Here is a 56,561-nt window from a genome sequence, read left to right as displayed (position 1 = left end):
GTCGAGGTCTCGCCTCCGTTTGATCTTGCCGGCATGACGGCGCTGGCCGGCGCGACGATGATGTTCGAGCTGTTGTGCGTCATGGCGAGATCCCTGGCCGATAGGAGAGCCCGCGCCTAGATGGCTACGGAAAGCGCGCGGCGCCTTCCGACTAGTCTGGAAAGGTCTCGATCCTCTCCGCGTAACCTCTGAAACCCGCGCGCTCGTAAACCGACCGGGCCGCCGGATGATCATAGGTGTCGGTGTGAAGCCACAGTCTTTGCGGCCGATGCGACCATGCCGCGCGCAACGCCTGATCGAGCAGGAACGGACCCAAGCGCTTGCCTTGAAAGGCCGGGACCAGCCCGAAGTGGACGAGCTCGATAGCCGCTTGGCCGACATTGTTGAACTCGCAGAAGCCTGCGGCCTCGCCATCGACGCGCAGCACATGGATATGCGTAGAAGCGCCGGCAAGCAGCGTTTCGAGGTCCGCTTCCGGCATGCGCAGGCGCTGGTCCCATTGCACCGGTCCGCCGACCGAGCGGTAGAGGTCGAGATAACTGGCAGGATCGAGCCTTTCGCGCGTCACGATCGCGTCCGGCGACGGTGACGCAAGCGGCGCGCCCTGCGGGGGCGTCAGCATCTCCATATAGGTGACGAGAAGATCGACCATTGTCAGGCCAAAGAGCGCCCCGCTCAGAGCGGGTTTTCGGYGTAGAACTCGAGCACGCGCTGCTTGAAGCTCTTGTCGCCGACGGCGAGCATGTGGTCGCGGCCCTCGATGTGGAAGGCCCTGGCGTTGGGCATCAAAGCGGCAAGCTCGTCCGGCGAGCCGCCGATATCGTCCTTCGTGCCGACGGCGATCAGCGTCGGCTGAGCGATGCGAGCCATGTCGTCCTCGCTGAGCAGCTCGCGCGACTTTGCGATGCAAGCCGCGAGCGCGCGGCGGTCGCTGCGCGTCTGGTCGGCGAAGGCGCGGAAGGAACGRCCGCGCGGATGCGTGGTCTGGGAAGGGTCTTCCGCCAGCAGGGCGGCCGCGATCGGGTCCCAGTCGCCGACGCCGTCGACCATGCCGATGCCGAGGCCGCCGAACACCAGCGTCGCGACCTTCTGAGGATCGGACAACGCCAGGAAAGCCGAAACACGCGCGCCCATCGAATAGCCCATGACATGCGCGCGCTCGATGCCGAGATGATCGAGCAGCGCGGCCGCGTCGGATGCCATCTTTTGCGGCGTGTAATCGGCCTCGTCATAGCTCTTGGACGACGAGCCGTGGCCGCGGTGGTCGAAAGCGATCGCCCGGTAGCCGGCGTCGTTCAGCGTCTTGAACCAGCCCGGCGAGACCCAGTTGACATAGTGGCTGGAGGCAAAGCCATGGATCATCAGCACCGGGTCGCCCTGCCCCGAGGCCGGCTGGCGATCGAGATAGGCGAGCTCGAAACCGTCATGCGAAAGGAATTGCATCAAACCGCTTTCAGTTGGAACCGGCGCTGATGGCCGGATGGCGCAAGAGATCGCCTTCCTTGATGCCGTCCCTGGCGGCCGTGCCTGCCTTCAGTTCAAGCACGAAGCGTACCGGCTGTCCGGGCGAGATGATCGCTTCGGATTCGGGCTCGCCGCGCTTGATGGCCTTGATCCTGCCGTCCGGGCCGACAAAGATGAGGTCGAGCGCCATCGGCGTGTTCTTCATCCAGAAATCCACCTCGCCGGTTCTTTCGAAGACGAACAACATGCCGTGATCGTCGGCCATCGTCCGGCGAAACATCAGTCCCGCCTCCCGCTCGGCGGAGGTGTCGGCGATCTCGATGGAGAAGGAACGCTCGCCCGAGCCGGTCGCCACCACCAGCGGCGCCCGGTCGATGGGCAGCAGCATCGCATCCGCCGAACTCGGTCTCGCGGCGATGAAACAGGCGGCGAAAACGATCGCGGCGCAGAGCGCGCCCGCGGTCAGCCAATTGCGATGAGCCATGGGGTACCTCGTCCAGACCCTCGTCCTAGACCATGATCCGGAGAAGTGGAACCGGCTTTCGGACAATATGCTCGATCCGCGGCGCGGGGACTGTCGACGGCGTCGAGAGGCCCTTAGTGCGAGACCGACAAGGTACCCATATCGGGGTGGATTTCGGCGGCCATAAGGCCTTTGTCGCCGCGTCCGAAGCGGACGAGCACGACCTGGCCCGGCCGGAGCTCGGTTATACCGTAGCGCCGCAGCGTCTCCATGTGGACGAAGATGTCTTCCGTTCCCTCGCCCCGCGTCAGGAAGCCGAAACCCTTGGTGCGGTTGAACCACTTGACCAGGGCCCGCTCGAGACCGCTCTCCGGGCTGACGGTAACGTGGGTGCGCTGTTCCTGCTCCGCCGGGTGCACGGCCGTCGAGGCATCCATGGAAAGGACCCGGAAAGCCTGCAGCCCGCGCTCGCCTTGTTTCACAAGGCAGACGACCCGCGCGCCCTCGAGCGCCGTCTGGAAGCCGTCCTTTCGAAGACAAGTCACATGGAGGAGGATATCACCCGAGACACCGTCGTCCGGAAGAATGAAGCCGTAGCCCTTGGCCACGTCGAACCATTTGATAGCGCCGGCGATTTCGACAAGCTCGGCGGGGTCGCCGCCATTGTCCCGTCTCAAGGCGTCGTCAAGGCTTCCGTCCCGCCTCGTAAAAGAGGCCTTTTCCCCCATAAGAATGCCCCCTTTTTCCAACCAAACCGCAACTGATTCTTGCCAAGAGATTAACACTGCGGCTTCCGGGGTGTGCAAGGGCTGACGTGCCTTTTTTCACCGTTCAGCACCGGAAAGGCTGAAATGTTGTTTGCCGGCGCTTGCCGAACACGAATCGCGAGGCCGAAAATCGATCGCTCCGCCGCTATTGTCGGACGATTGCCCTTTCGCCGAACGGCTCCTATGGTGCCTGGCAACCCCAACAATCCCGAGGAAGCCGCCATGCGCTATCTGCACACAATGGTCCGCGTCGCCGATATCGACCAGTCTCTCGATTTCTACTGCAACAAGCTCGGCCTGAAGGAGGTGCGCCGTTACGAAAACGAGCAGGGCCGCTACACGCTGATCTTCCTCGCCGCGCCCGAAGACGAGCAGAGCGGCATCAATGAGAAGGCGCCGCTGGTCGAGCTGACCTACAATTGGGACCCGGAGGATTATAAGGGCGGCCGCAATTTCGGCCACCTCGCCTATGAGGTCGACGACATCTATGCCACCTGCCAGAAGCTGATGGACAATGGCGTGACCATCAATCGTCCGCCGCGCGACGGCAACATGGCCTTCATCCGCTCGCCGGACGGCATCTCGATCGAGCTGCTGCAGAAGGGCCCCGCCAAGGCGAAGGCCGAGCCGTGGGCCTCGATGGCGAACACCGGCGTCTGGTAAACCGGCGATCGACGCCGATTTGACCGGCGGCCGCTAGCGTTTGGCCAGGCTGTGCCTATCTATCTGCCATTGGCGCCAGCCTTATCGGGGCTGGCGTTTCTTCATCCGCCAGGAGAATCTCATGCCGACCAGCCGCGCCGATGTCGCCACCGAACATGCCAGCCGCTATCTGCAGCAGCTCTGCAAACACTGGTCGCACAAATTCCCGGTCGAGTTCGACCTGTGGCATGGCGCCATCCAGCTTTCGATCGGCCGCACCGTGATGGACGCCGACGATCATGCGCTGCATATCGCCTTGGCCGCCGACGATACGGCTTCGCTGGAGCGGCTGGAGAGCGTGGTCGCCGACCACATCAAGCGCTTCGCCTTCCGCGAGGAATTGAGCTTCGACTGGCAAAAGGCTGCTTAGCTCTACGGCTTCAGGCGCCGCCGGCCTTGCCGGCCATTTCCAGCAGCGCCAGCACGCTGCGCCAGTTGCGCGCCGTGCCCGGCACCTTCAAGGTACGTGGAATGAGGTTGGCGAACACAGATTTGCCGAGCCCGTCCGGCGCATGCAGGTAAAGCACGTCGCCCTTGATCTCGAAGCGCTCGGGTCCGGTGCATTTGTCGGCGAGCCGCTTGATTTCCTCTGCCGTCGGCTCGCGCTCCAGCGCATAAGCGTGCAGCTTGGTCGGCTCGCCGGCGACCTCGGGATAGGGATTGTCCTTCGCCAGCCGCTCGAGCCAGCCGGCGTCGCGCACCAGGATGCGCGAATTGAACCCCCACTTCTTCTCGAAGGCTGTCTCGAGTTCCTTGGTCAGCGCCGCCGCGTCCCCGTTCTTCGCCCGGAACACGACATTGCCGCTCTGCACATAGGTCGCGACACCGCTGAAGCCGAGACCTTCGAAGAAGGCCTTGAGTTCCGCCATTTTGACGATGCGGTTGCCGCCGACATTGATGCCGGAAAACAGCGCCACGAAAACCGTGCTTTGTTTTGCGCTCATATGATGAATCCCGCCAGCGTCTCGTTGTCGGTGATGTCCTGATATTGCACGCCCTCGGCGTCGAAATTGGCCTTCAGCAGGTCGAAATTGCGCCGGTCCTTGGTCTCGATGCCGATCAGCACCGAACCGAAATTGCGCGCTGACTTCTTCAGGTACTCGAAGCGGGCGATGTCGTCGTCGGGACCGAGCATTTCAAGGAAATCGCGCAGCGCGCCCGGCCGCTGCGGAAAGCGGATGATGAAGTATTTCTTCAGCCCCTCGAAGCGCAGCGCCCGCTCCTTCACGTCCGGCAGCCGCTCGAAGTCGAAATTGCCGCCGGAGACAACGGCGACGATCGTCTTGCCCCTGATCTCCTTGCGCGAAAAATCCTTGAGCGCGTCGATCGCCAGCGCTCCGGCCGGCTCCAGCACGACGCCCTCGACATTGAGCATCTCGATCATGGTGGCGCAGAGCCGGTTCTCCGGCACCAGGCGCACGGCGTCCGCGGTGAACTCCTTGAGATGGCGCAGCGGCTCGCGGCCGATCTCGGCCACCGCGGCTCCATCGACGAAATTATCGACCTTGGCGAGCTTGACCCGCTTGCCGTTGGCAAGGCTCTCGGCGAGGCTCGGCGCGCCCGCCGGCTCGCAGAACACGAAACGCGGCTCGCGATGCTGGTCGGCGAAATAATGCGTCACCCCGGCGGCAAGGCCGCCGCCGCCAACCGGCAGCATGACGATGTCGGGCACGCGCCCGCCCGGCATCTGCGCCGCGATCTCACAGGCAACCGTCGCCTGGCCCTCGATGATGTCCCTGTGGTCGAAAGGCGGCACCATATGCGCGCCGGCGCTCTCGGTGAATTCGAAGGCGGCGCGGTAGCAATCGTCGAAGAAGTCGCCGACCAGCCTGATCTCGACGAAATCGCCACCGAACAGCCGCGTCTTGTCGATCTTCTGCTGCGGCGTCGTCACCGGCATGAACACGACGCCCCTTTTGCCGAAATGCCGGCAGACGAAGGCGAAGCCCTGTGCATGGTTGCCGGCAGAGGCGCAGACGAACAGCTCGGCATTGTTGCCTGCGGCGAGCGCCTTGCGGAAGAAATTGAAGGCGCCCCTGATCTTGTAGGAACGCACCGGTGTCAGGTCCTCGCGCTTCAAAAGCACGCGGGCACCGGTCTTCTTCGACAGATAATCGTTCTCCTGCAGCGGCGTTTCCGGAAAGATTCCGCGGATCGCTTCAGCGGCAGCGGCGACGCGAGAAGAGAAGCTGTTCACAGAAGTCCCTCATTTGATCTCGGCGGCACACGCCAGGACAGCCATCGACCGGGCCGGTAAACCTTCCTGCCGCCGTTTTGGCTTTCGCGCAACACTCCGATGGTCCTCGCCCGGCGCTGAGCCAATTTCCGCTGGACACGACTTACTTTAGCCGCACTTCGGCTGTCCGGGAGATTTTCGCGGAGGTGGACGGCCAATTGTGGCCGCGGTGGAATTGCAGTGAAAGTGTCGACGTGCGGTTGAAGACAATTCTGATCATTGCCCTTGCCCTGCTGACGGCAGGCTGCGCGGGCCACCCGGCGCAGGAAATACTGGGCAGCGTCGTCGTGCCGACGCAGGCGACCGAGATCGCCGGCAACCATTCGATCTTCATCGCCACCACGCGCAAGCGGTCCGACGACCCGAACAAGGTCTTCGACGGCGAACGCTCCGCGACGCTCAACTACGCCCGCGTCAACGTCACGGTTCCGCCGGTTCACCAGACGGGCCAGATCGAGCGCCGCTCGCGCGGCAAGTCGAACGACCCGACGAAGTATTTCATGGCCTCCGAAGTCGTCGGCTATGACACGCAGCCGAAATTCGTCAACGCCCTCAACGCCGACATCGACGCCCGCGGCGGCCGCGTGATGGTCTTCGTCCATGGCTACAACACCGGCTTCGACGATGCGGTCTACCGGCTGACCCAGATCGTCCACGATTCCGGTTATCCGGGCACGCCGGTTCTGTTCTCCTGGGCGTCCGGCGCCAAGACCACCGACTATGTCTACGACAAGGAAAGCGCCGCAGCGGCCCGCGACCAGTTGGAAGTGACGCTGAGGATGCTGGCGCAGACCGGCGCCCGGCGTATCGACATCGTTGCCCATTCGATGGGCACCTGGGTGACGATGGAGACGCTGCGCCAGCTCGCCATCACCGGCGACCGCGATCTCAGCGGCAAGCTCGGCGACGTGGTGCTCGCCTCGCCAGACATCGATGTCGACGTCTTCAAGAGCCAGATGCGCCGCTACGGCAAGCCGGACAAGCCCTTCATCCTGCTTCTGTCGGACGACGACCGGGCGCTGCGGCTCTCCGGCCTGATCGCCGGATCGCGGCCGCGCGTCGGCGACTATAGGGATGCCGCCGACCTCGCCTCCTACGGCGTCACGGTGGTCGACCTCTCCAAGATCAAGGGCGCCGACAGCTTCAATCATACCAAATTCGCCGACAACCCGATGATGGTGCAGATGATCGGACAGCGGCTGCGCGAGGACGACGGCTTTGCCAGCGATCGCGATGTGACGGACCGCATCCGCCAACTGGCCGCGCAGTAACCCTATCGGTGCGGGTTTCCGCGTCGCATGGACTTTGAACTGGACCCGGCAGCCCTCTGGCTTTATCGGAGTAATAGAGAGTTTGCCGCCCTTGGGGGACCCCGGGTGACTGTGCATGTGAAGATCGTTGTCGGCCTTGCCTTCGCGCTCGCCCTCGCCGGCTGTGCCGGTCCCACGCACGATCTGCTCAACCGCAAGGCGGTTGCGGCGCCGGCCTCCGACATTGCCGCCAGGCATGAGATCTTCGTCGCCACCACCCGCCAGCAGGCGACCAAGGATCCCCGCCAGGTGTTCGACGGCGACCGTTCGCTGACCACCAGCTATGCCCGCGTGGACGTCACCGTGCCGAAGATCCATCAGGTCGGCGCGATCGAGCGCGCCAAGGGCTCGGCCGACTCCAACCCGGCCAAGCAGTTCACCGCCACCGATGTCGTCCACTATGGCGACGCGCGGCAATTCGCCAAGGCGGTTGGCGCCGACGTTTCCATGCGCGGCGACCGCGCTTTGGTGTTCGTGCACGGCTTCAACAATGGTTTTGACGACGGCGTCTACCGCATCACGCAGATCGCGCACGACACCAAATATCCCGGAACGCCGGTGCTGTTCTCATGGGCATCGAGCGCCAAGGCGACCGGCTACATCTACGACAAGGACAGCTCGACCGCCGCACGAGACGACCTCGAGGCGACGCTCAGGATGCTCGCCAAGACGCGCGTCAAGAGCATCGACATCATCGCCCATTCCATGGGCACCTGGCTCACGATGGAAGCTTTGCGTCAGCTCGCCATCACCGGCGACCGCGATCTCGGCGGCAAGCTCGGCTATGTCATCCTCGCCTCGCCCGACATCGACGTCGATGTCTTCAAGAAGCAGATGATCCGCTACGGCAAGCCCGACAAGCCCTTCGCCATCCTGCTTTCGGGCGACGACCGCGCGCTGAAGCTGTCGAGCTTCATTTCCGGCGACAAGCCGCGCGTCGGCGATTACGGCAACGCCGCCGATCTGGCCAATTACGGCGTGACGGTCGTCGACCTGACCCAGGCCAAGGGCGGCGACGGCGGCCTGAACCATGCCAAATTCGCCGACAACCCTTTCCTGGTGCAATTGCTGGGCAACCGGCTGCGCACCCCAGCAGGCCTTGCCTCGGATGAGCCCGACCCGACGCAGCTCAACAATATCGGCCAGGGCCTGGGAAAGGCGGTCGGTTCAGTTGCGGAGGTCGTCATCACCACGCCGTTCAAGGTGCTGACCATCGCGACCGGCGGATGATCTGCCCTAGATAAAAAGGTCGACCTTCTGGAACGTCGTCACGTCGACCAGGCCGACATCCGAAATCCTGAGCTCCGGAATGACCACCAGCGCCAGCAGCGAATGCTGCATATAGGCGTTGTTGAGCGAGCAGCCGACCTTGCGCATGGCCTCGGTCAATTGCTCGGCCTTCGCGGCGACGATCTCGGCGCGTTCGTCGGACATCAGGCCGGCGATCGGCATCTCGACCAACGCCAGTTCCTTGCCCTTGGAATAAAGCACGACGCCGCCGCCCACCTCGCTCAGCCGGTTGACGGCTAGAGCCATGTCTTTCTTGTTGGTGCCAACGACGATGATGTGGTGCGCGTCATGCGCCACGCTTGACGCCATCGCGCAGTCCTCCACGTAACCAAATCCGGAAACGAAGGCGTTAGTGACGCCGCCCGTGCCGCGATGGCGCTCGACCAGCGCGATCTGGCAGATGTCGTTGCGGYGATCCATGGCGACCAACCCGTCCTCGACGGCGAGATCGGCCTCGAGAGCCCGCGTCGGCGCCTGGTTCTCGATCACGCCGATAACCCGCGCCCGCACCTCGTTGGCGCCCTGCGGCGCAAAAATGTCGAAGTCTTTCGCCGCGAGCGCCTTGCCGAGCCTGACGGTGTTCTTCGCGGATTGCGGATAGTCATAGGCAGGAATGTCGATCTCGAGCTTGCCGGCCTTCGCCAGCCGGACGCCGCGGCCATAGACTTCGTCTATCGTCATCTGGGCAAGGTCGGAAACGATCAGGAGATCGGCCAGGCGTCCCGGCGCGATGGAACCGATCTCGCGCTCCAGTCTGAAATGCTGGGCGGTGTTGAGCGTCGCCATCTGGATCGCCGTCACCGGCTTCAGCCCCTGGCTGATGGCATGCCGCACCACGCGGTCCATATGGCCTTCATGCACGAGCGTGCCGGAATGGCTGTCATCGGTGCACAGGATGAAGTTGCGCGGGTCGATGCCGCCTTCAGTCACTGCCTTGATCTGCGCCGCCACGTCGTACCAGGCCGACCCGAGCCGCAGCATCGCCTTCATGCCTTGGCGCACCCGTGCGATCGCGTCCTCCGCGCGCGTGCCTTCATGGTCGTCCTCCGCCCCGCCCGCGACATAGCCGTGGAACGGCAGACCAAGATCGGGCGACGCATAATGCCCACCCACCGTCTTGCCGGCCCTGACCGTCTCGGCGATTTCGCCCGACATCACCGGATCGTTGGCGGCGACGCCAGGGAAATTCATCACCTCGCCCAGCCCGATGATGTTTTCCCAGGTCATCGCCTCGGCCACGTCGGCGACCGTCAATTCGGCGCCGGCGTGCTCCAGCCCCGGCGCCGAAGGCACGCAGGACGGCATCTGCACATGCACGTTGATCGGCATCGCGACGGCCTCGTCATGCATCAGGCGAACGCCCGGCAATCCAAGCACATTGGCGATCTCGTGCGGATCGATGAACATCGACGTCGTGCCGTGCGGGATCACGGCTCGGCAGAATTCCGTCACCGTCACCATGCCGCTCTCGACATGCATGTGCGCGTCGCAAAGGCCGGGCACCAGATAGCGTCCGCCGGCGTCGACCACTTTGGTTCCCTGCCCGATGGCGTGGCCGGCATTCGGCCCGCAATAGGCGAAGCGGCCGGCGGCGATCGCGATATCGGTGCGTGGGATGATCTCGCCCGAATGGACATTCACCCAGCGCCCATTGCGGATGACCAGATCCGCGGGCTTTCGGCCCATCGCGACATCGACCAGATGTGTCGCCGCCTCCGTCCACGGCTTCGGCTTTGCGGCGCTTGTCGGCTTGGCGTTCGTCATTGGCTGAGTCCTCTGCATGGGCCAGTTTCGCAAATGTCGGCGCCCGGAGCCAGAGCGTCAGGTCGTAAACCACTGTTGCAGAGATACAATTCCGTTTGGCGATGAATGAGGCTAGTTTACGCTCAGGAGTTTTTCGGAACCGCCATTTCGGAGCGCTCGATGCGTCGACTGACGCTTGCCAGTGCCGGCTTTCTTGCCCTGTCCGGGTCTGCCTGGGCGGCGGACTTGGGCGCTGATCTGCCGATGACCGCGCCCGGCTTCGACTGGACCGGCTATTATGCCGGCATGCAGGCCGGCTATGGCTGGAGCCGGTCCGACATCACCGTCGATGGCGGGTCGGTGAAGCCCGACATCGACGGCGGTTTCGTCGGCGGCCATGTCGCCGGGCTCTGGCAGTTCGACCAGGCCGTGCTCGGCGCCGAGGCCGATCTCAACTACGCCTCGATCGACGGCACCGCCGACGCCGCGCCGGGAAACACGTTCGGCACCGACGTCAAGTGGTTCGGGTCGATCAATGCCAAGGCAGGCTATGCCATGGATCGCGTGCTGATCTATGGCATCGGCGGCGTCGCTTTCGCCGGCATCGAGACCTCGCAGGCGGCGGGCACCACCTTTGCCCGAACCCGCACCAGCACCGGCTGGACGCTCGGCGCCGGCGTCGACTATGCCTTGACCAACAATGTCGTCGTCGGCGCGCAATACCGCTACTACGATTTCGGCAAGGAGCATTTCGACGCTTCGGACACCTTCACCGAGCGCGACCAGGACGTGAAGCTGCAGACGCTAGGCGTGAATTTCAGCTACAAATTCTGAGGCTTGCGGCGCCGCAGCGATGCGGAAAACATCTCCCGCATCGTCTTCCGAAAATTCAGGTGGCCGGCGCCCGCAGGGGGCGGGGGAATGGGTAGGGGCCTATGGACGCCGGCCTCGGCGGATCGACCGCACCGCAAAACCTAGCATTCCTTTAGCAGATCGTAATTCCGCGATCGCGCCATTTTCCAATCGCCCGCTCGCGCTGGGCCCGGACAATGGCGGATATGCCGAGGATTGCGACCGGCCGGTCAGGATCGGTCCGAAGCCCTCTTTCCTTCAGRCATGGCGGCGAGGCACTCCTCCAGACGCCGCAGCCGCGCTTTTTGCCAGCGCAGCGTGTGCGCGACCTCATGCAGGTTCCATTTGGCCTTCGAGTTGGCGGCCTCGATCAGCCCTCGTTCGAGCCGATCGATCTCGCAGCGCAGCTGCCGCGCCTCCGCCTCCCTGAGTCCCCTGATCCAGCCTGCCCCACGCATGGTCCCACCATCAATGCCGGCCCGATGCTCGCAGACAAAGGCTAATGAGATCGGTTTGGAGAACTTGGCATTTTAAACATCACTAATGTTAAATCTATGCAACAGCCGCCCGCGCAAACTGCGGACGACCCTAAACATCGCTTGACGGCTCATATCAGGCATCTGAAAAGGGCACGCCTGCGGACGTGGCGGAATTGGTAGACGCAAGGGACTTAAAATCCCTCGATCTATGATCGTACGGGTTCGATTCCCGTCGTCCGCACCACCATTCGCTCTTTGACGACTCCTTCGAAGCCTAGGCGAAGGAGGAGCTTCGGGTAGCAGGCCACCAACACCGAAGCACGTAGCCGAAGACAGGCTCAAGCCTTGATCAGGTTGAGCTTCAGGTGCTGGATCAGGATGATGGTCTTGGCATCGACGATGCGGCCGTCGGCGATACCGGCCAGCGCCTCGTCCAACGGCATTTCCAGAACCTCGATGTCCTCGCCCTCTTCCGGCGCGCCGCCGCCGTCGGAAATGCGATCGGCCGGCGAATAACGCGCGGTGAAGAACCAGAGCCGCTCCGTCACGCTGCCCGGGCTCATGAACGGCGCGAACAGCCGCTCGACATCCTTCAGATGATAGCCCAGTTCCTCTTCCGCCTCCTTGCGGATGGCGGTTTCGGGATCGTTTTCGTCGAGCAAGCCGGCGCAGGCCTCGATCAGCGGCTGGCGATGGCCCACGGCGTAAGCCGGGAAACGGAACTGCCGTACGAGCAGCACGGTCGAGCGCTGCGGATCGAAGGGCAGGATCACCGCGCCGTCGCCGCGATCGTAGGTCTGTCGGATCTGCGTCTCCCATCGCCCGTCGCGGCGACGATAGTCGAGCACCGTCTTCTTCAGCACCGCCCAGTCGTCCGAAAGGATTTCCTCCGAACGGATGCGAATGCGATCTTCCATGACGATCTCCATGTTGGCCGCAAAGGGGTAGCGGCGAACGATAACCCGCGCAATCCTGGAAACCGACTGGTCCAGCGGCAGTTTCACCGGCTCGTGTCTGGCGCGACGCGCCGCGACTGCCTAGATAGCGGTATCTCGCCAGGAGCCCGTTTCATGACGTCATCGCTTTTCCAGCCGATCACCCTCGGCGGCCTCACCTTCCCCAATCGTATCGCGGTTGCCCCCATGTGCCAGTATTCGGCCGAGGACGGCTCGGCCAGCGACTGGCATCTCCATCACTGGATGAACCTGGCAATGTCGGGCGCCGGCATGGTTACCGTCGAAATGACCGATGTCGAGCGGCGCGGACGCATCTCGCATGGCTGCCTCGGCCTCTATTCAGACGACAACGAGGCGGCCGCCAAGCGCACGCTCGACGCCGCCAGGCGTGTCGCCGCGCCTAACACGAAGTTCGGCGTCCAGTTGGCCCATGCCGGCCGCAAGGCCTCCAACCGCAAACCCTGGGAAGGCGGCGGTCCACTGCAGCCTGGAGAAGACCCGTGGCAGACGGTTTCCGCCTCGGCCATTGCCTATGACACCGGCTGGAATGTGCCGCACGCGTTGGAGGAGGATGAGATCCTGGGTCTCATCGGGCGTTTTGCACAGTCGGCCGTGCGCGCCGAACGTGCCGGCTTCGACTTTGCCGAGCTGCATGCCGCGCATGGCTATCTGATCTTCCAGTTCCTGTCGCCGCTCTCCAACCGGCGGACTGACCGCTGGGGCGGGTCGCTGGAAAACCGCATGCGCTTCGCGGTCGAAATCGCCAGGGCGGTGAGGAAGGCCGCTCCATCCATGATGCTGGGCGCGCGCCTTTCGGTGAAGGAGTGGGTCGACGGCGGTTTCGACGTCGAGGACGCGATCGAGGTGGCCAAGGCGCTGAAGGCCGAGGGCATCGCCTATATTTGTTGCTCCAGTGGCGGCAATTCGCCCCTGCAGCAGGTGCCGCCCGGGCCCGGCTACCAGGTGCATCTGGCGGAAGCCGTGCGCAAGGGCGCCGGCATTCCGACGCGCGCCGTGGGGCTGATCGACGATCCGAGCCAGGCCGAGGCGATCGTCGCCGACGGTCGTGCCGACATGGTGGCGCTGGCGCGCGCATTCCTGGCCGACCCGCGCTGGGGCTGGCGCGCGGCGGCTGCCTTCGGCGAGGAAATCCATCCCGCGCCGCAACTGGCACGTTCGGTGACGACGATGCAGCATTGGATGAAGGCCGCCGGCTAGAGCAATTCCAGGAAAAGTGTGACACGGTTTTCCGTCCGGAATTGCGTCAAAACAAAGCCGGGGGGACGAGGGTCCTGAGACGTTTGGGCGCAGGATCCTCGCCACAACTGCAACCAATTTGGCCGTTTTACGTTGGCGGCCATGATAGACAACAAGCCCTTTGAAAAGCCGGTGGTGGTCGAGCTCGGCCATGTCGGCAAATATCGCCAAATCCGAAGCACCCGCGAGGCCGCCGAGTGCCTGATGACCGTTTGGCCGCTCAATCGCGGCGAGCGCCATCGTGATGCTCTCGACACTTGCCTCAAAGCGTTGGAAGGTTATCGTTCGACAGCGGACGCACGTCGCGCCCTCGTCGAGGCGGCCAGGGAATCGGACGTGCTGGTTCCTGAAGACAGGCTGCCCGACGCAAAGCTGCACTGAGCAATTCCATGAAAAGTGTGAGCGGTTTTCCGTCCGGAATTGCGTATAACAAGGAGACGGGGCGTTTCACCGTTTCCGTGAAACGGTGAAACGCACTAGCGGGTTTCTTAACCGGAGGATTCCATGGCGAAGCTGACTTACAAGATCGTCGAGCATGATGGCGGCTGGGCCTACAAGGTCGGCTCGACATTCTCAGAAACTTTCCGCACGCACCAGGAAGCGCTGCGCGCCGCCGAAATCGCCTCGGCCGAGCAGCAGGTCGCCGGTACCACGGACGGCATCCAGTATGAGGATTCCGAAGGCAAGTGGCACGACGAACTGGCCGACGGCCGCGATCGCCCGCAGACCGAAGTATCCGACTAGCATTCCAGGAAGTGTGAGCGGTCGGGCTTCCGCCCGGAATCGGGTTCCACCGTTCACGGAAACGGTGAAACGCTCTGGCCTAGGAGGCGGCGTCTCCGGGACCGGCAAAGCCCAAGGCTTCATACCGGCCGCCGGCGACTATGCGGTCCTATTTGCCGCAGTAATGGTCGTTGACGTTCTGCTGCGAGTTGGCATCCGGACCAGGCGTGGTGTCCGCGCACGGGCCAAGGGTGCCGGTATTGCCGTAGGTGGTCAGCCCAGAGCCACCATTGATGCTGCCTGTGGTATAAGGGTCTACCTGCTCGCTCGCCGTGGGACGATTGTCGCGGTGCCACCACCACCAGTCATCGGATGACTGCGCCATCGCCGCGCTCCCCATGGCCAGCACCAGCGCCGAGGCTGCGATAAGTCTTGTAAGCATCGGATTTCTCCATTCTCTTGATCGCAAAAAATACGTGGGGCCGAAGCCCCACAGCGATACTGACGAAACCGTGCGGCGGGGGCTAAAGTTCCATTGGAAATCCCGGGTGGGACAGAATGTCCGACACTTTTATGTGACGTCTCGTGAACGGCCGTGGGCGGCGCGGGGCGCCAGCCGAAATCATTGCGCGACAGCGAAGGCACGCATGGCGACACGTTGGATAAAGGCCACGACCCGTTCAGGTTCCACAAATTGCGGCATGTGGCCGAGACCTTCGACCCGTTCGAAGTCGAGGCCCTTAATCTTGTCCAGCATCGGTTCGCCATGAACGGCCTCGCCGATCACCTGATCGCTGGTGCCGAACAGGATGCCTGACGGCATCGCTATGTCGCGGTAACGCCGTTCGATTTCGCCAAGGTCCCGTTCCACGGCCACGACATCGGTGGATGTGGCGAAATAGTGGGACGGACGCAAGCCGAGCCATCCCCCGCCGGCGACCATGTAGTCCGCGGGGACCGCTTGCGGCGCGAAAATGAACCTCAGCGTCGGCCGCGCGTAACGAAGGCTGAGCGGTATCGCCACCGTATAGGCCAGGACGCGGCGCAGCAGCGGCGATGGAACATAGAGCAGCTCAAACCGCTGGCGTATCCTCGCTTCGTGATGCGTCAGCGGCGAGAGCAGCGCAATGCCAGAAATTGCCGTCGGGTGCCCGGTTGCCAGAGCAAGCGCGATGGCCCCGCCGAGCGAATGGCCGACGACGAGCGGCCGCTCCAGGCGCAATTCCTCGATGAAGCGCCGCACGATGTCGGCCTGTTCGGGCAATCGGCCGGTCGCGCCCCTTGCCCGAACCGAATAGCCGGAACCCGGCCGGTCGAGCGCGATCAGCCGGAAACCAGGACCGAAACGCCCGAACATCGTGTGGCGGAAATGGTGGAGCTGAGCGCCGAGCCCGTGCACGAAGACGATAGGTCTGCCTTCGCCCTCTTCCAAATAGTGGATGCGGTTGCCGTCGATCTCGATGAATTTCCCGCAAGGCGGCACCAGTCCTTCGGCCTTTGCCGCGATCCTCCAGGTCGCAAGCAACAGGGCGAGCACGGCAAGGGCCGCTGCGGCAAGCAGGCCGGCGAGCAGCCACAAGACAATCGATATCGGCATGTTTTCACCCCGGCCCGACCGACCGCACCATATCCGCAACGGCCGCCGCCACAAGCGCGCATCCGACACATTCCCGGTTTCGATTGCGGCCGACCGCCGGCCGCGTTATCTCAGGCGACCTTTTGCGCCGGAGCCCGCCATGCCTGAAATCGTCACCGCCGCCATGCTCGTCATCGGCGACGAGATCCTCTCCGGCCGCACCAAGGACAAGAACATCGGCCATCTCGCCGACATCATGACGGCGATCGGCATCGATCTGAAGGAAGTGCGCATCGTCCCCGACGAGGAGGACGAGATCGTTGCGGCGGTGAATGCCGTGCGCGCCCGTTATACCTACGTCTTCACCACCGGCGGCATCGGCCCCACGCATGACGACATCACCGCCGACTCGATCGCCAAGGCCTTCGGCGTGCCCTGCGAATACGACGCCAAGGCCTACGCGCTGCTCGAGGCAAGCTATGCCGGGCGCGRCATCGAATTCACCGAAGCGCGCAAGCGCATGGCGCGCATGCCGCGCGGCGCCGACCATATCGACAATCCCGTCTCCGTCGCGCCGGGCTTTCGCATCGGCAATGTCCATGTCATGGCCGGCGTGCCGTCGATCTTCCAGGCCATGCTCGACAATGTCGTGCCGACGCTCAAGGCCGGCACGAAGATGCTGTCGGCCACGGTGCATTGTCCCTTCGGCGAGGGCTTGATCGGCGGGCCGCTGGCTGAGATCCAGAAGGCGCATCCCGACACGATCATCGGCTCCTATCCCAAATATGGCGACGGCAAATTCTGGACCGAGCTCGTCGTCCGAGCCCGCAGCGAGGAAGCGCTCGAGGCCGCGCGCAAGGACGTCGAGGCGATGGTGGCGGGCTTCGTCAAGGCCGACTGACCGCCGTTCGGCTGGAACCAGTCAACGCGCTGAGGCGTTCCTTCGCTGCGCACGCGCGTAGCGCAAACAATTGAGGGACCGGTCATGCGCTTCAAGACAATCGTTGCCATTTTGCAGAACGAACAGGACGCCGAGCGCGTTCTCGATTGCGCCCTTCCGCTTGCCGAGAGGTTCGAGAGCCATCTCGTCGGCATCCATGCCGAGGCGCTTCCCGTGCCCTACACATCGGCCACCGGCTTCCCGGATACCGAATTCCTCCAGGTCTCGGCCGAGATGAACAAAGAACGGGCCGACAAGTTGCAGGCCTATTTCCTGAAGCGGATCGAGGAATCCGGCCTGTCCTTCGAGTGGCGGAGCCTGGAAAGCTTCTCCGGCGACAGCGCGCTGACCGGCATCTCGAGCGTGCGCGCCGCCGATCTGATCATCGCCGCGCAGCGCGATACCGGCGGCGACCCGAGCGCCGACGTCGACACGCTGGTCTACGATGCCGGCCGGCCGGTRCTGGTCGTGCCCCACGCCGGGCCGCTGGTCACCACCTTCCGGCGTGTGCTGCTTGCCTGGAACGGCAGCAAGGAAGCGGCTCGCGCGGCTTTCGATGCCCTGCCCTTCATCGCCGAGGCCGACAAGACCGACATTCTCGTCATCGACCCGCCGGAGACACTCGATGAATCTCCGGAAGCCGCCGGCGCCGAGATCGCAGCGGCGCTGTCGCGTCACGGCGCCAATGTCGGCGTCTGCGTGCAGAAATCGGACGGCTCCTCGGTCGACGATATCATCCAGTCGCGGATAACCGAGTCCGGCGCCGATCTTCTGGTGCTCGGCGCCTACAGCCACTCCTGGCTGCGCCAGCTCTTGTTCGGCGGCGTCACCCGCACGGTGCTGCGCACGACGAATGTGGCGGCCTTCCTGTCGCGCTGATTCATTTTAGCGCGACGCGCCTAGAGTCCACAGCCCTGGCCAGCCCTCCCCTTGCCAAGCCCGGCGCTTTCCGGCTAATTCCGCCTGCATTCCAGTGTTTCTGCGCGCCGACGGCGCGCCTTGCGGAGTGCGAACCATGTCCCTTCCCGAAAAAGCTTTTCCCGTCTCGTGGGACCAGTTCCACCGCGACGCCCGTGCGCTTTCCTGGCGGCTTTCCGGCGCCAGCAAGGGACAATGGAAAGCGATCGTGTGCATCACGCGTGGCGGACTGGTGCCCGCCGCCATCATCGCGCGCGAGCTCGGCATCCGCATTATTGAGACGGTCTGCGTCGCCTCCTATCATGACTACACCAGCCAGGGTCAGTTGCAGGTCCTGAAGGAGATATCGCCTTCGCTGCTTGCCGATGACGGCGCCGGCGTGCTCATCATCGACGACCTGACCGATACCGGCAAGACCGCGGGCATTGTGCGCGCCATGATGCCGAAGGCGCATTTTGCGACCGTCTATGCCAAGCCGAAGGGCCGGCCGCTGGTCGATACATTCGTCACCGAGGTCAGCCAGGACACCTGGATCTACTTTCCCTGGGATATGGGCTTCACGTACCAGAAGCCGATCGCGGATGATCACGCGGGCTGAACGGCCGCTATTGCCTGAAAAATCTGGCCGGAACCGATCACGGACGATCACGCCGGCCGAGCGGGCCCTCATGTCACCAGAGGAACTGCCTCAAAAGCCGGTCCTGTAACCGCGCCAATGAACGCAACTACTTGGGCAGATGACCTTTTCTGGTGGTATTTCCCGATAGAGTGAAGTTTTTTACTTTTAAAGCCCACAATTCGCCATAAGATTCGTAAGGTGGCAAACGATTCTGGAGGCTGGGGCAGCTTCTCATCATGTTGACGAGGCCGGCGACGCACAACCAGATGGCCGAAAGAGTCCGGCGGCTCTTTGGCGTCGCGCCTTGTCGCCTGCAGGTTGCCGCCTTGCCCTGGCGTGAGGGCGAGAACGGCGTCGAGATCATGCTGATCACCAGTCGCGACACCGGGCGCTGGGTGCTGCCAAAGGGTTGGCCGGAGGCCAGGGAACCGCTTTGCGAGGCCGCCGCGCGCGAAGCGGGCGAGGAAGCCGGGCTGCGCGGCACCGTCTCGCATCTCGAAGCCGGTCGCTATTTCTATGCCAAGGTCCTCGCCTCAGGCGAGGAAGTGCCTTGCGAGGTGCTGGTCTTTCCGCTGCATGTCGAGCGCGTGGCGGATCGCTGGAAAGAGAAGCGCGCGCGCACGCGCAAATGGGTCGGCCCGGACGAAGCCGTCAATATGGTCAACGAACCCGACCTTTGCCAGATCATAGCCGGCTTCTGCGCAGCGCCGCACAAGTTCGCCTGATTCAAAGCAATCCCAGGGAAAAGTGCGCGGTTGGGCTCGGCGACTTCGCCATAGCCTTCCGTCCGGAATTGCGTCGTATCGCAAGATCGTCAGACGCGGCCGAAATCATCGGAACTGAGCCGGGTCCAACGATCGCCCATCAAACCGCCGATGAAGATGTCGCCGGAGCGGACCGCTTCCGTGACCTCGGCAATGCGCGAGCGCACCATCGTGCCCCCGGCATAGTGGAAGAAGACGTTCTTGTAGCCGAAGAGTTGAGGCATGAACCTGCTCTGGGTCTGGCCGGCAATGCCCACGCAGCCCAAATCCCGCGCAGCCGCAATGAGAGCATCCAGCGTTGCCCCCCAGTGGGACCCGGACGCCTGGATTTGCAGGAGGTTCGCGATGCCGCCGGCCTGGCCATAGAAGGCGTAGCATCCCAGCATCTTGCCTGTTTCATCGTGAATTCCGCCGAAATGAAGTGGCCCGTCGGCTTGCTTCTCAGCCGCCAGCGCGAGCAACCGCGGCAACTCGCCATCCCTCCAGCTCGGACGCAGGGAATAATCGGCCATGAGGACAGGCAGCCGCTCCGCGAACCGGGCCGCATCGATCGRCTCCCGATGGATCCGTTGGCTTGACGAATGCTGGGCCGCCGGCTCGAACCTTTTTCGTGCGAGCGCATCCAACGCTCCCGCGAAGGGATCGAGCGCAAGACGAGRCATCCCCGGCCATTTGCGGCGCAGCATGGCGACGGCCATAGCGCCCGGCCGGAAAACACAGGTCCATTCCAGACAATGCACCGGCAGGAGCTGATACTTCATCGGACGCGCGAAGGCCAAGGATGTCCGGTTGGCGGAATCGGTCAGGTACAGGTCGAATTCGCCTTGATGCAGGGCACGCAGCAATTGTGGCCCGGCCCAACCGTGGTCGATGCTGGAGTCGGTCATGAATGGACCGATGATGGCGGCGTTCAATGCCGTTCCGTTGAGCTCATAGCGGGCCCTCAGGACGCCCATGAAGCCACCCAATCGGCCCTGCGGGTCGATCTGGACAAGAGCCTTGCTCTCATCGCCGCCGAGGTAAAGCTCCCTCATATAGTCCGCCGTCCGCGCGATGGCGCGGTCGCGCTGGCGGCGACGATGGCGAAACTTCGTCAGGAAGAGCGCGGCGACATGCTCGAGATCCCCGGCGGCCAAATGCCGGACCAAGCCATGGGATTCCAGCGCCGACGGCCCGACCACCTTGCCCGGGCCCGCTTTTGCGGAAACAGGATTCATCGTGAATGCCTATGCGAAAGCGCTGAAGGCTGCCGTTGTTCCCAAAGGAATCTCCATCCGGTCGCTTCCTGCAAAAAAATCTCAAAGAGGCCTTACTCTGCCACTCCCAGTTTTCTTTTCTGTAAATACATCAGGATAATTGCTTAAAGCTATAAACATACATAAAAACTAAAATAGAAACTCATAAATGTTAGGTATATATAAAGTAGTTTGAACAGTGTATTGAGCCGCCCTAACCGCATGACGGGAGGGCGGTTGCAAATGCAGGCGGACTGCCCGGACGATCCTGGCGGGGTAGCAAGGGTCGGACATAACGCCCCGCGGCCGTTTCCGTGAAACGGTGAAACGCTCCAGCGAGATTGATCCCGGGCCGCATGGCGTCTGACTGCGCCCGGCTAAAGCCGGGCGCAGTCCTTTCCTCAGGCGACGAGGCCCTTGGTCAATTCGAGCGCCTGACGCTCGAAGAGCCGCCGGTAGATGCCGCCGTTCAGCCGGATCAGGTCGTCATGCGAACCTTCCTCGGCGATACGCCCGCGATCGAAGACCAGCAGCCGGTCGAGCGCCCGCACCGTCGAGAGCCGGTGCGCGATCACCAGGGTCGTGCGCCCGACCATCAGCCGCTCCATCGCCTTCTGGATCAGCACTTCCGATTCCGAGTCGAGGCTCGACGTCGCCTCGTCCAGGATCAGGATGCGCGCATCGGCCAGGAAGGCGCGGGCGATCGCCACGCGCTGGCGCTCGCCGCCCGACAGCTTCACGCCACGCTCGCCGACCAGGGTTCCATAGCCCTTGGGCAGGCTGGTGATGAAATCATGCGCGCTGGCGAGCTTGGCTGCGTGCTCGATCTCGGCTTGGCTGGCGCCGGGCCTGGCATAGGCGATGTTCTCGGCAAGCGAGCGGTGGAACAGGATCGGCTCCTGCTGGACGATGGCGATCTGGCCGCGCAGCGAGGCCTGCTCGACCTGCGCGATGTCCTGCCCGTCGATCAGGATCCGCCCGGCATTCACGTCATAGAGTCGCTGGATCAGCTTGACGAAGGTCGTCTTGCCCGAACCCGAATGCCCGACCAGCCCGATGCGCTCGCCCGCTGCGATATCGACCGAGAAATCGCGGTAGAGCGGCAGYCGATGATTGCCGTAGTGGAACGTCACCTTGTCGAAGGCGATGYGTCCATCGGTGATCCGGATCGGCTGGGCGCCGGGCCGGTCCTCGATGCCGAGCGGCTCGGACTGGAAGTCGACCAGTTCCTCCATGTCGTTGATCGAGCGCTGCAGGTTGCGGATATGCGTGCCGATGTCGCGCAGATAGCCCTGCAGCACGAAGAACGAGGTCAGCACGAAGGCGACATCGCCGGCGCTTGCCTGCCCCCAGGCCCACAGCATGAGGGCAAGCCCGATAACCGCCGCCCGCATCACCAGCAGCAGCACCCCTTGCGTGGTGCCGTTGGCGGTGCCGCGCATCCAGGTGCGGCCGGTGCGCAGACGCCACTTGGCGACGACGCGCGCCAGCCGCGTTTCCTCGCGGGTCTCCGCGCCAAAACCCTTGACGACGGCATTGCAGCTCACCGCGTCGGCCAGCGCGCCGCCCAGCCGCGTGTCCCAGCTGTTGGCGAGCCGCGCGGCGGGCGCGACATAGCCGAGCGACAGCATCGCCGTGACGGCGATGAACAGCGCCGAGCCGGCCGCCACGACGGCTCCCATCAGCGGCCAGAACCAGCCGAGTAGCAGCGTCGATCCGACCAGCATGACGACCGACGGCATCAGCGCGATCAGGATGGTATCGTTGAGCAGATCCAGCGCCCACATGCCGCGCGTTATCTTACGCACCGTCGACCCGGCAAAGCTGTTGGCGTGCCAGTCGGTCGAGAAACGCTGCACCCGATGGAAGGCATCAGCGGCGATGTCCGACATCATCTTCAGCGTCAGCTCGACGATCCACAGGAAGGCGACATTGCGCAGCACGACGCCTGCCAGCGCCAGCGCCATCAGGATCGAGAACGCCACCATCGCCGCATTCCACGCGACTGCGTCGGTTCCGGCGCCGCCGGCGACGGCATCGACCAGGCGGCCGGAATAGAAGGGCGTCAGCACATCGGCCAGCGTCGAGAGCAGGAAGGCGCCCATGATGAGCGAAAGCCGCCACGGCTGGCGCCGCCAGTGGCTGAACGTGAAGCCGAGCACGCTGCGAAAGGCGCTCGCGCGCAGATCAATCTTGAAACGAGCCATGATGTCATCCGGGCGCAAACGAGCCCGGTCCCGGAAAAATCGAATTGGAAAACCCGCATCAGCGCCCTGCGGCGCCGCAAAAGAGCGGGAGGTTCAGTATGGTGGACCGCCTGCCCTGAGGCGGCGACCGGCAGCGGCAAATGCCCGTCCTGCGTCCGGCTCTCCGAAAAAGCTTCGGAAAGCCCGAGCAGACCTAGGCTTCGCGGCCTCGCATAACGATGTCAAATCCTGCCATACGGTCCTCCCGGAAGGGAATCGCGGAGACGCCCTTATAGGGAGACATCAGCCGGTCGCCAAGCCGGCCTATCGCCAAAACGGCATCTGGTCCAAGCACTGAGACGAATTTGCAACAACGGCGGGTTGTAGCGGGACCTCAGGCAGCGGGTGAGCGATCCAGCCGCATGTAACGACCCTCCGTCCGGAATCCGAACTTCTGATAGAGGCTGTGAGCGTCGTTGGTTGTGAGGCTCCAATGAGAAACGGTCTTCATATCGGGATGATCGAGGAGTGCTTGCACAAGCTGTTTGCCGATCCCATGCCCGCGACGCTCCGGCCAGACGATGACGTCGAGTAGATAGGCAAAGACGGTATAATCGGTGATCACGCGGGCGAAACCGACCTGCTCACCATCGAGATAAGCCCCGGCGCAAAGCGAGTTCTCGAAAGCGCGGCGGTTGGCCTCGTCGGTGCGGGACGCACCCCAATAGCTTCGCATGAGCTGGTCGGAGGTCGCCCGGAAATCGATCCGCGACAGGTCGAAACTGATTTCAAGCATGCGAAGGCTAACCGCGGTCCCGGAACCGGTTGGTGATCGGGTAGCGGCGGTCGCGGCCGAAATTCTTCCTCGTGATCTTCACGCCGGGCGCCGCTTGGCGGCGCTTGTATTCGGCGATGTAGAGCAGGTGCTCGACGCGCGTCACCGTCGCCCGGTCGTGGCCGCGCGCGACGATGTCGTCGACGCTCATCTCGTTCTCCACCAGACATTCCAGGATGTCGTCCAGCACCGGATAGGGCGGCAGCGAATCCTGGTCGGTCTGATTTTCGCGTAGTTCCGCCGACGGCGCCTTGTCGATGATGTTCTTTGGGATGACCTCGCCCGAAGGGCCGAGCGCGCCCGGCGGCACATGCGAATTGCGCCAGCGCGACAGCGCGTAGACCTGCATCTTGTAGAGGTCCTTGATCGGATTGAAGCCGCCGTTCATGTCGCCGTAAAGCGTGGCGTAGCCGACAGACATCTCGCTCTTGTTGCCGGTGGTGACGACCATCGAGCCGAACTTGTTGGAGATCGCCATCAGGATGGTGCCGCGCGCGCGGCTCTGCAGGTTTTCCTCGGTGATGCCTTCCTGGGTGCCTTCGAAGAGCTGCGTCAGCGCATGCTTGAAGCCTTCGACCGGCTCGGAGATCGRCACGATGTCGTAGCGGCAGCCAAGAGCGCGCGCGCAGTCTTCCGCGTCCTTCAGCGAATCCTTCGACGTATAGCGATAGGGCATCAYGACGGTGCGCAGCCGCTCCTCGCCCAGCGCATCGACGGCCAAAGCCGCGCAGATGGCGGAGTCGATGCCGCCGGAAAGGCCGAGCACCACGTTCTTGAAGCCGTTCTTGTTGACGTAGTCGCGCAGGCCCAGCATGCAGGCCCGATAGTCCGCCTCTTCGCGCTCCGGGATCTTCGACATCGGGCCTTCCGAGCAGACCCAGCTGTCTCCCTTTCTCTTCCAGGTGGTGACGTCGACCGCCTCCTCGAACTGGCTCATCTGGAAGGCAAGAGTCTTGTCGGCCCCGATGGCGAAGGACGCGCCGTCGAAGATCAGCTCGTCCTGCCCGCCGAGCTGGTTGGCGTAGATCATCGGCAGTCCGGTTTCGATGACCTGGCGGATCACCACCTGGTGGCGGACGTCGATCTTGGCGCGGTAATAGGGCGAGCCGTTCGGCACCAGAAGGATTTCGGCGCCGCTTTCGGCCAGCGTCTCGCAGACGGCGATGTCGCCCCAGATGTCCTCGCAGATCGGAACGCCGATGCGCACGCCGCGGAAATTAACCGGACCCTGCAGTTCCGGCCCGGCCTGGAACACGCGCTTCTCGTCGAACTCGCCATAATTCGGCAGGTCAAGCTTGTAGCGCTCGGCAATGATCTTGCCACCGTCGGCGAAGACGATGGAATTGTGTGTGCCCGACTTGCGCTTCAGCGGCGTGCCGATGATGACGCCGGGGCCGCCATCGGCCGTATCCTTGGCGAAATCCTGCGCCGCTTTCTCGCATGCCCTCAGGAAGGAAGGCTTGAGCACCAGGTCTTCCGGCGGATAGCCGGCGAGGAAGAGCTCGGTATAGAGCACCAGGTCGGCGCCCTGTCGCGCCGCGTCCGCCCTTGCCTCGCGCGCTTTTGCCAGATTGCCGGCGACGTCGCCGACAGTCGGGTTGAGCTGGGCGACGGCGATGCGCAGGATATCGGGAGCGGTCTGGGTCATGGAACGGATGTAGCGTGGCTCAAATCGCCCCGCAATGGCGTTTGGTTGTGCCACTCAGGATCGACCACAGGTCGTATCCTGATAGATCGGCAACGCTGATCAGTCCTGGCCACCTAGTCGCCCATATACTCGCGCAACGCCTCCGCCGAGCGGTTCTCGCCGATCGACATCGCCAGGATGCGCGAGATGTGGCGGCGCGGCAGTCCGGTCTCGGCCGACCATTGGTTGATCTGCGCCTGGATCTTGTCGAGGTCCCGCTTCGAGGTCGGGTTCTCGGCGATATCGAGGCCGGCGTCGCGCAGCGCCGCCGCCATGTCCGACGAGACGACGAACGTGTCCCATTCCAGCCAGCGCAGGAAATACTGGCCGGTGTTGCCGCCGAGACGGCTGCCATGCTTGGCGAGATAGGCGGTCAGGCCGACCTGATCATCCGCAGGCCATCCGGCGATGAATTTGCCGAAACTGCCATGCTCCTTCGAGACGCGGTCGACGAAGGCGGCGTTGTCGCGCACCGACTTGATCTTCTGCGGGTTGCGCACGATGCGGCTGTCGGACGCCAGCTCGTGCCAGAAATCGTCGGGCTGGAACAGAAGCCGCTTCGGCTCGAAGCCGAGGAACGCTTCCTCGAAACCCGGCCATTTCTGCTCGATGACCCGCCACACGAAGCCTGCGGCGAAAATGCGCTCTGCCATGGTGGAAAGAATGCGATCGTCGGGTACTTTCGCCACCGCCGCATTGTCGGGCCTAGGGCCAAGCAGCGGCTCCAGCACCGCCTCGCCGCCCTTGCGCTTTGCCGCCCGTGTATGGATTTTCCGGAAATCGAGCATCTTTGTCCTCGCCCTGTTCGCCGCAATCTAGCACTTCACGTCCGGCCCGGCAGCCTCTACGTCTATCGACGCCCGGGCGAAGGAGAAGACAGATGAACAAGATCGTCGAGGACATGGCGAACCGTTTGCTCAAGCGAAAACCGGAAGGTTTCGGTCCGCTCGAGAGCCGCGTGCTGCAATCGACGCTTGAGCGCACCACAATCACGCGCGACACCAACAAGGCCGTCGCCTTCCACGCGACCTATGGCGACCGCGTCGCCGACACGATCGCCAGGATCGGCGGCTCCTGGTCCTTCATCCTCGGCTTCCTGGCCTTTCTCGCCGTTTGGACTGTCGGCAACGCCTGGCTGCTCACGCGCGACGCCTTCGACCCCTACCCTTTCATCTTCCTCAACCTAGTGCTGTCGATGCTGGCGGCGATCCAGGCGCCGGTGATCATGATGTCGCAGAACCGCCAGACCGAGCGCGACCGCATCGACGCTGCGCATGACTACGAGGTCAATCTGAAGGCCGAGATCGAGATCATGGCCTTGCATGAAAAGCTCGACGAGCTGCGCCACAGCGAGATCATCGGCATGCGCGACGAAATCCTGCGCATGGCCGAGCAGATCAGGCGCATCGACGAGAAACTGTCGGCGCGGCCAGCAACGGAATGAGCGAGACCATCCATCATCTCATCGAGCAATACGGGCTGATCGCGGTCTTCCTGGGTTGCGTCGCCGAAGGCGAAAGTGCCGCGATCCTTGGCGGCTTCTTCGCCCACCAGCATGTTTTCGTGTTGTGGCAGACTTTCCTCGCCGCCTTTCTCGGCGCTTTCGCCGGCGACACCTTCTTCTTCACCCTGGGACGTAGCTTCGCCGAACATCGCTATGTGAGAAGATTGCGCAGGCGTCCGGGCTTCAGCCGCGCCTATCGCCTGCTTAACACCCATCCCAACATATTCGTACTGACCAACCGCTACATCTACGGCATGCGCCTGGTCGGCGGCATCGCCGCCGGCCTGTCGACTGTGCCCGTGCCGCGTTTCGTCATCTTGAATGCCATCTCCTCTGCGGCCTGGGCGGCCCTGTTCAGCGGCATCGGCTATATCTTCGGCCTGGGCGCGGAACAGATGGTGGGTGAGGCGTTCGCGCGGCATGAACGCCTGCTCATTGCCCTTGGTGTTGGCCTCGTCGTCGCTGTTGTTGCCTGGCTGGTCGGCCATCATTTTGCCGGACGCGAACGCGCCAAGGAAGATCAGGCAGGGTCCTGATCCGCAAATTCAGATCGGCGCGCCGATCAGGCGCTCGATCAAGGCGATGCCCCAGACGCCGCCGGCGATCACGATCGAAATCAGCACGGCCAGTGAGCCGCAATCCTTGGCGAGCTGGATCTCGATGTGGAATTCGCGCGAGATCGCGTCGCAGGCTGCCTCGATGCCGGTGTTGAGCACTTCGACCATGATCAGCAGCAGCACGGCGCCGATCAGCAGGGCATAGCCGCGCCAGGAGACCGAGATGAACCAGCCGGCAGGCAGGGCGAGCGCAAGCAGCATCAGCTCCTGCTGGAATGCCTTCTCGTGCGCGGCAAGCTTGCGAAAGGCTCGTACCGAATTGATGAAAGCGTCGATCAGCCGCTGCATGCCCAGCCCCGTTTCGAGTAACCGTCAGGGGGATATCGCAACGGCCGGATCAAGGGAATAAGGCAGCCGCGTCAAAAATCATTCGTCCGCCACCTTTATCGACGGCGTCGACTTCTCGAACTGCGGCAACCCGTCGTCGATCGAATAATAATCGCCCTTGTCGCCGACGAAGATGTGGCTTTCCGCGGAAAGGCCACTTGGCCTCTCGAAGGATCCGGCCATGATCGAGATCGTGTCCAGTTCATTGTGCTTCCAGAATAGCAGCGAACCGCAGGTGCGGCAGAAGCCGCGTTTCGCCACGTCGGACGCGCCGTACCAGTTGAGCGAATCGGCGCCCTCTATGACGATATCGGCATCCTTGGAGGCAGTTGCCGCGACGAAATGGCCGGTTTGCCGGCGGCATTGCGAGYAGTGGCAGTAGACGACGCCGCGCAACGGGCCGCTCGTCCTGAAACGCACTGCCCCGCACAGGCACGATCCGCTGTGATTGTCGTCCATCCGGGCCTCCTTCGACCTTCCGCTGATCCATTGCCGGACAGAATTTCAGGTTTGAAATGGCTGGGCGCAGGCAAATGCGACACCGAAGCGGCGCGTTTCAAAAGCTGCGCCTCACACGGCTTTGCACCCTGCGGTAGCAGGGACATCGAGGAAATGCAGGCCATTAAGGAAACTTTAGCGCAACTGCATCTATGATTCCTGCAAGCGAAAGTCGTGTTGGGGACGCGCCGTCGCATTTATGGTTCCGATTCAAATCCCCGCATGCGCGACACCCGGCGGTGGCAGGTCTCCGGTCGCACTGAAGGGTAGTGAACAGAACATGCAGCCGGCAGCCGTTCCGACCGACAGGAATACCGACATCGCCAGCACCGTCGTGGCGACGATGCGTCAGCTCGGCGTGCTCGGATTGCCGCGCAACTATGAGATCTTCTACGAGGCGCTGAGCGGCAGCAATCATGAGCTCAGCCTTGCCGTCGTCTCGTTGAGCAACCGCCCGACCCAGGAGGACCTCGACGGCATCGGGCGCACCTTCTTCCCCCAGCATCACGGTCCGGCCATCGTCGAGCACGCCCGCGAGATGGTTGCGAACGAGCTCGAGGAAATCGCCGCGCTGTTGCGCAGCGAACGTTCGCATATCGAAAAATATGGCCGCATCCTCGATGAGACCTCGATCGGCCTGAGCAACCGCAGCCTGCTTTCCCAGGAAATCCTCCAGAAGATCGCCGGCGCGATGTCTGCAGCCACCAGCTCGACGATCGACCATGGCCGCCAGATCGCCAGCACGCTCAGCGAAAAGACGGCCGAGCTTGAAAGCGTCAAGTCGAAGCTCGAGGAATACAAGCGGCTTGCCGACACCGATCCGCTCACGCAGCTGTGGAACCGACGCGCCTTCGACAAGGAGATCACCCGGATCTACAACAGCAACCGCGGCATCCTGTTCAACGCCTTGATCCTTGCCGATATCGATCATTTCAAGGACATAAACGATCGCTACGGCCATCCGGTCGGCGACAGGATCCTGCAGATCATCGCCGAGATCTTCCAGTCCAGCGTCCGTTCCGACATGTTCGTCGCGCGCACCGGGGGCGAGGAGTTTGCGTTTATCGTCGAGGGAGCCAGCGAGGGCGCCACATACGAGATCGCTGAGCRCATCCGCGTGCTGATCGAGCATACCCCGTTCACCAGCAGCCAGACCGGCATCAATTACGGCACCGTTACCGTGTCGCTGGGCATCTGCATGGCCTCGGAGGCCGAAAACCCCGAAGATCTCTACGCCAAGGCGGACCGCGCGCTTTATCGTTCCAAGGTCGGCGGCCGCAACCGTGTGACGAAGCACTCGGCCACGGCCGGCCGGGCCGGTAAAGGCTGGCTGCTTTACAAGAAAGATTGACGTCGCCCTTTCCAGATGAATTTTTGTGGATTATATTTTCCATAGAAATGAAAGGGTGCGCTCATGCAACGTCCAGTCGCGGCCGCGGCGGCGGCCGAAAACGCTGTCATCACCAAGGCCACGCTGCGCGCGGCAGATCTGCTCGACATCACCGCCAGGACGCTCGCTCTGGTCATCGGCGTGTCGGAAGCGACGGTCTCGCGCATGCGCAAGCAGGAATTCCTGCTTGAACGCGGTACCAAGCCGTTCGAGCTGGCGGTGCTGTTCGTCCGCCTGTTCCGCTCGCTCGACGCGATCGTCGGCGGCGACGAGACCGTTGCCCGGGCATGGCTGAAGAACCCCAACACCACGCTCGACGGCACGCCGCTCGAAAAGATCCTGACGATTGCCGGACTTGTCGATGTCATTGCCTACCTGGACTCCCGGCGCGCTCTCGTCTGAGGCCGTCAGGCTCGAAGGCAAGTACTGGCGCATGGTCGAGGCGCAGCATCGCGTCTCGACCCTCAAGCTCGTCGACACGCTCGACGAGCAGTCGCTGCTGGAAGACCTCATCGAGGACACCAAACCGCATATCCCACTGGAATGCCGCCACCTCCATTACGTGTTGTCGACGCCTTTTCGCTATGGCTCCGTCTATCCATACGGCTCGCGCTTCCGCCGCGCCGGCAAGACCAAAGGCGTTTACTATGCCGCCGAGACGGTGCTGACGGCGGTGGCGGAAATGGCCTTCTACCGCTTGCTGTTCTTCGCGGAGTCGCCGGCGACGCTATGGCCGAACGACGCCGCGGAATACACTGCCTTCGCTGCTGCGATAAAATGCGACCGCGCGATCGACCTGACACGGCCGCCGCTCGATCGCGACGAGAAGGCCTGGACCCAGCCCACCGATTACACCGCCTGCCAGGCGATCGCCGATGTCGCGCGCGAAGCCGAACTGCAGGCGATCCGATATCGCTCGGTGYGCGATCCGAAGGGCGCCAACATCGCGCTGCTGACCTGCAAGGGCTTTGCCAAGGCAAGGCCGCTGGAGCCGCAGACCTGGCGCATCCGGATCGGCTCCTTCGGCCTGCAGGCGATCAGTGAATTCCCGGAGAAGAGGCTGGAATTCTCACGCGCCGCCTTTTCCGATCCACGACTGGCCGGAATGCGCTGGGAGCGCGGCCACTGACATCAGCGGTAAGGCTGTGTCGAGATTCAGGTCAGGCCGAGTCGAAAACGGTGGCCTCCGAGAACCGGAGCGGAGCGTACTAAAGTACGTGAGCACCGGAAGCGCAGGAGGGCGCCGTTTGCAGGCCGGCCTCACCTGAATATCGGCACAGCTAGGCCAGGATGTTGACCGCACGCGCGGCCACCAGTGCGATCGTCAACAGCGAGATCATCGCCTCGGCCATCATCAGGAGCTTGGCGCGCTGCGTGAGCGGCAAGGTGTCGGTCGGCGAGAACGCCGTGGCGTTGGTGAAGGCCAGGAAGACATAGTCGACGAAGCCCGGCAGCCAGCCCTGTATCTCGCGATCGGGCAACGTCATTTGCGGGAACAGGAAATCGGCATGCGCGCGCTTGACCAGGCCGCAGGTCGGCGGACCGCCGCGGTCGGTGCTCCAGAACCACAGCGCGAAGACGATCACATTGGTGACCCAGATGTTGAGCGCGTCGACGAGCAGTGTCGTGCCGGCGCCGGCATGTCCTTCCAGCAGCGCCCGCACCAGGAAGACCAGCGACCCGCAATTCATGATGCTGATGACGCCCGTCATCACCAATGCCGTGCGGCGGATGTAGAGGCGCAATCGGCCGATAGCGTACCAATGCTCATGGTCGACGGCGTTGCGCGTCTGCATCTGTGTCCAGGCCGTTGCTATCGACAACGGCACGAGGAGCGCGGCCTCGACCGTCGGAGCCAGCCAGCGTGGGCCGAAGGACAGGTTGTTGATGACCAAAAGCTGCAGGCAGATGATGACGAGAACCGCCGCGCGCGCCGACCAGAAGTCGAGCCCACGGTGATGGATGACGGCGTGCTGGTGACGCATGGAGGCACCTGGATGACTGGAGCATGATGCCGAAAAGTGTGGAGCGGTTTTCGGACGCATCATGCCCTGCCGCTGGAACCGCGGCGCTCCGAATAGGGGGCCGGCTCAAGCAACGATCAGCCGGGGGGGCCATGCCCGAAGCGCCGGCGATGGGTTCCATCGCAATCTTGGTTTTACAATGTTGCGGAAGAATACATTTTCGTAAGCTTTTGYTATCGGACTGTTCAGCAGTCCACCGGTGTGATTTTAGGCCCGCATGTCGAGAACCACTGAATCCGTTCATCTTTGGCCGTCGGCAATCGCCGCGGAGGGCAATTTGCCTTCGATCTGGAACGGATTGGTCCGGCACCCATGGCGATTGCTGGCGCTTTTATGCCTGGCGCAGATCGCTTGCTGGACCGTCATGCCGGCGATCGTCAATGTCGGGCCGCCCCGCGACGTCGTCGAGGGGTTCATGTGGGGCCGCGAGTGGGTGCTGTTGACCTACAAGCACCCGCAGCTGCCGTGCTGGCTGCTCGAGATCAGCCATCTCCTGACCGGCTCGTTCCGCTGGCCGCAATACATGCTGTCGCAATTGATGATCTCGACGACGTTCGTCCTGGTCTATCTGCTTGCGCGCGACATCATGGGCTCGACCCGCGCGCTCGCCGCCGTGCTGTTGATGCCCTCGATCTACTTCTTCGGCTGGCCGACCCCGCAATTCAACCATGACTACGCGCAGATGCCTTTCTGGGCCGGCATATCGTGGCTGCTGTGGCGTTCGGCGTGCGATGGACGGCCGGGCTGGTGGCTCGCTCTCGGCCTCGTTTCCGGCCTGGGGCTCTACGCCAAATTCTCGACGGCTTTGCTGCTCGCCTTTGGCGGCATCTGGATACTATACGACGCCCGTGCCCGAAGCCGGCTTGCCACGCCATGGCCATGGCTCGGCCTCGCGGTTTTTCTTGGCGTCGTAACACCCCTGGCGATTCAGCTTGCCCGCCTCGACTTCTTGCCGTTGACCTATGCCGCGCATCGCAACGCCTGGGTGCTCGCCAACCGCGCCCGGCTTTACTATATCGGCGTTCAGCTTGCCGGGCTCGCCGCGCTTCCCGTCGTGCTCGCTCTTTCCGGCCTGCTGCGACGGCAGGCCGACTCCGCGCAAGCCCCCTTACCGGCCGCCCCCGAGCGGCGTGCGGTTGTCTACCTGGCATGGATGGGTCTGGGGCCGGCGCTCCTGATCATGGTCGCCTCGCTGTTTACCGGCACCGGCGAGTCCTGGGGCGCGACGATGTACAATCTCGTCGGGGCCCTGGCAATCGCACTTCTGGGCCAGCGGCTGGGACCTGCTGAATTGCGCCGGTTGGCGGTGCTGGCGCTGCTCTGCGTGGTTGGCGTATCGAGCGCCTACGCGGTTACCCGCTGGACAGGTTGCAACGTCCTTGGCCGCCTGCAGCCGATGTGCTGGCCGGCGCGATCGATCTCGCAGACGGCCGAGGCGATCTGGCATGAGACGGTGCCCGGACCATTGGGCATTGTCGGCGGCGATGACGGCGTGGCCCAGCTTGCCGGACTGGAAGCCACGGACCAACCTTCCATCTTCACGACCCTCGACCGGCGCCTTGCCCCCTGGATCACGGACCAGCGCCTGCGGGACCAGGGCATGCTGCTTGTATGGCCGCACGGCTGGAATCTCTCCCCGCAACAGCAGGCCTGGATTGCCGGCCTGCCGGTCAAGACGGTGCCATTCGACTGGTCGCTCAAAGCACCGCCCTTGGAGATCAGCTTTGCCGTCATTCCGCCCGGCAGAGCCAACTTCCCGGGCGACCCGCCCGGACCGCCCGATCCGGAATGACCCGCGATCCGAATTGAAGTTTATCAGCCCGACGTCAAAAGGCGCCGGCGTCGCCGCCAGCGCCTCCAATGATCGGCGTCCGAGCCTCGCTCAGGCGTTGGCGGCCTGCTTGTGCTGGACCGGATGGCTCTTCTTCAAGAGGTCCGACACCAGGAAGGCGAGCTCGATCGCCTGGTCGGCGTTGAGGCGCGGATCGCAATGGGTGTGATAGCGGTCCTGCAGGTCTTCCGCCGTGATAGCGCGGGCGCCGCCCGTGCATTCGGTGACGTTCTTGCCGGTCATCTCGACATGGATGCCGCCCGGATGCGTGCCCTCGGCCCGGTGCACCTCGAAGAAGGTCTGCACTTCCTTCAGGATGCGGTCGAACGGCCGCGTCTTGTAGCCGGCCGCCTCGATCGTGTTGCCGTGCATCGGGTCGGATGACCACACCACGTTGCGGCCTTCCTTCTTCACCGCGCGGACCAGCTTCGGAAGATGCTCGGCGACCTTGTCGGAGCCGAAGCGGGCGATCAGCGTCAGCCGGCCCGGCTCGTTCTCGGGATTGAGCAGGTCGATGAGTTCCAGCAAGCCATCCGGCGTCAGCGACGGGCCGCATTTCAGGCCGAGCGGATTCTTGATGCCGCGGCAATATTCGATATGCGCATGGTCGGGCTGGCGGGTGCGGTCGCCGATCCAGATCATGTGGCCCGAGGTCGCGTACCAGTCGCCGGAGGTCGAATCGACGCGCGTCAGCGCCTCTTCGTAGCCGAGCAGCAGCGCCTCGTGGCTGGTGTAGAAATCGGTCTCGCGCAGCGCGAAATTGGTCTCCGACGTGATGCCCACCGCGCGCATGAAATCCATCGTCTCGGTGATGCGGTTGGCGAGCGCACCGTATTTCTCGCCCTGCGGGCTGTCGGCGACGAAACCCAGCATCCAGCGATGTACATTCTCCAGGCTGGCATAGCCGCCCTGCGCGAAGGCGCGCAGAAGGTTGAGCGTCGCGGCCGACTGGCGATACGCCATTTCCTGGCGCGCGGGATCGGGGACGCGCGACTTGGCGTCGAACTCGATGCCGTTGATGATGTCGCCACGATAGCTCGGCAGCGTCAAGCCGGCCTTGGTCTCGTTGTCGGACGAGCGCGGCTTGGCGAACTGGCCCGCGACGCGGCCGACCTTCACCACCGGCTGCGCGCCGGCGAAGGTGAGCACCACCGACATCTGCAGAAAGACGCGGAAAAAGTCGCGGATGTTGTCGGCGCCGTGCTCCGCAAAGCTTTCGGCGCAGTCGCCGCCCTGCAGCAGGAAGGCTTCGCCGGCGGCGACCGCTGCCAGTTGCTTCTTCAGCTTGCGCGCCTCGCCGGCAAAAACCAGCGGCGGATAGGTTGCAAGCCGCGCCTCCGTGGCTTGCAAAGCCCCAAGGTCCGGATAGGCCGGGACCTGCTTGATCGGCTTTGCCCTCCACGAATTCGGCGACCATTTCGTCATCGCTGCACCCAAACGCCCTTTCGGAGCAACTCCGGGAAAATGCGAAATTTCCGTCCGGAATTGCATCAAACAAACCGGCGAGCGTCCTTGCCCGCCATTCCAGCCTCGATACGAGGTCGCGGCTCCTTACACGAAGCCGACTGCCTATTCTAGCCGGGTTTTTCAGTGGTGGCGAATGCGTTGGGCTATCCGGCTTGCCGAGGTGGGCGTCGTTAGGCGGCTTTGTCGACCAATCTTGCCAATTGGGTCATGACGACAGCCGAGCCGGCAAGCCGCTTCTCCGCATTCGGCCAGTCGCGGATGAAGACGACGCTGTGGTCGGCCCTGATCTTGGCCAGCGAGCCCTGCTCGCCGATGAATTTCACCAGCCCGACCGGATTGGGGAACTCGCGCTTGCGGAAATGGATGACGACGCCCTTGGGACCGRCATCGAGCTTCTCGACATTGGCCTTGCGGCAGAGCGCCTTGATGAAGACGATCTTCAACAGATGCGTCACCTCTTCCGGCAGCGGCCCGAACCGGTCGATCAACTCGGCGCCGAAGCCGTCGATCTCCTCGGTGGTCTCGAGGTCGCCCAGGCGCCGGTAGAGCGCCATGCGGAGCTGCAGGTCGGGCACATAGCTTTCCGGGATCATCACCGCCGTGCCGACCGCGATCTGCGGCGACCAGCCGCCGTCCTGGACTTCGCCGGTGTCCTTCACCTCCGCCACCGCCTCTTCCAGCATCTGCTGGTAGAGCTCGAAGCCGACCTCCTTGATGTGGCCGGACTGCTCTTCGCCCAGAAGATTGCCGGCGCCGCGGATATCGAGGTCGTGGCTGGCCAGTTGGAAGCCGGCGCCGAGCGTGTCGAGCGACTGCAGCACCTTCAGCCGGCGCTCGGCCGTGTCGGTCAGCTTGCGGTTGGCCGGCAGCGTGAACAGCGCATAGGCGCGCACCTTTGAGCGACCGACGCGGCCGCGCAGCTGGTAGAGCTGCGCCAGGCCGAACATGTCGGCGCGATGGATGATCAGCGTGTTGGCGGTCGGGATGTCGAGGCCGGATTCGACGATGGTGGTCGACAGGAGCACATCGTACTGGCCGTCGTAGAAGGCGTTCATGATGTCGTCGAGCTCGCCCGGCGGCATCTGGCCATGGGCCACCGCCACCTTCAGCTCCGGCACCGATTCCTTCAGGAAATCATGGATTTCCGAAAGGTCGCTGATGCGCGGCACGACGTAGAAGGAGTGGCCGCCGCGATAGCGCTCGCGCAGCAGCGTCTCGCGGATGACCAGCGGATCGAAGGGCGAGATGAAGGTGCGCACCGCCATGCGGTCGACCGGTGGCGTGGCGATCAGCGACAGCTCGCGCACGCCGGTCAGYGCCAGCTGCAGCGTGCGCGGGATCGGCGTCGCCGACAGTGTCAGCACATGCACATCGTTCTTGAGCTCCTTCAGCCGCTCCTTGTGCTTGACGCCGAAATGCTGCTCCTCGTCGATGATCAAAAGCCCGAGATTCTTGAACGAGATCGAAGACCCAAGCAGCGCATGCGTGCCGACGACGATGTCGACCGTGCCCTCGGCAACGCCTTTCTTGGTTTCGGCCAGTTCCTTGGAGCCGACGAGGCGCGAGGCCTGGGCGATGCGGATCGGCAGGCCTGAGAAGCGCTGCGAGAAGGTCTTGAAATGCTGGCGCGACAAAAGCGTTGTCGGCACCACGACCGCGACCTGGAACCCTTCCATGGCCGCGATGAAGGCGGCGCGCAGCGCCACTTCCGTCTTGCCGAAGCCGACGTCGCCGCAGACCAGCCGGTCCATCGGCTTGCCGGCGCCGAGATCGTCCATGACGGAATCGATCGCTGTCTGCTGGTCGTCGGTTTCCTCATACGGGAAACGCGCGGCAAACTCGCCATAGAGCCCCTCGGCCGGGATCATCGCGGGCGCGGAACGCATCTGCCGCTCGGCGGCGATGCGGATCAGTTGCCCGGCCATGTCGAGCAGGCGCCGCTTCAGCCGCGCCTTGCGCGCCTGCCAGGCGCCGCCGCCCAGCTTGTCGAGCGTCGCCTCCGCCGAATCCGAACCGTAGCGCGACAAAAGCTCGATGTTTTCCACCGGCAGGAACAACCGGTCGTCGCCCGCATAGTGGATTTCCAGGCAGTCATGCGGCGCGCCCACCGCCTCGATGGTGCGCAGGCCGATGAAGCGGCCTATGCCGTGATCGGCATGGACGACGATGTCGCCGGAAGACAGCGACGACGCCTCGGCGATGAAATCGGAAGCCTTCTTCTTGCGCTTGGAACGCCGGATCAGCCTGTCGCCGAGGATATCCTGCTCGGCGACGACGACCAGACCGTCGGTCTCGAAGCCGGATTCGAGCGGCAGCACGGCAAGGCCCGCCTGCCMCGGCTCGAGCTTTTCGACCTCGGCAAGCGTCGCGACGGTCTTCAGATTGCCGAGATGATGCTCGGCGAGAATTTGCCCGAGCCGGTCGAGCGAGCCTTCGGTCCAGCCGGCAACGATGACACGGCGACGCGCCGCGCGCTCGTCGGCAATGTGTTTTACGACGACGTCGAAGACATTGATGCTCGGATCGGCGCGCTCCTCGGCAAAGCTGCGGCCATGGCGCGAGCCGGCATGAAAAACCTTCTTGCCTCCGACATCGGGCGCATCGAACACGGTGAAGTCGATGTCTTCGCGCGGGCCGAGCGAAGCCTTGAGATTGTCCGGCGACAGATAAAGCAAGTCCGGCGCCACGGGCTTGTACGGCACGGCGTCCTTCAGCGCGCTGTCGGCCTGCTTCCGGCGCGCCTCGTAATGGTCGAGGATCAGCGTGTGCCGCTCGGCCAGCGCCTCATGCGCCAGATGGTCGAAGACCACGGGCGCGTCCGGCAGATAGTCGAACACCGTCTCCAGCCGTTCGTAGAAGAAGGGCAGCCAATGTTCCATGCCTGCGAAGCGTCGTCCTTCGCTGACCGCCGCATAGAGCGCGTCGTCGCGTGAGGGCGCGCCAAAGGCCTCGATGTAGGAGCGGCGGAAGCGGCTGATCGTCTCGGGCGTCAGGGCCACCTCGCTCATCGCCTGCAGCGACATCGACTTGCGCTGCCCGGTGGTGCGCTGGGTCGCGACGTCGAAGACGCGGATCGATTCCAGCGTGTCGCCGAAGAAATCGAGGCGCAGCGCCTCGCTCCAGCCAGGCGCGAAGAGGTCGAGGATGCCACCGCGTACGGCGAATTCGCCAAGGCCGCGCACCGTCGGCACGCGTTCGAAGCCGGAAACCTCCAGCCGCGCGATCAGCGCGTTCATGTCGATCTGGTTGCCGGGCCTGGCGTGGAAAGTCTGCGCTTCGATCAGCTCGGCCGGCGGGATACGCTGCAAGAGCGCGTTGGCGGTGGTGAGGATCACGGCGCGATGCGGCCTCTTCGCCAGCGCGATCATGGCCGAAAGCGCGTCGAGCCGCCGCGCCGCGGCGTCCGCTCCGGGCGAAACGCGATCGTAAGGCAGGCAGTCCCAGGCCGGCAGTTCCAGCACCGGCAGGCCTGGCGCGGCAAAGGCGAGCGCCTCGATGATCGCCGGCAGCCGCTGGCCGTCGCGCGCGACGAACAGCACCGGCTTGTCGGGCGCGATTTCCCGTGCCGTCTCAACCAGGGCGAAGGCTTCATAGCCGTCGGCGACACCATCGACGGTGAACTGGCCAACGCGGCCCTTGGGCAGGCCGATGGAAGGGATGAGGCTCATGGATAGGCGTTTTTCAAAATGTCATGGTCCGGCGCGACGCCAGGATCTTTTGCAGAACCGCGCAATCGATATCGGGCGGAACCGGGCGTTCGCCGGTGACCATCGGGAAAAATTCGGTGTCGGGAATTTCGAGAAGTCTCTCATATTGGTTGATTTCATCGCCGGTCAAGGCGCCGATCTCGGCGTCGGCGAAGGACCCGAGGATGAGGTCCATCTCGCGCATGCCGCGATGCCACGAGCGGAATAGGAGCTTGCGGCGGCGGGCATCCAGCCCCTCGCTTGATCGCTGTGTTCCGGTCATGTCGCCGCATCCCTGTCCAAAGCGGCGCATATAGCGTGGATAGCGGGCGGTGTCAGCCTTTGCGCTGCGGCTGTCGCGACATAAGCTGACACGATGCGTCCCACCATCCTCGATCCTCTGTTCGTCCCGATCACCTCGCTCGCCGGCGTCGGCCCGAAGGTGGGCTTGCTGATCGAGCGTGTCGTGCCGGCCGACCTTGGCGATCGCRCCGCGCGCGCGGCCGACCTCCTGTTCGTGCTGCCCAACACCGTGATCGACCGCCGCAACCGGCCCGGCATCGCGTTGTCGGCGGAGGGCCAGATCGTCACGCTCGAGGTGCGGGTCGATCGTCACCAGCCGCCGCCGCGCGGCAACAGGTCGGTGCCGTATCGCGTCTACGCCCATGACGACACCGGCGAGGTCGCCCTGACCTTCTTCCATGCCCATGCCGCCTATCTGCAGAAGATGCTTCCCGAGGGCGAGCGCGTCGTGGTTTCGGGCCGCATGGAGTGGTTCAACGGCCGCCCGACCATGGTCCATCCCGACCATATCGCGCCGATCGACGAGGCCGAGGGCTTGCCGCTGGTCGAACCGGTCTATCCGCTGACGGCCGGCCTGTCGGCCAAGGTGCTGCGCCGCGCCATCGGACAGGCACTCGGCCGCCTGCCGGAACTGCCGGAGTGGCAGGACGACGCCTTCATGCGCCGCCATACCTTTCCATCCTTCGGCGATGCTCTCGCCCGCATCCATTATCCCAAGGACCCGATCGACGTTGCCGTCGAGGGACCGGCCTGGCGCCGGCTTGCCTATGACGAGCTGCTGGCCGGACAGGTTTCGCTGGCGCTGGTGCGGGCGAGAATCCGCCGCCTCTCGGGCCGGCCACTCGTGGGCGACGGCCGCATCGTCGAGAAGCTGCGCGCCGCCCTGCCCTACAAGCTGACCCCCAGCCAGGAATTCGCGCTCGGCGAGATCAACGCCGATCTCGCCGACCCCGAGCGCATGCTGCGCCTGCTGCAGGGCGACGTCGGCTCAGGCAAGACGGTGGTGGCGCTGCTTGCCATGGCGCGCGCGGTCGAGGCCGGCGGCCAGGCGGCGCTGATGGCGCCGACCGAAATCCTGGCGCGCCAGCATCTGGCGACCATCGCGCCGCTGGCGGAAAAAGCCGGCCTGCGCCTCGCCATCCTGACCGGGCGTGAAAAAGGCCGCGAGCGTGCCGAGACGCTGGAAGGTCTCGCCAGCGGCGCGATCGACATCGTCGTCGGCACGCATGCGCTGTTCCAGGAGACCGTGACATTCCACGACCTGGTGCTCGCCGTCGTCGACGAGCAGCACCGCTTCGGCGTGCACCAGCGCCTGGCCATCACCGCCAAGGGCGATGCGCCCGACATGCTGGTGATGACGGCGACCCCCATTCCGCGCACGCTGGTGCTGACCGCCTTTGGCGACATGGACGTCTCGAAGTTGACCGAGAAGCCGGCCGGCCGGCAGCCGATTCGCACCGTGACCTTGCCGATGGAGCGCCTGGATGAGTTGGTCGGCCGCATGCTCGATGCCGTCGCCGACGGCCAGAAGATCTACTGGATCTGCCCGTTGGTCGAGGAATCCGAGGAAATAAAACTGATGTCGGCGGAGGACCGGTTCGCTTCGCTGAAACCGTTGTTCGGCGACCGGATCGGCCTGGTGCACGGCCGCATGAAGGGCGCCGAAAAGGACGAGGCCATGCGCGCCTTCAAGCAGGGTGAGACGCGCATCCTCATCGCCACCACTGTCATCGAGGTGGGCGTCGACGTGCCCGACGCCACGATCATGGTGATCGAGCATGCCGAACGCTTCGGCCTTGCGCAGTTGCACCAGTTGCGCGGCCGCGTAGGGCGCGGCGACAAACCCTCATCATGTGTGCTGCTTTACAAGGACCCGCTCGGCGAGACCGCGAAACGCCGGCTTTCGGTGATGCGCGAGACCGAGGACGGCTTCAAGATCGCCGAGGAGGACCTGAAGCTGCGGGGCGAAGGCGAGTTGCTGGGCACCCGCCAGTCCGGCACGCCCGGCTTCCAGGTCGCGCGCCTGGAGTTTCATGCGGACCTGCTCGAAGCCGCGCGCGACGACGCGCGGCTGATCCTGTCGCGCGACCCGGAACTGCAGTCCGAACGTGGCGAGGCGCTGCGCCTGCTGCTTTACCTGTTCGGCCGTGACGAGGCGGTACGGCTGCTGCGCGCCGGCTGAGCGGCGCCGACCGCCGGGTTGGCAAGGCCGCCTTCGACGGGCTCGCCATTCAGCGTCACCAGCTTGGCCTTGACTTCCGGTGCCACCATGCCGGCCGACACGATCAGCTTGGCGCCGTCCTCGATCGACATGTCGAGCGGCACGATCTCGGATTTATGCACATACATCAGGAAGCCGGTAGTCGGGTTGGGCGTGCAAGGCATGAAAACCGCGACCAGCGGATCGCCTTCCTGGTCGAGCTTCTGGTTGATCTCGGTTTCCTTCTCGCTGGCGACGAAGACCAGCGACCACACGCCTTTTCGCGGATATTCGACCAGCCCGACCTGGCGGAACATGTCGCCCTTGTTCGACAGCACCGTCTCGAAGATCTGCTTCAGCGAGCCGTAGATGCCGCGCACCAGCGGCATGCGGCCCAGCAGCCGCTCGCCGAAATTGACGATGGCGCGGCCGACGATGTTCGCCGTGAGGAAGCCGATCAGGGTGATCAGCACCAGCGCCACGATCAGCCCGAAGCCGGGCACCGGGAACGGCAGATAAGTATCGGGATTGTAGCGGACCGGGATATAAGGCTTCACCCAGGAATCGACCCAGCCGATGAGCGACCAGGCGATATAGGCCGTGATCGCCAGCGGCGCGCAAACGACGAACCCCGTCAGGAAATAATTCCTCAGCCGGGTCATGCCAGAGGTCTTAAGGGCGTCGGACATGGGTTCACCGCGGCGAAGGTTGCAGCGCCGAGATTAGTGAACCGCGAGCCGGTTTGGAACTGCGAAGTTTTTAAAGGGCGCGCTTATGCGGCTGTGTCCAAAGGCACGATCCTCTCGAGTTCCGACGCTATTTTCCTCGCTTCGGTCTCCAGTTCGTAGGCCTTCTGGAAATTCATCCAGAACTCAGGCGTGGTATTGAAGAACCTGGCGAGACGAAGCGCAGTATCCGGCGTAAGACCAACCTCTTCCTTGACGATGCGCTCGATCCGCGTGCGCGGAAGGTTCAGCTTCTTCGCCAGCGCACCAGCGCTCATGCCGAGCGGCACCAGATACTCTTCACGCAGGAACTCTCCCGGATGGATAGGGCGTGCGAACTTGAGCATAGCTCAGTATCCTCAAAGGGTTAGGGCGAGTGCCCGCTCAATGGTAGTCCACAATCTCCACATCTTCGGCACCGGCGGCAGTCCATCTGAAGCAGATCCGCCACTGATCGTTGATGCGTATCGAATGCTGCCCGGCACGATCCCGCTTCAAAGCCTCCAGGTGGTTTCCGGGTGGCGACCGAAGGTCATTCAGTTGGACTGCATTATCAATCGCCCGGAGCCGTCTTTCAGCACGGGCGACCAAATCCGGCGGAAATCCCTTAGGTGCCCTGCCAGCCGCTACCTCTTCGACCGTCTTGCCTTTGAATGAAACGATCAACAGCCTCCCCCACGCATTGTATCATACCCTGATACGCAGCTGGCCGCAAGATCATGTATCATCAATTGATACAGATCGATCGTAGGAACGCAGCCCTACTCCACCGTCACCGACTTCGCCAGATTGCGCGGCTGGTCGACGTCGGTGCCCATGAAGACGGCGGTGAAATAGGCCAGCATCTGGATCGGCAACGCATAGATGATCGGCGCGATGATCTCCGGCACATCGGGCAGGATGATCGTCTCCATCGTCTTGATGCCGGCCTGCGCCGCGCCCTTTTTGTCGGTGATCAGGATGATCTTGCCGCCGCGCGCCGCCACTTCCTGCATGTTCGAGACCGTCTTTTCGAAGATGCGGTCATGTGGCGCGATCACGATCACCGGCATGTTCTCGTCGATCAGCGCGATAGGTCCGTGCTTCAGTTCGCCGCCGGCATAGCCCTCGGCATGGATATAGGAAATCTCCTTGAGCTTCAGCGCGCCTTCCATCGCCAGCGGGAAATTGGTGTCGCGGCCGAGATAGAGCACATCCTTGTAGCGCGAGAGCTCGCGCGAGATGCGTTCGATCTGCTCGTCGAGCTTCAGCACCTGGGTGGCGAAGCGCGGCGCTTCGGAAAGCTCGCGCACCAGCTGCTTTTCCTGATCGGGCGAGATGGTACCGCGCGCGACGCCCGCGCGGACCGCGAGGGCAGCCAGGACGGAGAGCTGACACGTAAACGCCTTGGTCGAGGCGACGCCGATCTCCGGGCCGGCAAGCGTCGGCAGCACGACGTCGGATTCACGCGCCATGGTCGATTCGCGCACATTGACCACGGCGCCGATCTTCATGCCGGCCTTGCGGCAATAGCGCAGCGAAGCCAGCGTGTCGGCGGTCTCGCCCGACTGCGAGATGAAGAAGGCCGCGTCATTGGCCGAAAGCGGCATCTCGCGGTAGCGGAACTCCGAAGCGACATCGATATCGACCGGCAATCTCGCATAGCGCTCGAACCAGTATTTCGAAATCAGCCCGGCGAGATAGGCGGTGCCGCAGGCCGAAAGCGCCAGGCGCCCGATCCTGGCAAAGTCGAACGGCAGGTCGAGCGGCTTCGACTTGCCGGAAACGAAGTCCACGTAATGCGCAAGCGTGTGCGAGATCACCTCCGGCTGCTCATGGATCTCCTTCTCCATGAAATGCCGGCGGTTGCCCTTGTCGACCATGAAGCTGGTCGACAGCGACTGCTGGCGCTTGCGGTCCACCTTGTTGCCGTCGATGTCGTAGATGGTCACGCCATTGCGACGCACGACCGCCCAGTCGCCATCTTCCAGATAGGTGACCGCATTGGTGAAGGGCGCAAGCGCGATCGCATCGGAGCCCAGGAACATCTCGCCCTCGCCATGGCCGACTGCCAATGGCGGCCCGTTGCGGGCGCCGACGATCAGGTCCTCGTCGCCCGTGAACATGATCGCCAGAGCGAATGCGCCGTGCAGCCGCCTCAGCGCCGCATGGGCGGCTTCCACCGGCTTAACCCCCCTGGCGAGTTCGCGCGCCACCAGATGCGCGACGACCTCGGTATCGGTCTGCGAAGCGAAAGAGTAGCCGTCCCGGGTGAGCTCGTCGCGCAGCTCGGCGAAATTCTCGATGATGCCGTTGTGGACGATGGCGACACCCTTGGAAAAGTGCGGATGCGCATTGGTCTCGTTGGGAACGCCATGCGTCGCCCAGCGCGTGTGGCCGATGCCGATCGTCCCCTCGAGCGGCTCGTCCTTCAGCCGCCTTTCGAGGTTGATGAGCTTGCCTTCGGCGCGGCGCCGTCCAAGCTCACCCCTCTCGATGGTGGCGACGCCGGCCGAGTCATAGCCGCGATATTCAAGCCGCTTCAGCGCGTCGACGATGAGCGGCGCGACCTGGCTTCGGCCGACAATTCCAACGATACCGCACATGGYGCTTGTCCCCGTTTCCCAGCAGAAAACCCAGCGTTATCTATGGATTGCCGGGCGGTGGCGAAAGTCACTTTGCGTTTCGTTCCGTGTCAAAACGGAACCCTGTTCGAGCACCATCATGGCAGAGGGCCATTGCGATCCAGTTACCGCAATCGCTCCGTTTTTTCGGCCGCTTCCGCACCGAAACACACACGCGCATTGCCGTTCGACTGCACTGTGAAGTACCGCTGCTGTGGCGAGTATCATTTGCCGCGGCGGTGCGTCATCCTCCAAATGACGATCCACGCTGGACCGCGCAAGTCGGCTTTGGACGCGGCCGGCGCAGCCCGCGCAACCTATTCCGCCGCCTTCTTCCTGGCCGCTGCGGCCGAGGCAAAGCGCTCACGCAACTCCTTGCCCTTGCCGGGGATCGTCTTCTGGCGGGCGCGGCCGAAGGCCAGCGCGTCGTCGGGCACGCTTTCGGTGATCACGCTGCCGGAAGCGATGTACCCGCCCCTGCCGATCGAGACCGGCGCAACCAGCGAGGAATTCGAACCGACAAAGGCGCCCTCGCCGATATCGGTGAAGAATTTCGAGTAGCCGTCATAATTGCAGGTGATGGTGCCGGCGCCGATATTGGCCGCGGCCCCCACGCGCGCATCGCCGATATAGGTCAGGTGGTTGACCTTGGCGCCCTCCTCGATCGTCGCCTGCTTGACCTCGCAGAAATTGCCGACCTTTGCCTTGTTTCGAAGATCCGCCCCGGGCCGCAGCCGCGCGAACGGCCCGACATCGCAATTGGACGCGATCGTTGCGCCCTCGATGTGGCTGAAGGCGTGAATCCGGGCGCCCGAGGCGATCCTGACGCCCGGGCCGAACCAGACATTCGGCTCGACGATCGTGTCGGCGCCGATTTCGGTGTCATGCGAGAAATAGACGGTTTCGGGCGCGATCAGCGTAACGCCGGACAGCATCGCCTCGCGCCGCCGGCGCGCCTGCCAGATGCCCTCGGCCTCGGCGAGCTCGGCCCGATTGTTGATGCCGAGCGCGTTTTCAAAACTCGCTTCCGTGGCCACGACATCGAGGCCTCCAGCGCCTGCGATCTCGACGATGTCGGTGAGATAGAACTCGCCCTTGGCGTTCTCGTTGCCGACCTTGTCGAGCAGCCGAAGCGCATGCCTGCCCGCCACCGCCATCATGCCGGCGTTGCAGAAGCCAATCTTCTTTTCCTCGTCTGAGCAGTCTTTTTCCTCGCGGATGGCGACGAGCCGGCCGTCCTTTTCGATCAAACGGCCATAGCCGCTCGGGCTTGGCGGGCGGAAGCCGATGACGGCAACGGCAGCGCCGGCCGCGAGCTTCTGCCGCGCGGCGGCCAGCGCTTGCGCATCGATCAGAGGCGTGTCGCCGAACATGACGAGGATGTCGTCGTAACCTTTTGATATCGCTTCGCGAGCGGCGAGCACGGCATGCGCGGTGCCGAGCCGCTTCTCCTGCACGAAAGTCTGCGCCGTCGGCGCGAATTTCTGCGCCGCCTTGCGCATCTCCTCAGCGCCGTGGCCGATCACCAGCGCCACGCCGGTTGCGCCGGCAGCCTCGGCCGCTTTCACAACATGCGCAACCATCGGCAGGCCGGCAATGGCATGCAGCACCTTGGGCATGGCGCTTTTCATGCGCGTGCCTTCGCCGGCGGCGAGGATGATGGACAGGCAGGATCTCTGGCTCATGGATGGGCAACCGTATGAAAAGGTTTGAAACAACGCAGGCTAACAGCGCAGGCCATGCTGCACCAATGCGGTTAAATTCCGGTGCTATGGGGTCGGCAACTGACTTTTAATCGGCCAGTCTATCGGGAGAAACCAGCAATCGCCTCTACAACAGGCCGTGTTTTCTGAATTCCGCCTGCTCGTCGCCGGCGACCCAGCCAAACACCTTCAGGCTGCCGTCGCGCCGTTCGATGAGATAATCAACCTCGAAGTCGATGGTGACCGGACTTTTGTCCTTGCGCTCATATTCGCCCGACCATTGCACCTTGGCCACGCAATGGTCCTGGTCGATGGCCGTCACCGAGACATCCTTGCAGGTCATCGTCTTGCTGCCCATCGCCCGATAGGTCTCAAAACCGTTCTTCATCACGTCCTTGAATTGCGGACCGTTCTCGCCGGTTATGACGCCGGCCGGCGTGACCGATACAAATCCGGTCGAGTACATCGCCCCAAAATCGTCCATATCGACATTGCCGGCGATGGCGTCGTTGTAGACCTTCTCATAGGCCTTGAAGAACTTTTGCACGTCCGCTTCGGCCACCATTTTTGCCTCGCCGCAACTGTTTGAGCACAAGCTTGCAACGCCCAACGTTCAGCCATCGTTCCGGGGTGGCGGCAGCGGCTATCCCAACCGTCCCAGCACCGGGAAATTCTCCAGCAACCAGTAGGATGCGCTCTGCACGCCGCCGGTGAGGAAAAACACGCCGGCGACGACCAGGAGCGCGCCGATCGCCTTCTCGACGCGGCCGAGATGGACGCGGAATTTGCCGAGGAAGCGCATGAAGGCGCCGGAAAACAGCGCCGCGATCAGGAACGGAATGCCGAGGCCGAGCGAGTAGGCGGCGAGCAGCAGCGCGCCCTCGCCCACCGTCTCGCGCCCGCCGGCCAAGGTCAGGATCGGACCGAGCACAGGGCCAATGCAGGGTGTCCAGCCGAAGGCGAAGGCGAGCCCCATGACATAGGCCGCGATCATGCCGGCGGGCTTGCCCTGCGACTGGAAGCGCGCCTCGCGCGACAACAGCGGAATACGCAGGATGCCGAGGAAGTTGAGGCCCATGATGATGATCAGCACGCCCGCCGCCATCGCCAGCGGCTCCTGCCAGACGCGCAGCAAGCGGCCGATGGTCGAGGCGCCGGCGCCGAGCGCGACGAAGACGGTGGAGAAGCCGAGCACGAAGGCCAAGGACGCGTAGAGCAGCGCGCCGCGCGTGCCCTCGCGCGCCGTTACACCGGCATTGCCGCGGAAATCATCGACCGAGACGCCGGCCATGTAGCAGAGATAGGGCGGCACCAGCGGCAGAACGCAAGGCGACAGGAACGAGATCGCCCCTGCCCCGACCGCGCTGACATAGCCGATGTCCAATGCCATCCAATGAGTCCTGATTGTGTTGGCGTCGATATAGCGATGCGGGCGCGCCCCTGCCAATCACCATTGTGTGGCACGTCGCCGCTTCGCGAAGGAAGAAACGGCAGCCTCAATGCGTTGTTCAGGTGAGCGCGCGATTGCCGCGTGCTTGTTCTCAGGGAGATTTATCATGAAAGCGATTGCACTCGGGTTTGCCGCCCTTTTGCTCGGCACCGCCGCGTCCCACGCCGCCGAGGCATGGAAGGAAGCCCAAGTCGGCGGCACCAAGATCTATACCGACGCCAAGGGCATGACGCTCTACACCTTCGACAAGGACGAGAAGGGCCAGTCCAACTGCTACGACAAATGCGCCGCCAACTGGCCGCCGCTGAAAGCCAAGGCGAGCGCGAAGACCGAAGGCGAATGGTCTGTCGTCAAGCGCAAAGACGGCACCCACATGTGGGCCTATGACGGCAAGCCGGTCTACACCTTCGTCAAGGACAAGAAGGCCGGCGACATGACCGGCGAAGGCGTCGCCGGCGCCTGGCACGTGGTCAAGGCTGACTGAACTCACGCTGTTGAACGCTTTGGCTGCCGGCACCCTCGATCCGGCAGCCAGTCGTCTTTTGCCGGCCGTCCGCCCGGTTCGGGGCATGCATGCCTTCATCCCCAAAAATGTGATCTTTGCCATACACTCTAAGAGTGTATCGCCGATCGCCGCTTCCCAAATTGGCCGCTTCCCCTTGACCGATTGCAAAAGCACGGCCATGTGAGCGACGAAAAGAGTGGGATTTCGTCGTGCGTCGCGGAGTTCTTCCGCCACCTCACAGCTGATTAAGAGACCTCATGGACGTCGTCGTCGTCGAATCGCCGGCCAAGGCGAAGACAATCAACAAATATCTCGGCAAGAACTATAAGGTCCTGGCCTCGTTCGGCCATGTCCGCGATCTGCCGGCCAAGGACGGCTCGGTGCGGCCCGACGAGGACTTCGCCATGTCCTGGTCGGTCGACACCGCGTCCGGCAAGCGCCTCGCCGACATCGCCAAGGCGGTCAAGGATGCCGATGGGCTGATCCTCGCCACCGACCCGGATCGCGAGGGCGAGGCCATTTCCTGGCATGTGCTGGAAGTCCTGAAGCAGAAGCGCGCGCTGAAGGACAAGCCGGTCAGCCGCGTCGTCTTCAACGCCATCACCAAGGCCTCGGTGCTCGACGCGATGGCCAATCCGCGCCAGATCGACGCCCCGCTGGTCGATGCCTACCTCGCCCGCCGCGCGCTCGACTATCTCGTCGGCTTCACGCTGTCGCCGGTGCTGTGGCGCAAGCTGCCGGGCGCCCGTTCCGCGGGCCGCGTGCAGTCGGTGGCGCTGCGCCTCGTCTGCGACCGCGAATCCGAGATCGAGCGCTTCACCCGCGAGGAATACTGGCAGATCGCCGCCATCCTCGACACGCCGCGCAACGACAGTTTCGAGGCGCGGCTGACTGCCTATGCCGGCAAGAAGTTGCAGAAGCTCGACATCGCCAACAAGGCGCAGGCCGACGACATCAAGGCGATGCTCGAGGGCGCGACCTTCAAGGCACTGTCGGTCGAGGCCAAGCCCACCAAGCGCAACCCCGGCCCGCCCTTCACCACCTCGACGCTGCAGCAGGCCGCCTCCTCGCGGCTCGGCTTTTCGGCCAACCGCACCATGCAGGTGGCGCAAAAACTCTATGAAGGCATGGATGTCGGCGGCGAGACCGCCGGCCTCATCACCTATATGCGAACCGACGGCGTGCAGATGGCGCCGGAAGCGATTGAGGCCGCCCGCAACGCCATCGTCAGCGAGTTCGGCGCCAAATACCTGCCGGAAAAGCCGCGTTTCTACACCACCAAGGCCAAGAACGCCCAGGAAGCCCACGAGGCGATCCGCCCGACCGATTTCAGGCGCACGCCGGCTTCGGTGCGGCAATATCTCGATGCCGACCAGGCCCGCCTCTACGAGCTGATCTGGAAGCGCGCCATCGCCAGCCAGATGCAGCCGGCCGAGATCGAGCGCACCACGGTCGAGATCGAGGCGGTCAACGGCGCCCGCACGGCGGAGCTTCGCGCGATCGGCTCGGTCATCCGCTTCGATGGCTTCATCGCCGCCTATACCGACCAGAAGGACGAGGACGCGGAGGACGAGGAGAGCCGCCGCCTGCCCGAGATCCGCTCCGGCGAGCAGCTTGCCCGTCAGGCGATCAACGCCACCCAGCACACCACCGAGCCGCCGCCGCGCTATTCCGAGGCTTCGCTGATCAAGAAGCTGGAGGAGCTGGGCATTGGCCGGCCGTCGACCTACACCGCGATCCTGAAGACGCTCGAGGACCGCGACTACGTCACCATCGACCGCCGCAAGCTGGTGCCGCAGGCCAAGGGCCGGCTGCTCTCGGCCTTCCTCGAAAGCTTCTTCGAGCGCTATGTCGAATACGACTTCACCGCCTCGCTCGAGGAAAAGCTCGACGAGATTTCCGACGGCAAGCTCGCCTGGAAGGACGTGCTGCGCGACTTCTGGAAGGATTTTTCCGGCGCTGTCGACGACATCAAGGAACTGCGTGTCGCCGACGTGCTCGATGCGCTCAACGAAGAGCTCGCGCCGCTTGTTTTCCCGGAGCGCGAGGACGGTTCCAATCCGCGCATCTGCCCGAAATGCGGCACCGGAAACCTCTCGCTGAAGCTCGGCAAGTTCGGCGCCTTCGTCGGCTGCTCGAACTATCCGGAATGTTCCTACACTCGCCAGCTCGGCGACGCCGCCAATCCCAATGGCGAGAACGGCAATGGCGAGGATGGCGTCAAGCTGCTCGGCAAGGACCCCTACACGGCCGAGGAAATCACGCTGAGGAGCGGCCGGTTCGGCCCTTATATCCAGCGCGGCGAAGGCAAGGAGRCCAAGCGCTCGAGCCTGCCCAAGGGCTGGACGCCCGAACAGATCGACCACGAGAAGGCGCTGGCGCTTTTGTCGCTGCCGCGCGATGTGGGAAAACATCCAGAGACCGGCAAGATGATCTCTGCCGGACTCGGGCGCTACGGCCCGTTCGTGCTGCATGACGGCACCTACGCGAATCTGGAGAGCATCGAAGACGTGTTCTCGATCGGCCTGAACCGCGCCGTCTCGGTGATCGCCGAGAAGCAGCAGAAGGGCAAGGCTGGCCGCAACGGCGCCACGCCGGCGGCGCTGAAGGAGCTTGGCGACCATCCCGACGGCGGCGGTAAGATCACGGTACGCGACGGCCGCTACGGACCCTATGTCAATTACGGCAAGGTCAACGCGACGCTGCCCAAGGGCAAGGACCCGCAATCGGTGACGGTGGAAGAGGCGCTCGCCCTGATTGCGGAAAAGGAAGCCAAGGGCGGAGGCGCCAAGAAGCCCTTCCGCAGGGCGGCGAAGAAGGGATAGCAGGACGTGGCGCGCAGGATCTCCGGAAGAAGCCACGGCGATCCGCGCCACGCCGACACGAGGGCCAAGGTGGTCAAGGATGATTACCGGCCCTCGCGTGACGAGATCCTGCGCTACATTGCCGAAAATCCGGACCGCTCCGGCAAACGCGAGATCGCCAAAGCCTTCGCGCTGCGYGGCCAGGATCGCGTCTGGCTGAAAGACATGTTGCGCGACCTGCAGGACGAAGGCCTGCTGACCAAGGAACGCAAGCGCCYCAGCCGCGCGGGCGCCGTGCCGCACGTCGCCGTGCTCGATATTTTCGGCCGCGACGACGACGGCGTGCTCTTGGCCAATCCGAGCGAATATACCGGCGCCGGTTCTCCGCCCGTCATTGCCATCCGTATTTCGCGCGGCGCCAGCGGCCCGGTGCCTGGCATCGGCGACCGTGTGCTCGCAAAAACCTTCCCGACCGACGATCCGTCAGGCCCTGCCTATACCGGGCGGGTGATGAAGATCTTCGAGAAACGCAGCGATGCGGTGCTCGGCGTGTTCCGCGTGCTGAAGGACGGCACATTCCGCATCGAGCCGGTCGAACGCCGCCAGCCGGAACTGATCGTCGACAAGGAATTCCAGAATGGCGCCAAAAACGGCGACCTCGTCGAGGTCGAGCCGGCGCGAGCATCCCGTTACGGACTACCGCGCGCCAAAGTGCTGGCGGTGCTGGGATCTTTGAGCAGCGAAAAGGCGGTCTCGATGATCGCCATCCACGCCCACGACATTCCCCATGTCTTTCCGGCGGACGTGATCGCCGAGGCCGAAGCGGTGAAATCGGCGACGCTCGATCACCGCGAGGATTGGCGCGACCTGCCGCTGGTGACCATCGATCCGGCCGACGCCAAGGACCATGACGACGCCGTTTTCGCCACGCCTGATTCGGACGAGAAGAATCCCGGCGGCGTCGTCGTCACCGTGGCGATCGCCGATGTCGCGGCCTATGTGCGTTACGGCACACCGCTCGACCGCGAAGCCTTGAAGCGCGGCAATTCGGTCTATTTTCCGGATCGGGTCGTGCCGATGCTTCCCGAACGCATTTCCAACGATCTCTGCTCGCTGCGCGAGGGGGAGGATCGTCCGGCCATCGCCGTGCGCATGACCTTCTCCTCGGAAGGCCGCAAGGTCAGGCACTCCTTCCACCGCGTCATGATGAAGTCGGCGGCCAAGCTCGCCTATCCGCAGGCGCAGGCGGCGATCGACGGCGTGCCCGACGACAAGACGCGGCCGATCCTGGACAGCGTCCTGAAGCCGCTCTGGGATGCCTATGCCGTGCTGAAGCGCGGCCGCGACGCCCGCCAGCCGCTGGAGCTTGACCTTCCGGAGCGCAAGATCCTGCTCAAAGCGGACGGCACGGTCGACCGCGTCGTCGTGCCGGAGCGACTCGATGCGCATAAGCTCATCGAGGAGTTCATGATCCAGGCCAATGTCGCGGCCGCCGAGACCCTGGAGGGCAAGAAAGAGCCCCTCGTCTACCGCATCCATGACGCGCCGTCGCTCGCCAAGCAGGAATCGCTGCGCGAGTTCCTGCAAACGCTCAGCCTGTCCCTGGCGCGCGGCGCGCAGATGCGGCCGAGCCAGTTCAACGGCATTCTGGAGCGGGTGCGCGGCGCCGACAACGAGGCGCTGGTCAACGAAGTGGTGCTGCGCTCACAGAGCCAGGCGGAGTATTCGCCGAAGAACATCGGCCATTTCGGCCTCAACCTCAGTCGCTACGCGCATTTCACCTCGCCGATCCGCCGCTACGCCGACATGATCGTGCACCGCGGTCTGATCGCGGCGCTTGGCCTCGGCCCCGGTGGCCTGACGCAGCAGGAAGCGGACCGGCTGGAAGAGGTCGCCGCGCTGATCTCGGCCACGGAACGGCGCGCCATGGCCGCCGAACGCGATACGGTCGACCGGCTGATCGCCGCCTATCTCGCCGAGCGCGTCAACGACACCTTCGACGCGCGCATTTCCGGCGTCACCAAGGCGGGACTCTTTGTCCAATTGCCGCAGTATGGCGCCGACGGCTTTATTCCGGTGTCAAGTCTGGGCGGCGATTACTATATCTATGACGAAACCGCTCGCTCGCTGTTCGGAGAACGCACCGGCAAGGGCTATCAGCTTGCCGACCGCGTCGAGGTGCGGCTGCTCGAGGTCGCGCCGATGGCCGGCGCGATGCGTTTCGAGATGCTGACCGACCCGAAGCCCCTGCCCGGCTCGAGGCGGTCGTTCCACAAGGCCAAGGGCCGCGCCCGCGCGTCGCAATCGCGCGTCGGTCCGCGCGGCAGGAGACGGTAATGCCAGGGAATTTCCAGGTGGAAGAACAGGTTTTGGGCGGCGAGCATCATTCGGGCCGCGTCGCGCGTCCGCTGTGGACGGCGATGAAGCGCGGCTTGCTCGGTCGCTGCCCGCATTGCGGCAAGGGAAAGCTGTTCCGCGCCTTCGTGAAGCCCGTGGACAAGTGCGAGGTCTGCGGCGAGGAACTGCACCACCATCGCGCGGACGATCTGCCGGCTTATCTGGTCATCGTTATTGTCGGCCATATCGTGCTTGGCGGCTTCATGGCCGCTGAGGCCACGTCGACGCTGTCGACCTGGCAGCACGCGCTGATCTGGGTGCCGCTGACCATTGTTCTCGCCGTCGCGCTGCTGCAACCGGTCAAAGGCGCCGTCATCGGGCTGCAATGGGCGCTCTATATGCACGGCTTCGGCGACGAGAAGGAAGAATTCGAGGGCCATTCATAAGCCAGGTTGCACCGCTGTCCGCCCTGGTTCAAAGGCCGCGACGCGCAAGCCACTTTCGCATCAGGGAAGTTTCCGCTAGGTCGAGCGCATGGAAGGAATGACCAAGGCGGATGTCGACAAGCTCGATAAGGGCCTGGCCGTGCGCAGCGGCCGGGCGTTGCGTCCGCGTGATGCCGCGACCCTCATTCTGCTCGATCGCCGGGACAAGGAAGTCCTGGTGCTGATGGGCAGGCGCCATGCCAGGCACGCCTTCATGCCCGGGAAATTCGTCTTCCCCGGCGGCCGCACCGATCCCGCGGACAGCCGCATTCCCGTCGCCCAGTCTCTGCGCGGCGAAGAAGAGAAAAAGCTGGTCGCCGGTCCCGGCCGCGCCAGCGCGGCGCGTGCGCGGGCAATCGCCCTGTCGGCGATTCGCGAGACCTATGAGGAAGCCGGCCTGCTGATCGGCCGCAAGGGCGCCTTCGCGACCGCCAAGCGCGACTGGCAGGGTTTCGCCGAACATGGCGTTATCCCGTCGCTGGAAATGCTCCGCTTCATCGCCCGCGCCATCACCCCGCCCAATCGCGTGCGCCGTTTCGACACGCGTTTCTTCAGCGCCTGGCGCCACGACGTTGCCGTGGAATTGCCCGGCGGCGGCCCGACCAACGAGCTGGAGGAACTCGTCTGGCTGCCGCTTGCCGATGCCCGCAAGGCCGACATCCCCGACATTACCGGCATGATCCTGGAAGAGCTGGAAGGTCGGCTTGCCGACGATCCCTCGCTGCGACCGGGGGGCGCCGTGCCGTTCTTCCGGCTCGTCCGCAATCGCTTCGTCCGCGAAGTCCTTTAGAAGCAGAGCATTTTGATCCCATGACGGTCGATACCCAACAACAGGGCGACGAACGCGTACACTGGCTGCCGATGGTCGCGGCGATCTCCTCGATCAGCGTCGTCGGCATCGCCATCGGCCTCGGCATGCCGCTGCTCAGCGTCATTTTGGAAAGCCGCGGCCATTCCGCTTCGATGATCGGCCTCAACACCGCCGTCGCCGGCCTCGCCTCGATCGCCGGCGCGCCGCTGGCGACGCCGCTTGCCATGCGGCTCGGCGTCGCCTGGACCATGCTTTTAATGATCGCCATCGGCGCGCTCGCTTTCGTCGGCTTTCATTTCGCGCCGGATTTCTGGATGTGGTTTCCGCTCCGCGTCGCCCTGCACATCTCGCTGACGGTGCTGTTCATCCTGTCGGAATTCTGGATCAGCACCTCCGCCCCGCCCAGCCGCCGCGGCCTTGTGCTTGGCATCTACGCCACCGTTTTGTCACTTGGCTTTGCCGCCGGACCCTGGCTATTCGCTCATCTCGGCAGTTCGGGCTTTCTGCCATTCGGCGTGACCATAGGGCTGGTGACGCTTGCCGCCATTCCGGTGCTTGCGGCCCGCAACGAGAGTCCGAGCATCGTCGCCGAGAGCGAGACCAGCCATTTCCTGCGCTACATCTGGCTGGTGCCGACCGCTACCTTCGCGGTGCTTGTCTTCGGCGCGGTCGAGACCGGCGGTTTCTCGCTGTTCCCCGTCTATGGCAGCCGGATCGGCTATTCGGAGGCCGACGCAGCGCTTCTGCTGACCATGATCGGGCTCGGCAACGTGCTTCTGCAGATCCCCATCGGCATGATCAGCGATCGTATCTCGGACCGCCGCCATCTGCTTCTGGGCTGCGCCACCGTCGGCCTCGTCGGCACCGTCTTCATGCCGTTCTTCGCGCAAAACTGGCATCTGATGGCGGCGCTGCTGTTCGTCTGGGGCGGCGTCGTCGCCGCCATGTACACGATCGGCCTGGCCCATCTCGGCTCTCAGCTTTCCGGCCATGAACTGGCGTCCGCCAATGCGGCTTTCGTGCTTTGCTATGGTGTGGGCATGGTGATCGGCCCGCAGGCGATCGGCATCGGCATGGACGCCTTTGGCCCGTCGGGATTCGGCTGGTCGCTCGCCCTTTTCTTCGCCGCCTACATGCTTCTGGTCCTGGTCAGATTGGTGCGCAAGATTCTCTAGGCACATGCCCTGAGCGTCGGGCATCCTGACATCACCGTGTCAGCAGCACCCCTGCTATACCTGCCTCCAACGTGAGGCAGGAGAATTGCGATGATCGACAGCGGCTTTGAGACCAAATCCCTCAGGATGGAACTGCTTCTGCTCGTCACATTCCAGGCGCCGGCCGCCGATGTCGAGCGCATCATGGAGGCGGTGGTGGCGATCACGCCGCTGCGCATGGGCAAATATGACGCCAACGCCTATCAGTCGGCGCAAGGCATCGAGCGCTACCGGCCGCTCGAAGGCGCCGCCGCCGGCGCCGAGACGGAATTGCGCCGGCGGCCCGGCACCGTCGAGGTGTCGTTCGAGATCGCCGACGACCAGGCGCTCGCCGCCCGCGTCGTCGAGGCGATATTCCAGGCCCATTCCTATCAAGAGCCTGTCATCCGCATCCAACCGCTGCTCGCCAGCCGTTCCAAAGGACTGGACGACCGCGCCAATCCCAACCGCTGGTGGAACACGACGGGAGACTGGAAAAAGGCGGGCGAGGATCGACCAGGCAAGGCGCCACGGCCGGAATCGGTCGCGGCGGAGTGACGCTGCAACCTTGTAGTGTCCGAGGAAATCGATCGATGAATGACGAGGCAACCCGCAAGCCCGCACGCGATCCCCAGGACCTGGCGCGGCTTTTGGTTTCTCGCCAGCAGGCGGGAGACGCGGAAGGAATGGCTCTCTCTACACGCCCGATGCCATCCTCGATATCGGCGGCGGGCAGCTGGCGCGCGGCAGGGACGCCATCCGCGCGTTCTACGCCAGGTTGGTGATGGCTGGGCCAAAGTTTGAACTTGGGGATCAGCGTCCAGCCATGATCAACGGAGATTTGGCGCTCACGTCCACGCGCCTCCCCGATGGCACCGTGACAGTGGAAATTGCCCGCCGGCAAGGCGACGGGACATGGCTTTGGGTGATCGACCAGCCATCCGTCCTTCCATGAGCATGGCTCGTCGTAGTGCCCGAAACGATCCTCGGAAGGCACCCGGGCTGTCGGTAGCTAATCAAGTTGTCCGGTTTGGTAGCACATCATTTGTCCGCTTCAGTTTGCGTCGAAGCGGTTCACGCAGCTTGCCCAGTGGGG

General features: G+C 63.9%; 56 protein-coding genes and 1 tRNA gene (1 of these 57 running past the window's edge). 28 read left to right on the top strand and 29 right to left on the bottom strand.

Annotated elements, in window-relative coordinates:
- Positions 1-120, top strand: partial view of an agmatinase gene (gene speB / locus LCM4577_RS14800; RefSeq protein ID WP_071072020.1) — the final stretch only. The gene continues 846 nt to the left of window position 1, outside the view; 120 of the gene's 966 nt are visible here — the last part of the coding sequence; the start codon falls outside the window, past its left edge; its stop codon occupies positions 118-120.
- 31 nt (positions 121-151) lie between these two features.
- On the opposite strand, the gene LCM4577_RS14795 is transcribed toward speB, so the two are convergent.
- The 4 genes from LCM4577_RS14795 to LCM4577_RS14780 all read right to left on the bottom strand — a co-directional run bounded on the left by LCM4577_RS14795 (position 152) and on the right by LCM4577_RS14780 (position 2,655).
- Positions 152-652, bottom strand: a complete 501-nt coding sequence (locus tag LCM4577_RS14795) for a GNAT family N-acetyltransferase (protein WP_071071945.1) — start codon at positions 650-652, stop codon at positions 152-154.
- Positions 653-675: 23 nt separating this feature from the next.
- Positions 676-1,443, bottom strand: coding sequence for an alpha/beta fold hydrolase (locus LCM4577_RS14790; RefSeq protein ID WP_071071943.1), 768 nt, complete (start codon positions 1,441-1,443; stop codon positions 676-678).
- Between the two features lie 10 nt (positions 1,444-1,453).
- On the bottom strand, positions 1,454-1,948 hold the full coding sequence (locus tag LCM4577_RS14785; RefSeq protein ID WP_071071941.1) for a DUF192 domain-containing protein: 495 nt from the start codon (positions 1,946-1,948) through the stop codon (positions 1,454-1,456).
- A gap of 113 nt (positions 1,949-2,061) precedes the next feature.
- Positions 2,062-2,655: a cold-shock protein gene (locus LCM4577_RS14780; protein WP_041007146.1), complete on the bottom strand. Its 594-nt coding sequence runs from the start codon at positions 2,653-2,655 to the stop codon at positions 2,062-2,064.
- 261 nt (positions 2,656-2,916) lie between these two features.
- Between LCM4577_RS14780 and gloA the strand changes: the two genes are divergently transcribed.
- Both gloA and LCM4577_RS14770 read left to right on the top strand, forming a co-directional pair.
- Complete coding sequence (gloA, locus tag LCM4577_RS14775) at positions 2,917-3,357, top strand: lactoylglutathione lyase (RefSeq protein WP_040982345.1); 441 nt, start codon at positions 2,917-2,919, stop codon at positions 3,355-3,357.
- Between the two features lie 121 nt (positions 3,358-3,478).
- Positions 3,479-3,766 carry a DUF2218 domain-containing protein gene (locus LCM4577_RS14770; RefSeq protein WP_071034918.1) on the top strand — a complete coding sequence of 96 codons (288 nt, stop codon included), beginning with the start codon at positions 3,479-3,481 and terminating at the stop codon, positions 3,764-3,766.
- Between the two features lie 10 nt (positions 3,767-3,776).
- Here LCM4577_RS14770 and LCM4577_RS14765 read toward each other — a convergent pair whose 3' ends face one another.
- Both LCM4577_RS14765 and ilvA read right to left on the bottom strand, forming a co-directional pair.
- Positions 3,777-4,340 carry a DUF1697 domain-containing protein gene (locus LCM4577_RS14765; protein ID WP_071071939.1) on the bottom strand — a complete coding sequence of 188 codons (564 nt, stop codon included), beginning with the start codon at positions 4,338-4,340 and terminating at the stop codon, positions 3,777-3,779.
- Complete coding sequence (ilvA, locus tag LCM4577_RS14760; protein ID WP_071034881.1) at positions 4,337-5,593, bottom strand: threonine ammonia-lyase IlvA; 1,257 nt, start codon at positions 5,591-5,593, stop codon at positions 4,337-4,339. The genes LCM4577_RS14765 and ilvA overlap by 4 nt, the downstream gene beginning before the upstream one ends.
- Before the next feature lie 233 nt (positions 5,594-5,826).
- Here ilvA and LCM4577_RS14755 point away from each other — a divergent pair, with 233 nt between their 5' ends.
- On the top strand, positions 5,827-6,903 hold the full coding sequence (locus LCM4577_RS14755) for an alpha/beta hydrolase (RefSeq protein ID WP_040981399.1): 1,077 nt from the start codon (positions 5,827-5,829) through the stop codon (positions 6,901-6,903).
- Between the two features lie 105 nt (positions 6,904-7,008).
- Positions 7,009-8,172 carry an alpha/beta hydrolase gene (locus LCM4577_RS14750; RefSeq protein ID WP_040981401.1) on the top strand — a complete coding sequence of 388 codons (1,164 nt, stop codon included), beginning with the start codon at positions 7,009-7,011 and terminating at the stop codon, positions 8,170-8,172.
- A gap of 6 nt (positions 8,173-8,178) precedes the next feature.
- Here LCM4577_RS14750 and ade read toward each other — a convergent pair whose 3' ends face one another.
- The gene (ade, locus tag LCM4577_RS14745; protein WP_071071937.1) at positions 8,179-9,996 is read right to left on the bottom strand and encodes an adenine deaminase; all 1,818 of its coding nucleotides are present in this window, start codon (positions 9,994-9,996) and stop codon (positions 8,179-8,181) included.
- A gap of 159 nt (positions 9,997-10,155) precedes the next feature.
- Between ade and LCM4577_RS14740 the strand changes: the two genes are divergently transcribed.
- Positions 10,156-10,809 (top strand): outer membrane protein, encoded by a 654-nt coding sequence (locus LCM4577_RS14740; RefSeq protein WP_071034885.1) that lies wholly within the window; start codon positions 10,156-10,158, stop codon positions 10,807-10,809.
- Between the two features lie 248 nt (positions 10,810-11,057).
- Here the strand turns inward: LCM4577_RS14740 and LCM4577_RS14735 are convergent, their stop codons facing one another.
- Positions 11,058-11,285, bottom strand: coding sequence for a hypothetical protein (locus tag LCM4577_RS14735; protein ID WP_071071935.1), 228 nt, complete (start codon positions 11,283-11,285; stop codon positions 11,058-11,060).
- Positions 11,286-11,464: 179 nt separating this feature from the next.
- Between LCM4577_RS14735 and LCM4577_RS14730 the strand changes: the two genes are divergently transcribed.
- Positions 11,465-11,550, top strand: a tRNA-Leu gene (locus LCM4577_RS14730).
- 94 nt (positions 11,551-11,644) lie between these two features.
- On the opposite strand, the gene LCM4577_RS14725 is transcribed toward LCM4577_RS14730, so the two are convergent.
- Positions 11,645-12,223, bottom strand: a complete 579-nt coding sequence (locus tag LCM4577_RS14725; protein WP_071034919.1) for an NUDIX domain-containing protein — start codon at positions 12,221-12,223, stop codon at positions 11,645-11,647.
- Between the two features lie 153 nt (positions 12,224-12,376).
- On the opposite strand from LCM4577_RS14725, the gene LCM4577_RS14720 reads away from it, so the two are divergent.
- From LCM4577_RS14720 to LCM4577_RS14710, 3 genes are all read left to right on the top strand, one after another.
- Complete coding sequence (locus LCM4577_RS14720) at positions 12,377-13,480, top strand: NADH:flavin oxidoreductase/NADH oxidase (protein ID WP_071071933.1); 1,104 nt, start codon at positions 12,377-12,379, stop codon at positions 13,478-13,480.
- 141 nt (positions 13,481-13,621) lie between these two features.
- A complete protein-coding gene (locus LCM4577_RS14715; protein WP_040981408.1) occupies positions 13,622-13,900 on the top strand; it encodes a DUF982 domain-containing protein in 279 nt (92 codons plus the stop codon).
- 123 nt (positions 13,901-14,023) lie between these two features.
- Entirely contained in the window at positions 14,024-14,263 is a 240-nt protein-coding gene (locus LCM4577_RS14710; RefSeq protein ID WP_040981411.1) for a DUF2188 domain-containing protein, read from the top strand.
- Between the two features lie 148 nt (positions 14,264-14,411).
- Here the strand turns inward: LCM4577_RS14710 and LCM4577_RS14705 are convergent, their stop codons facing one another.
- Both LCM4577_RS14705 and LCM4577_RS14700 read right to left on the bottom strand, forming a co-directional pair.
- On the bottom strand, positions 14,412-14,684 hold the full coding sequence (locus LCM4577_RS14705; protein ID WP_040981413.1) for a hypothetical protein: 273 nt from the start codon (positions 14,682-14,684) through the stop codon (positions 14,412-14,414).
- Between the two features lie 180 nt (positions 14,685-14,864).
- Positions 14,865-15,839, bottom strand: coding sequence for an alpha/beta fold hydrolase (locus LCM4577_RS14700; RefSeq protein ID WP_071071931.1), 975 nt, complete (start codon positions 15,837-15,839; stop codon positions 14,865-14,867).
- A 139-nt stretch (positions 15,840-15,978) separates the two neighbouring features.
- On the opposite strand from LCM4577_RS14700, the gene LCM4577_RS14695 reads away from it, so the two are divergent.
- The 4 genes from LCM4577_RS14695 (at position 15,979) to LCM4577_RS14680 (ending at position 19,020) form a co-directional block, all read left to right on the top strand.
- Positions 15,979-16,719, top strand: coding sequence for a competence/damage-inducible protein A (locus LCM4577_RS14695; RefSeq protein WP_071072019.1), 741 nt, complete (start codon positions 15,979-15,981; stop codon positions 16,717-16,719).
- Between the two features lie 84 nt (positions 16,720-16,803).
- Positions 16,804-17,637 carry a universal stress protein gene (locus LCM4577_RS14690; RefSeq protein ID WP_040981419.1) on the top strand — a complete coding sequence of 278 codons (834 nt, stop codon included), beginning with the start codon at positions 16,804-16,806 and terminating at the stop codon, positions 17,635-17,637.
- A 136-nt stretch (positions 17,638-17,773) separates the two neighbouring features.
- Complete coding sequence (gpt, locus tag LCM4577_RS14685; RefSeq protein ID WP_040982355.1) at positions 17,774-18,274, top strand: xanthine phosphoribosyltransferase; 501 nt, start codon at positions 17,774-17,776, stop codon at positions 18,272-18,274.
- A gap of 257 nt (positions 18,275-18,531) precedes the next feature.
- The gene (locus LCM4577_RS14680; protein ID WP_071034890.1) at positions 18,532-19,020 is read left to right on the top strand and encodes an NUDIX hydrolase; all 489 of its coding nucleotides are present in this window, start codon (positions 18,532-18,534) and stop codon (positions 19,018-19,020) included.
- 89 nt (positions 19,021-19,109) lie between these two features.
- Here the strand turns inward: LCM4577_RS14680 and LCM4577_RS14675 are convergent, their stop codons facing one another.
- From LCM4577_RS14675 to LCM4577_RS14655, 5 genes are all read right to left on the bottom strand, one after another.
- On the bottom strand, positions 19,110-20,276 hold the full coding sequence (locus LCM4577_RS14675; RefSeq protein WP_071071929.1) for a hypothetical protein: 1,167 nt from the start codon (positions 20,274-20,276) through the stop codon (positions 19,110-19,112).
- Positions 20,277-20,695: 419 nt separating this feature from the next.
- A complete protein-coding gene (locus LCM4577_RS14670) occupies positions 20,696-22,501 on the bottom strand; it encodes an ABC transporter ATP-binding protein (protein ID WP_071071927.1) in 1,806 nt (601 codons plus the stop codon).
- Positions 22,502-22,874: 373 nt separating this feature from the next.
- Positions 22,875-23,276: a GNAT family N-acetyltransferase gene (locus LCM4577_RS14665; protein ID WP_071034892.1), complete on the bottom strand. Its 402-nt coding sequence runs from the start codon at positions 23,274-23,276 to the stop codon at positions 22,875-22,877.
- Positions 23,277-23,283: 7 nt separating this feature from the next.
- Positions 23,284-24,963, bottom strand: coding sequence for an NAD+ synthase (locus LCM4577_RS14660; protein ID WP_071071925.1), 1,680 nt, complete (start codon positions 24,961-24,963; stop codon positions 23,284-23,286).
- Positions 24,964-25,076: 113 nt separating this feature from the next.
- On the bottom strand, positions 25,077-25,790 hold the full coding sequence (locus LCM4577_RS14655; protein WP_041007164.1) for a DNA-3-methyladenine glycosylase I: 714 nt from the start codon (positions 25,788-25,790) through the stop codon (positions 25,077-25,079).
- A gap of 92 nt (positions 25,791-25,882) precedes the next feature.
- Between LCM4577_RS14655 and LCM4577_RS14650 the strand changes: the two genes are divergently transcribed.
- Together LCM4577_RS14650 and LCM4577_RS14645 are read left to right on the top strand one after the other, a co-directional pair.
- Positions 25,883-26,446, top strand: a complete 564-nt coding sequence (locus tag LCM4577_RS14650; protein ID WP_040981433.1) for a DUF1003 domain-containing protein — start codon at positions 25,883-25,885, stop codon at positions 26,444-26,446.
- On the top strand, positions 26,443-27,042 hold the full coding sequence (locus LCM4577_RS14645) for a DedA family protein (protein WP_040981435.1): 600 nt from the start codon (positions 26,443-26,445) through the stop codon (positions 27,040-27,042). Before LCM4577_RS14650 ends, LCM4577_RS14645 begins: the two co-directional genes overlap by 4 nt.
- Before the next feature lie 9 nt (positions 27,043-27,051).
- Here LCM4577_RS14645 and LCM4577_RS14640 read toward each other — a convergent pair whose 3' ends face one another.
- Positions 27,052-27,411, bottom strand: a complete 360-nt coding sequence (locus LCM4577_RS14640; RefSeq protein WP_040981437.1) for a diacylglycerol kinase — start codon at positions 27,409-27,411, stop codon at positions 27,052-27,054.
- 78 nt (positions 27,412-27,489) lie between these two features.
- Positions 27,490-27,909 carry a GFA family protein gene (locus tag LCM4577_RS14635; RefSeq protein ID WP_071071923.1) on the bottom strand — a complete coding sequence of 140 codons (420 nt, stop codon included), beginning with the start codon at positions 27,907-27,909 and terminating at the stop codon, positions 27,490-27,492.
- Positions 27,910-28,228: 319 nt separating this feature from the next.
- Between LCM4577_RS14635 and LCM4577_RS14630 the strand changes: the two genes are divergently transcribed.
- From LCM4577_RS14630 to LCM4577_RS14620, 3 genes are all read left to right on the top strand, one after another.
- Positions 28,229-29,299, top strand: a complete 1,071-nt coding sequence (locus LCM4577_RS14630; protein WP_071071921.1) for a GGDEF domain-containing protein — start codon at positions 28,229-28,231, stop codon at positions 29,297-29,299.
- A 63-nt stretch (positions 29,300-29,362) separates the two neighbouring features.
- Entirely contained in the window at positions 29,363-29,740 is a 378-nt protein-coding gene (locus LCM4577_RS14625; RefSeq protein WP_040981443.1) for an antitoxin Xre/MbcA/ParS toxin-binding domain-containing protein, read from the top strand.
- Positions 29,700-30,467, top strand: a complete 768-nt coding sequence (locus tag LCM4577_RS14620; protein WP_071071919.1) for an RES family NAD+ phosphorylase — start codon at positions 29,700-29,702, stop codon at positions 30,465-30,467. Before LCM4577_RS14625 ends, LCM4577_RS14620 begins: the two co-directional genes overlap by 41 nt.
- A gap of 151 nt (positions 30,468-30,618) precedes the next feature.
- Here the strand turns inward: LCM4577_RS14620 and LCM4577_RS14615 are convergent, their stop codons facing one another.
- Entirely contained in the window at positions 30,619-31,323 is a 705-nt protein-coding gene (locus LCM4577_RS14615; protein ID WP_041007173.1) for a hypothetical protein, read from the bottom strand.
- A gap of 316 nt (positions 31,324-31,639) precedes the next feature.
- Here LCM4577_RS14615 and LCM4577_RS14610 point away from each other — a divergent pair, with 316 nt between their 5' ends.
- Positions 31,640-33,154, top strand: coding sequence for a glycosyltransferase family 39 protein (locus LCM4577_RS14610; protein ID WP_244508327.1), 1,515 nt, complete (start codon positions 31,640-31,642; stop codon positions 33,152-33,154).
- A gap of 90 nt (positions 33,155-33,244) precedes the next feature.
- Here the strand turns inward: LCM4577_RS14610 and LCM4577_RS14605 are convergent, their stop codons facing one another.
- The 3 genes from LCM4577_RS14605 to LCM4577_RS14595 all read right to left on the bottom strand — a co-directional run bounded on the left by LCM4577_RS14605 (position 33,245) and on the right by LCM4577_RS14595 (position 38,629).
- Positions 33,245-34,618, bottom strand: coding sequence for a class II 3-deoxy-7-phosphoheptulonate synthase (locus tag LCM4577_RS14605; RefSeq protein WP_071071915.1), 1,374 nt, complete (start codon positions 34,616-34,618; stop codon positions 33,245-33,247).
- 212 nt (positions 34,619-34,830) lie between these two features.
- A complete protein-coding gene (gene mfd, locus LCM4577_RS14600; protein WP_071071913.1) occupies positions 34,831-38,328 on the bottom strand; it encodes a transcription-repair coupling factor in 3,498 nt (1,165 codons plus the stop codon).
- Between the two features lie 13 nt (positions 38,329-38,341).
- Positions 38,342-38,629, bottom strand: a complete 288-nt coding sequence (locus LCM4577_RS14595) for a succinate dehydrogenase assembly factor 2 (protein ID WP_040982359.1) — start codon at positions 38,627-38,629, stop codon at positions 38,342-38,344.
- A 93-nt stretch (positions 38,630-38,722) separates the two neighbouring features.
- Between LCM4577_RS14595 and recG the strand changes: the two genes are divergently transcribed.
- Complete coding sequence (recG, locus tag LCM4577_RS14590) at positions 38,723-40,831, top strand: ATP-dependent DNA helicase RecG (protein ID WP_071071912.1); 2,109 nt, start codon at positions 38,723-38,725, stop codon at positions 40,829-40,831.
- Here recG and LCM4577_RS14585 read toward each other — a convergent pair.
- From LCM4577_RS14585 to LCM4577_RS14555, 7 genes are all read right to left on the bottom strand, one after another.
- On the bottom strand, positions 40,783-41,538 hold the full coding sequence (locus tag LCM4577_RS14585; protein ID WP_040981454.1) for a DUF502 domain-containing protein: 756 nt from the start codon (positions 41,536-41,538) through the stop codon (positions 40,783-40,785). The two genes, recG and LCM4577_RS14585, sit on opposite strands and share 49 nt — an antisense overlap.
- Before the next feature lie 83 nt (positions 41,539-41,621).
- Positions 41,622-41,921 carry a HigA family addiction module antitoxin gene (locus tag LCM4577_RS14580; RefSeq protein ID WP_040981456.1) on the bottom strand — a complete coding sequence of 100 codons (300 nt, stop codon included), beginning with the start codon at positions 41,919-41,921 and terminating at the stop codon, positions 41,622-41,624.
- Positions 41,922-41,958: 37 nt separating this feature from the next.
- On the bottom strand, positions 41,959-42,240 hold the full coding sequence (locus LCM4577_RS14575; protein ID WP_082037064.1) for a type II toxin-antitoxin system RelE/ParE family toxin: 282 nt from the start codon (positions 42,238-42,240) through the stop codon (positions 41,959-41,961).
- Positions 42,241-42,335: 95 nt separating this feature from the next.
- Positions 42,336-44,159, bottom strand: coding sequence for a glutamine--fructose-6-phosphate transaminase (isomerizing) (gene glmS / locus LCM4577_RS14570; protein WP_071071910.1), 1,824 nt, complete (start codon positions 44,157-44,159; stop codon positions 42,336-42,338).
- Between the two features lie 335 nt (positions 44,160-44,494).
- A complete protein-coding gene (gene glmU, locus LCM4577_RS14565; RefSeq protein WP_071034907.1) occupies positions 44,495-45,862 on the bottom strand; it encodes a bifunctional UDP-N-acetylglucosamine diphosphorylase/glucosamine-1-phosphate N-acetyltransferase GlmU in 1,368 nt (455 codons plus the stop codon).
- Between the two features lie 145 nt (positions 45,863-46,007).
- Positions 46,008-46,445 carry a hypothetical protein gene (locus LCM4577_RS14560; RefSeq protein ID WP_071034908.1) on the bottom strand — a complete coding sequence of 146 codons (438 nt, stop codon included), beginning with the start codon at positions 46,443-46,445 and terminating at the stop codon, positions 46,008-46,010.
- 78 nt (positions 46,446-46,523) lie between these two features.
- Positions 46,524-47,270: a cytochrome c biogenesis CcdA family protein gene (locus LCM4577_RS14555; RefSeq protein WP_071034909.1), complete on the bottom strand. Its 747-nt coding sequence runs from the start codon at positions 47,268-47,270 to the stop codon at positions 46,524-46,526.
- Positions 47,271-47,436: 166 nt separating this feature from the next.
- On the opposite strand from LCM4577_RS14555, the gene LCM4577_RS14550 reads away from it, so the two are divergent.
- The 7 genes from LCM4577_RS14550 (at position 47,437) to LCM4577_RS14520 (ending at position 56,023) form a co-directional block, all read left to right on the top strand.
- Complete coding sequence (locus LCM4577_RS14550) at positions 47,437-47,814, top strand: hypothetical protein (protein ID WP_071071908.1); 378 nt, start codon at positions 47,437-47,439, stop codon at positions 47,812-47,814.
- A 278-nt stretch (positions 47,815-48,092) separates the two neighbouring features.
- Positions 48,093-50,660, top strand: a complete 2,568-nt coding sequence (gene topA, locus LCM4577_RS14545) for a type I DNA topoisomerase (protein ID WP_071071906.1) — start codon at positions 48,093-48,095, stop codon at positions 50,658-50,660.
- Positions 50,661-50,666: 6 nt separating this feature from the next.
- On the top strand, positions 50,667-52,976 hold the full coding sequence (rnr, locus tag LCM4577_RS14540; protein WP_071071904.1) for a ribonuclease R: 2,310 nt from the start codon (positions 50,667-50,669) through the stop codon (positions 52,974-52,976).
- The gene (locus LCM4577_RS14535; protein ID WP_071034913.1) at positions 52,976-53,422 is read left to right on the top strand and encodes a DUF983 domain-containing protein; all 447 of its coding nucleotides are present in this window, start codon (positions 52,976-52,978) and stop codon (positions 53,420-53,422) included. The genes rnr and LCM4577_RS14535 overlap by 1 nt, the downstream gene beginning before the upstream one ends.
- 88 nt (positions 53,423-53,510) lie before the next feature.
- A complete protein-coding gene (locus LCM4577_RS14530; RefSeq protein ID WP_071071902.1) occupies positions 53,511-54,251 on the top strand; it encodes an NUDIX domain-containing protein in 741 nt (246 codons plus the stop codon).
- Between the two features lie 20 nt (positions 54,252-54,271).
- Positions 54,272-55,447, top strand: coding sequence for an MFS transporter (locus LCM4577_RS14525; protein ID WP_071071900.1), 1,176 nt, complete (start codon positions 54,272-54,274; stop codon positions 55,445-55,447).
- Between the two features lie 90 nt (positions 55,448-55,537).
- Positions 55,538-56,023 carry a hypothetical protein gene (locus LCM4577_RS14520; protein ID WP_071034916.1) on the top strand — a complete coding sequence of 162 codons (486 nt, stop codon included), beginning with the start codon at positions 55,538-55,540 and terminating at the stop codon, positions 56,021-56,023.
- Positions 56,024-56,561: the final 538 nt, after the last annotated feature.

The sequence above is a fragment of the Mesorhizobium sp. LCM 4577 genome (assembly GCF_001854795.2).
Taxonomy (GTDB): Bacteria; Pseudomonadota; Alphaproteobacteria; order Rhizobiales; family Rhizobiaceae; genus Mesorhizobium; species Mesorhizobium plurifarium.
The sequence above is the reverse complement of the archived record's forward strand: the minus strand, read 5'-3'. Positions and strand labels throughout refer to the sequence as shown.

Excerpts from the sequence above, each read along its gene's own strand:
- LCM4577_RS14795 (WP_071071945.1), bottom strand. The coding sequence starts at position 652 with ATGGTCGATCTTCTCGTCACCTATATGGAGATGCTGACGCCCCCGCAG.
- LCM4577_RS14785 (WP_071071941.1), bottom strand. The coding sequence starts at position 1,948 with ATGGCTCATCGCAATTGGCTGACCGCGGGCGCGCTCTGCGCCGCGATC.
- LCM4577_RS14780 (WP_041007146.1), bottom strand. The coding sequence starts at position 2,655 with ATGGGGGAAAAGGCCTCTTTTACGAGGCGGGACGGAAGCCTTGACGAC.
- gloA (WP_040982345.1), top strand. The coding sequence starts at position 2,917 with ATGCGCTATCTGCACACAATGGTCCGCGTCGCCGATATCGACCAGTCT.
- LCM4577_RS14770 (WP_071034918.1), top strand. The coding sequence starts at position 3,479 with ATGCCGACCAGCCGCGCCGATGTCGCCACCGAACATGCCAGCCGCTAT.
- LCM4577_RS14765 (WP_071071939.1), bottom strand. The coding sequence starts at position 4,340 with ATGAGCGCAAAACAAAGCACGGTTTTCGTGGCGCTGTTTTCCGGCATC.
- LCM4577_RS14740 (WP_071034885.1), top strand. The coding sequence starts at position 10,156 with ATGCGTCGACTGACGCTTGCCAGTGCCGGCTTTCTTGCCCTGTCCGGG.
- LCM4577_RS14725 (WP_071034919.1), bottom strand. The coding sequence starts at position 12,223 with ATGGAAGATCGCATTCGCATCCGTTCGGAGGAAATCCTTTCGGACGAC.
- LCM4577_RS14720 (WP_071071933.1), top strand. The coding sequence starts at position 12,377 with ATGACGTCATCGCTTTTCCAGCCGATCACCCTCGGCGGCCTCACCTTC.
- LCM4577_RS14715 (WP_040981408.1), top strand. The coding sequence starts at position 13,622 with ATGATAGACAACAAGCCCTTTGAAAAGCCGGTGGTGGTCGAGCTCGGC.
- LCM4577_RS14710 (WP_040981411.1), top strand. The coding sequence starts at position 14,024 with ATGGCGAAGCTGACTTACAAGATCGTCGAGCATGATGGCGGCTGGGCC.
- LCM4577_RS14705 (WP_040981413.1), bottom strand. The coding sequence starts at position 14,684 with ATGCTTACAAGACTTATCGCAGCCTCGGCGCTGGTGCTGGCCATGGGG.
- LCM4577_RS14700 (WP_071071931.1), bottom strand. The coding sequence starts at position 15,839 with ATGCCGATATCGATTGTCTTGTGGCTGCTCGCCGGCCTGCTTGCCGCA.
- gpt (WP_040982355.1), top strand. The coding sequence starts at position 17,774 with ATGTCCCTTCCCGAAAAAGCTTTTCCCGTCTCGTGGGACCAGTTCCAC.
- LCM4577_RS14680 (WP_071034890.1), top strand. The coding sequence starts at position 18,532 with ATGTTGACGAGGCCGGCGACGCACAACCAGATGGCCGAAAGAGTCCGG.
- LCM4577_RS14665 (WP_071034892.1), bottom strand. The coding sequence starts at position 23,276 with ATGCTTGAAATCAGTTTCGACCTGTCGCGGATCGATTTCCGGGCGACC.
- LCM4577_RS14655 (WP_041007164.1), bottom strand. The coding sequence starts at position 25,790 with ATGCTCGATTTCCGGAAAATCCATACACGGGCGGCAAAGCGCAAGGGC.
- LCM4577_RS14650 (WP_040981433.1), top strand. The coding sequence starts at position 25,883 with ATGAACAAGATCGTCGAGGACATGGCGAACCGTTTGCTCAAGCGAAAA.
- LCM4577_RS14645 (WP_040981435.1), top strand. The coding sequence starts at position 26,443 with ATGAGCGAGACCATCCATCATCTCATCGAGCAATACGGGCTGATCGCG.
- LCM4577_RS14640 (WP_040981437.1), bottom strand. The coding sequence starts at position 27,411 with ATGCAGCGGCTGATCGACGCTTTCATCAATTCGGTACGAGCCTTTCGC.
- LCM4577_RS14625 (WP_040981443.1), top strand. The coding sequence starts at position 29,363 with ATGCAACGTCCAGTCGCGGCCGCGGCGGCGGCCGAAAACGCTGTCATC.
- LCM4577_RS14615 (WP_041007173.1), bottom strand. The coding sequence starts at position 31,323 with ATGCGTCACCAGCACGCCGTCATCCATCACCGTGGGCTCGACTTCTGG.
- LCM4577_RS14605 (WP_071071915.1), bottom strand. The coding sequence starts at position 34,618 with ATGACGAAATGGTCGCCGAATTCGTGGAGGGCAAAGCCGATCAAGCAG.
- LCM4577_RS14595 (WP_040982359.1), bottom strand. The coding sequence starts at position 38,629 with ATGACCGGAACACAGCGATCAAGCGAGGGGCTGGATGCCCGCCGCCGC.
- LCM4577_RS14585 (WP_040981454.1), bottom strand. The coding sequence starts at position 41,538 with ATGTCCGACGCCCTTAAGACCTCTGGCATGACCCGGCTGAGGAATTAT.
- LCM4577_RS14580 (WP_040981456.1), bottom strand. The coding sequence starts at position 41,921 with ATGCTCAAGTTCGCACGCCCTATCCATCCGGGAGAGTTCCTGCGTGAA.
- glmS (WP_071071910.1), bottom strand. The coding sequence starts at position 44,159 with ATGTGCGGTATCGTTGGAATTGTCGGCCGAAGCCAGGTCGCGCCGCTC.
- glmU (WP_071034907.1), bottom strand. The coding sequence starts at position 45,862 with ATGAGCCAGAGATCCTGCCTGTCCATCATCCTCGCCGCCGGCGAAGGC.
- LCM4577_RS14560 (WP_071034908.1), bottom strand. The coding sequence starts at position 46,445 with ATGGTGGCCGAAGCGGACGTGCAAAAGTTCTTCAAGGCCTATGAGAAG.
- LCM4577_RS14555 (WP_071034909.1), bottom strand. The coding sequence starts at position 47,270 with ATGGCATTGGACATCGGCTATGTCAGCGCGGTCGGGGCAGGGGCGATC.
- LCM4577_RS14550 (WP_071071908.1), top strand. The coding sequence starts at position 47,437 with ATGAAAGCGATTGCACTCGGGTTTGCCGCCCTTTTGCTCGGCACCGCC.
- LCM4577_RS14535 (WP_071034913.1), top strand. The coding sequence starts at position 52,976 with ATGCCAGGGAATTTCCAGGTGGAAGAACAGGTTTTGGGCGGCGAGCAT.
- LCM4577_RS14530 (WP_071071902.1), top strand. The coding sequence starts at position 53,511 with ATGGAAGGAATGACCAAGGCGGATGTCGACAAGCTCGATAAGGGCCTG.
- LCM4577_RS14525 (WP_071071900.1), top strand. The coding sequence starts at position 54,272 with ATGACGGTCGATACCCAACAACAGGGCGACGAACGCGTACACTGGCTG.
- LCM4577_RS14520 (WP_071034916.1), top strand. The coding sequence starts at position 55,538 with ATGATCGACAGCGGCTTTGAGACCAAATCCCTCAGGATGGAACTGCTT.